Source organism: Pseudomonas sp. BF-RE-22, from assembly GCF_019956155.1.
Taxonomy (GTDB): Bacteria; Pseudomonadota; Gammaproteobacteria; order Pseudomonadales; family Pseudomonadaceae; genus Aquipseudomonas; species Aquipseudomonas migulae.
Window position 1 is genome coordinate 1 of the sequence record NZ_JAHBDD010000024.1, and the last position, 57,671, is coordinate 57,671.

Below are 57,671 nucleotides of genomic sequence, written 5' to 3' on the forward strand. Positions count from 1 at the left end.
CCCCCAAAACCTCCACCGCCGAAACCACCACTCGAACCGCCCGACCCGCCTCGACCCGCCGGCAGAATCCCGAACATCTGCAAGACGAATATCGTCAGGATGAACAGCACCACCAGAAACACGAAAATCCCCGGGTGCCGGGAAACAAAATCACTGTCCTGATCGCCGCCCGACTCATAAATAGTCGACGGCTCATCCAGCGGGCTGCCGCCCAACACCACCAGCATCGCCGCGACCCCGTCGCTGATGCCCTTGCTGAAGTTGCCGGCCTTGAACGCCGGGGTGATCACCTGATGGATGATCACCGAACTCTGCGCATCGGTCAGGCGATCTTCCAGGCCATAACCGACTTCGATCCGCAGCTTGCGCTCATCACGGGCGACGATCAGCAGCGCGCCATTGTTCTTGTCCTTCTGGCCGATGCCCCAATGGCGCCCGAGTTGGTAACCGAAGTCGGCAATCTCGGCGCCCTGCAAGTCCGGCAACGTCACCACCACCAACTGCTCGCCGGTGGCCTTTTCATGGGCATTGAGCTGTTGCGTCAGCTGCTCGCGCACCGACGGCTCGATCATCCCGGCGTTGTCCACCACCCGCCCGGTCAGCTCCGGAAACTTCAGCTCGGCCTGGGCCGTGGCAGCAAACACCCAAAGCAACAGCGCCAGGCCCACATTCAACACGCGCATTGGCAACCTCATCCGTGGTAATGCTTCAAGCCGGTCAGAACTTCACTTCAGGTGCTTTCTCGGCACCGGGGGTGGTGGCTTCAAAGGTTTCGCGGATCGGCAAGTCGCTGTACATCACGGTGTGCCACAAGCGGCCCGGGAAAGTGCGGATTTCGGTGTTGTAGTTCTGCACCGCGAGAATGAAATCCCGACGCGCCACGGCGATGCGATTCTCGGTGCCTTCCAGTTGCGATTGCAACGCCAGGAAATTCTGGTTGGCCTTGAGGTCCGGATAACGCTCGGACACCACCATCAAACGGCTCAAGGCACCGGTCAACTGATCCTGCGCCTGCTGGAACTGCTTGAGTTTCTCGGGGTTGTCGAGGGTGCTGGCATCCACCTGAATGGACGTCGCCTTGGCCCGGGCTTCGATCACCGCAGTCAGGGTTTCCTCTTCGTGTTTCGCATAGCCCTTGACGGTTTCCACCAGGTTGGGGATCAGGTCGGCGCGGCGCTGGTACTGGTTCTGCACCTGGCCCCAGGCGGCCTTGGCCTGTTCGTCGAGGGTCGGAATATTGTTGATGCCGCAACCGGCCAGCAACGTGGTCAGCAACATCAAGGCTGCGACCTGCAGGCTCGACCGAGTGTGATGTCGTACATTCATCTGGTTGACGCTCCCGTGCACATTCCGTTGAAAAAACAACCAGCAACCTCCTGACCGGACACTTCGGGCATAATCTGCCGCCGCTACTGGATTGCATCGAGCCAATGGGCTAAAAGATGCCCCTGCGCGAAAACACTGCGCAAGTGTGCCCGCATTTACCTGAACAACAATAGTCGCTCCCTAAATTTTGGCTGACCGGCGCGTATTCACTGCCGTTTGGGCTTTTGAGAAAACCATTCATGAAGAAGCTGTGTTTGCTGGGCCTGTTCGTCAGCCTGGCCAGTCATAACGTATTGGCCGCCACGACGCCCACACCTCTGGAAAACAAGGACGCTTTCATCAGCAACCTGATGAAGCAGATGACCCTCGATGAGAAAATCGGCCAGTTGCGCCTGATCAGCATCGGCCCGGAAATGCCTCGGGAGCTGATCCGCAAGGAAATTGCCGCCGGTAACATCGGCGGTACGTTCAACTCGATCACCCGCCCGGAAAACCGTCCGATGCAGGACGCGGCGATGCGCAGCCGGTTGAAGATCCCGATGTTCTTCGCCTACGACGTGATCCACGGCCACCGCACGATTTTCCCGATCCCGATCGCCCTCGCTTCGAGCTGGGACATGGACGCCATCGGCCTGTCCGGGCGCATCGCCGCCAAGGAAGCCGCAGCGGACAGCCTCGACATCACCTTCGCGCCGATGGTCGACATCTCCCGTGACCCGCGTTGGGGCCGCACCTCCGAAGGCTTCGGCGAAGACACCTATCTGGTGTCGCGCATTGCCGGCGTCATGGTCCGGGCCTTCCAGGGCACCGGCGCGAACGCGGCCGACAGCATCATGGCCAGCGTCAAGCACTTCGCCTTGTACGGCGCGGTCGAGGGTGGTCGCGACTACAACGTCGTCGACATGAGCCCGGTCAAGATGTACCAGGACTACCTGCCACCGTACCGCGCGGCGATTGACGCCGGTGCCGGCGGCGTCATGGTTGCGTTGAACTCGATCAACGGCGTGCCGGCCACCGCCAACACCTGGCTGATGAACGACCTGTTGCGCAAGGAATGGGGCTTCAAAGGCCTGGCGGTCAGCGACCACGGGGCGATTTTCGAGCTGATCAAGCACGGTGTTGCCGCTGACGGTCGCGAAGCTGCGAAGCTGGCGATCAAGGCCGGCATCGACATGAGCATGAACGACACCCTGTACGGCAAAGAACTGCCGGGGCTGTTGAAGGCCGGTGAGATCGAGCAAAGCGACATCGACAACGCCGTGCGTGAAGTGCTCGCCGCCAAATACGACATGGGCCTGTTCAAGGACCCGTACCTGCGCATCGGCAAGGCGGAAGATGATCCGGCCGACACCTACGCCGACAGCCGCCTGCACCGCGCCGAGGCCCGCGACGTTGCGCGCCGTAGCCTGGTATTGCTGAAGAACCAGGGCGAAACCCTGCCGTTGAAGAAAACCGCGAAGATCATGCTGACCGGCCCGTTGGCCAAGGCACCGATCGACATGATGGGCAGCTGGGCCGCCGCCGGCCGCCCCGCGCAATCGGTGACACTGTTCGACGGCATGAACGCTGCCGTGGCCGACAAGGCGACGCTGGTCTACGCCCGTGGCGCCAACATCACCAGCGACAAGAAGGTCCTCGACTACCTGAACTTCCTCAACTTCGATGCACCGGAAGTGGTCGATGACCCGCGTTCGGCGCAAGTGTTGATCGACGAAGCGGTGAAAGCCGCCAAGGACGCGGACGTGATCGTCGCGGCGGTCGGCGAATCCCGTGGCATGTCCCACGAATCCTCCAGCCGCACCGACCTGAATATTCCGGAAAACCAGCGTGAACTGATTCGCGCCTTGAAGGCCACCGGAAAACCACTGGTGCTGGTCTTGATGAACGGACGTCCGCTGTCGATTCTCCAGGAAAAGGAACAGGCTGACGCGATTCTGGAAACCTGGTTCAGCGGCACCGAAGGCGGCAACGCCATCGCCGACGTGCTGTTCGGCGACTACAACCCGTCGGGCAAACTGCCGATCACCTTCCCGCGTTCGGTGGGCCAGATTCCGACCTACTACAACCACCTGAGCATTGGCCGGCCGTTCACGCCGGGCAAACCGGGCAACTACACCTCGCAGTATTTCGATGACACCACCGGGCCCCTGTTCCCGTTCGGCTTCGGTCTGAGCTACACCGATTTCAGCCTGACCGGCATGGCCCTGTCATCGACCACACTGAACAAGACCGGCAAGCTCGACGCCAGCGTCATGGTGAAAAACACCGGCAAGCGCGACGGCGAAACCGTGGTGCAGCTGTACATCCAGGACGTGACCGGCTCGATGATCCGGCCACTGAAGGAACTGAAGAACTTCCAGAAAATCACGCTCAAGGCCGGTGAACAGAAAGTCGTGCACTTCACCATCACCGAGGATGACCTGAAGTTCTTCAACGCTCAGTTGAAGTACGCAGCGGAGCCAGGCAAGTTCAACGTGCAGATCGGCCTGGATTCCCAGGACGTGACGCAGCAGAGCTTCGAACTCCTGTAACCCCTGGAACACCGCAATAAAACTGTGGGAGCGAGCCTGCTCGCGATGGCGGTGTGTCATTCAGCCTTGATGTTGACTGACACACCGCCATCGCGAGCAGGCTCGCTCCCACAGTGGTTTTTGGTGTTCAGAAGAGCGGGATCAGCCTCTACGATCCAGCAGATTCACCACCAGCCGATCCACCCATCCCCAGATCCTCTGCTTCACCCGCCGCCACAGCGGCCGGCGTTGCCAGGCCTCCAGGCTGACTTCCTGGCTCAATGCGAAGTCCCGCTCGAAACTCGCCGCCACCGCACGCGTCAGCCCCGGGTCCAGCGCCTCAAGGTTGGCTTCCAGGTTGAATCGCAAATTCCAGTGATCGAAGTTGCACGAGCCAATGCTCACCCAATCATCGACCAGCACCATTTTCAGGTGCAGGAAACACGGCTGGTATTCGAAGATCTGCACCCCGGCCTTGAGCAATCGCGGGTAGTAACGATGCCCGGCATAACGCACCGACGGGTGATCGGTGCGCGGGCCGGTCAACAACAGACGCACATCAACGCCTCGAGCTGCCGCCCGGCGCAACGAGCGGCGGACTTTCCAGGTCGGCAGGAAATACGGTGTGGCCAGCCAGATTCGCTTTTGCCCGCTGTTCAGCGCACGAACCAGCGATTGCAGGATGTCGCGGTGCTGGCGGGCGTCGGCATAGGCGACCCGGCCCATGCCCTCGCCCATTGGCGGCACGCGGGGCAATCGCGGCAAACCGAAATGCGAGGCAGGTTTCCACGCGCGGCGATGGCGGTTGGCGATCCATTGGCGATCGAACAACAACTGCCAGTCGATGACTAGAGGACCGGTGATTTCCACCATCACTTCATGCCATTCGCTGACGTCTTCGCCCGGCGTCCAGAACTCATCGGTGACACCGGTGCCGCCGACCACGGCCATGCTCTGATCGACCAGCAACAACTTGCGATGATCGCGGTAGAAATTGCCGACCCAGCGCCGCCAGCTCAGGCGGTTGTAGAAGCGCAGCTCTACGCCGGCCGCCATCAGCCGCTGACGCAAGGTCAGGGTAAACGCGAGGCTGCCGTAATCATCGAACAGGCAGCGCACCCGCACGCCGCGCTCGGCGGCCTGGACCAGTGCCTGAACCATGGCCTCGGCGCAGGCGCCCGCCTCCACCAGGTACAGCTCCAGTTCGACTTGTTCCTCGGCGCGCGCAATCGCGACCAGCATCCGCGGAAAGAACTGCGGACCGTCGATCAGCAGTTCGAAGCTGTTGCCTTCACGCCAGGGAAAAATCGCGCCGGCCATGTCAGCGCGCCGTGAAAATCAGCACCGCACCCACCGGCACCGACAGACTGATGGCCGACAACCCGGCGACCTTGCGCAAGCTGTCCAGCCCCGGCGCCAGATCAAAATCCTCGGCGTTGATCACCAGCGGTTCAAGCGTCACCACCTGAAAGCGCCGGTCATCAAGGCGAGTCGCCAACAGCTCGGCGTTGTACTCACGGGTTTTGCCATGAAGGTTGACGGTGACCGGCAAGCGCAGCTCGAGTTGCGCACCGGGGGCGAGGTCGTTGATCGGGCGCAAATCAATCTGCGCAGTGATCAACGCTTCGGGAAAGGTCTGGATCTCGAACAGCTCCTTGCGCATGCGTTCGTCACGCAAGGGGATGCCGCTGTTCACCGAATCCAGCTCGACTTCCACCTCGGCCAGGCCTTTGGGACTGACCTTGCCATGCAGCACCAGGAAGCGCTGCACTTCGGAAACATTGGCGTTTTTGGTGCTGACAAATGACAGCCGCGAGGATTCGCCGTCCAGGTACCAATTGGCCTGAGCCGACAAAGTAGCGCTGGCCAGCAGCACAAAGGCGAGGGTTTTGGTGAGGGACCGCTTGAACATAAAGACTCGTGGGGCAGATAAACCTGAACGAACCTTAACCGTCCGCGAGCGCATTGCAAACCGCGAAGATTGACGGCAGCCCTTGTAGGAGCCCGGCTTGCTGGCGATGGCGTCCCTGAGATCGCCATCGCCGGCAAGCCGGCTCCTACAAAAACGACCTGTCAGGGTTGCAGGCGGCAGCCTTGGTGTTCGCCGATCCATTGCGCGCTGTTGCTGCGCCCCATGCCGCTGACCGTCACGCGTTTGCCGGCGGTGTCATCGGTAAAACCGCTGAAGGGCAGCCACTGCTTCACATAGCCACGGCAATACTCGGCGTCGTTGTTCATCACGTATCGGCACGAGCAGTATTCCTTGGCGGTGTAGGCGCTGATGATGTCCGGGAAGGCCCAAAGCGCCACCCGCTCGTGCCAGATCCAGCCAAGCAAGGCGATCAGCAGGATCAACAACAGTGAGCTGAACGGTCGGCGGCGGACAAACGGGCGACGGCTCATGGCTGCACCTTCCCGGCGAATGCCTTGCGCGCAAGGTTGAGCAATGCGTTGTGGCTGTAGCTACCGTCGCGGTCGTCGCCGTAGCGCACGATCACCAGTTTTTCGCTGGGGATCACATACATCGCCTGGCCCCAATGGCCAAGTGCGGCGAAGGTATCGGGAGGTGCATCGGGCCAGGGTTGTGCTGCGCCATCCACGGCTCGATTGAGCCACCACTGACCGCCCGGCACTGCGTCGTCCTGATTCGCTTGATAGTGGGCGAAGGGCTCACGATTGAAGGTGACCCAGTCTTTGGGCAGCAATTGCCGGTCCCCCCAACGGCCGTCACGCGCCATCAACAGGCCGACTCGCGCCAGGTCACGGGCGGTGAGGTAGGCATAGGACGAGGCGACGAAAGTGCCCGTGCCGTCGGTTTCCCACACCGCGTGACGAATCCCCAGCGGCTCGAACAGCGCGGTCCATGGATAGTCGGGATAACGCGCCGGGCCGACGATGTTTTTCAGCGCCGCAGACAACAGATTGCTGTCGCCGCTGGAATAGCGAAAAGCCTGGCCGGGTTTGGCGTACTCGGCGTGATCAGTGGTGAAGGCGGCCATGTCGTGATGGCCGCGGGTGTAGAGCATCGCCACCACCGAGGACTTCAACGGTGCGTATTCATAGTCTTCCTGCCAGTCCAGGCCCGAGGCCCAGTGCAGCAGATCGGCCAGGGTGATCGCCGGGTGTTTTTTCAGCGCTGGATAGAACTTCAGCACCGGGTCCTGCAATTTGAACAGGCCTTCGCCATAGGCGACGCCGAGCACCGTGGCCATGAGGCTCTTGCTGATCGACCAGGTCAGGTGCGGCGTGTCGGCGCTGGTCGGGCCGGCGTAGCGTTCGTAGATCAACTGACCGTCGCGGATCACCAGCAAGGCGTCGGTGCGGATGCCCTTTCGGCTGATGTCATCTCGGGGTGGGAAGGCGTAGGTTTCCAGGGCTTGCAGCGCCGGGCCGCTCGGGGTCGGGCCAGTCGACCATTGCTCGGCGGGCCAGGTTTCGGCCTGGGTCGAGAGGCTGAGCAGCAGCATGAAAAACAGGGACACGCCTTTGAACATGGTGGGGGCTCGGCGGATTTGATTGCTGAGCCTAGTTGAGGTTTATGACAGATCTGAAATTTGTGTCGTCAATGAAGACGCCTTCGCGGGCAAGTCGGATCGCCGCACCGCTCGCTCCTACAGAGGTATGCGCTCTCCTGTAGGAGCGAGGCTTGCCCGCGAAGAGGCCCGTCAGATCGCCGCCAACGCCTTGGCCAACCGCTTGCCCCGCGCCCCCGCCGCCAAATCCATCACCGCCTGATCCCGCTGCCACATCGCCGCCCACTGCGGCGGACCATCGGCCAATGCCTGGTTCACCTCAACCTTCAACCCGTCGAACTGCGCAAACAACCCGCCCAGCAACACATGCCCCGCCGGATTGTTCGGCGCCTGCCGGCTCATTTCCGCACACCCGGCCAACAGCGCCAGCAAACGCAACTGCAAGGCCTGCGGCCAGTCGCTGTCCTGGCCGACGCCATACAACCACGCTGTCATCGCGCTCAACACATAGACGTCTTCCAGCGTTCTGAACGGTTTGACGTACGCATCCCAGCCATCCCCCGCCAGCAATTCACACAAGGCATGGTCGAGAAACAGCCGGCCATGACTGATGTCCGGCATCAGCGGGATCGGCGGGAGTTTTTCCAGACGCACACCCGGCTCACCGGGATAAACCACCGCCAGGCTCAGGCGCGGCGACTCGCCAGGCGCTTCACTGCGCGCAGCGATCAGCAGCCAGTCGGCCGCATCGCCGGCGGTGACGAAATCCTTGCGTCCGCTCAGACGCAGTTCGCTCAGGCGCGTCTGCATGTCCGCCACCCGCAGGCTGCGTTGCTCGGTCGCGCACAACGCGCCAAGACTCGGCGGCGCGCTCGGCCACAGCATGCGCAATGCCGCCTGATAGCCCACCAGAAACGCCAGCCCCGGTGTCGCCATCAGGCGTCCACCGCCCACCGCCAACTCAAACGGCGTGACCGTGCCCAACTGCTGCAACAAGGTCGCGAAGCCTTCACCGAGGTCCGGATTGGCGGGCAAGCGATCGCGGCGTTTCAACAGGGTTTGCCAGGGCATAAGAGGCTCCTTGTGGGCTGTCATATAAGCATCACCAAAGCTTCATGGCGATGACACCGGGGCTACATAGCCTGACTTTGCACAACACGGCCGCATAAAGAAAGTCGATCGGCTCTAACCCAAGACGGGTGACCAGCCCGCACGGAGAATCGCAATGACTCAGATCGCCCGCATCAGCGACACCGGCAATGAACGCCGCCTGCAAGCCGAACGCCTGGTGGGCGCCGAGGCCTTGCAGGAAGCCCAGGCTTTGCGCTTCAACGTGTTCAGCGGCGAGTTCAACGCCAAGCTCAAAGGCGCGGAACTGGGTCTGGACATGGATGATTATGATGTTCACTGCGCCCACATCGGCGTGCGTGACCTGAACACCGGGCGCCTGGTGGCGACCACCCGTTTGCTTGATCACACCGCCGCCAGCAGCCTGGGCAAGTTTTACAGCGAAGAAGAATTCAGCCTGCACGGCCTGATCCAACTCAAAGGCCCGATCCTCGAAATCGGCCGTACCTGTGTCGACCCGGCCTACCGCAACGGCGGCACCATCGCCGTGCTCTGGGGTGAACTGGCCGAAGTCCTGAACCAGGGCGGCTACAGCTATCTGATGGGTTGCGCGAGCATCCCGATGCAAGACGGCGGCATCCAGGCTCACGCGATCATGCAGCGTCTGCGCGAACGTTACCTGTGCACCGAGAACCTGCGCGCCGAACCGAAAAAACCGTTGCCGGTTCTGGACATCCCCTCCAACGTCATCGCCGAAATGCCGCCGCTGCTCAAGGCCTACATGCGCCTCGGTGCGAAGATTTGCGGCGAGCCGTGCTGGGACGAAGACTTCCAGGTCGCCGACGTGTTCATCCTGCTCAAACGCGACGAACTCTGCCCGCGCTACGCCAAACACTTCAAGGCGGCTGTGTGATGAGCCGCTTGCGGGTGTACGCGCGGATTGCGCGAGTGTTGGTCGTGGTGGCATTGGGGTTGAGCATGGCCAGTGTCTTCGGTTTGTTCGAGCGCTTGGGCATCGCCCATTCGATGGTCCGCCGTCAGCGCTGGTCGCGATTTTTCATGGCACGCCTGGCGAATGCCCTGCCCTTTCGCGTGACCGTGCACGGAGAATTGCCGAAGGAGCCGATGCTCTGGGTCAGCAACCACGTGTCCTGGACGGACATTCCGCTGCTGGGCATGCTCACGCCGATGTCATTCCTGTCCAAGGCCGAAGTGCGCACCTGGCCGGTAGCAGGTTGGTTGGCGGCCAAGGCCGGCAGTCTGTTTATCCGCCGTGGTTCGGGTGACAGTCAGTTGATCCGCAAACAGATGACGCGCCACCTGGAGCAAGCGCATCCGCTGCTGATGTTCCCGGAAGGCACCACCACCGATGGCCGTTCGTTGCGCACCTTCCATGGTCGCTTGCTGTCGGCGGCGATTGATTCACAAGCGAAGCTGCAACCGTTGGCGATTCGTTACTTGCGCGAGGGTGAAATCGATTCGCTGGCGCCGTTCATTGGCGATGATGACTTGCTCTCGCACCTGATGCGCTTGTTTGCCAATGACCGGGGCGATGTGGAGATTCATCTGCTCAAGCCGATTGCCTGCGAAGGCCGGGAACGCGCGGCGCTGGCGTTCGAAGCGCAGCAGGCGGTGCAGAAGGTGTTGTTTGGCGAAGTGGCGAAACCGGCAGAGCCACGGCGCCCCGGCGAACTCATCGCCGCGTAACACTGCCTTTCTGTAGGAGCGAGGCTTGCCCGCGAAGGGAACGCTGCGGTGTAACTGATATACCGCGTTATCGTTCTTCGCGGGCAAGCCTCGCTCCTACAGGTTTTGTGTCAGCGGTTCCGGGCGAAATCCTGAAGCTGTGGATAGAACAACCGAAAGTCCTCGCTCAACGGCTCATACAACACCCGCAACTCCTGCATCGCCGCCGCCAGTTCTTCAGGCCTGGTCAGCCGCCGCGAAATCCCCCGCAGCACCTGCTCCAACACGTCGAATTCCCGGTAAGAGCCCAACCAGTCATTCGCCACCATGTGCGGCGCAATCCTCGCCAGGCGTTCCGGTAATTGCGGCTCATTGGACAGCACCCGATACACGTCGCCGGTGAACAGCGCCAGCGGCCGGTCGGCATACAGCGTCCAGTCCCGCGCCAGGCAATGGTCAAAAAACACATCGAGCACGATCCCGGCGTAGCGCCGGCGGGTCAGGGAAAACCGCGACAACGCCACGTCCACCATCGGATGGCGGTCGGTAAACACGTCGATGCTGCGATGCAACTGGATAGCCGCCTCGATCTCCGGGTCGAACTGCCCTTGCAGCCGTCCTTTGACGAAATCGCCATACAGACTGCCGAGCAATTGACCGGGACGCTGGCCACCGAGGTGAAGATGTGCGAGATAGTTCATGCCGCCCAGCTTAACACTGCGGCATTCATATCGTTATAACCCGATATACCGATTTATGCGGTCATCAGATCAAAATCATATTGGTATATCGCGAAATACCGATTTAAAGTTCGCCTCATCGCGATATAGCGTTTTACTCATCACGAGCCCCAAGCCATGAACCTCGACCTCGACGAAATAATAAAAGCCCTGGCACACCCAGTACGGCGAGAAATCCTGCACTGGCTCAAAGACCCGGACGTCGAATTTCCCGACCAGACCCACAGCAACGAGCACGGCGTCTGCGCCGGGCAGATCGATCAACGGTGCGGTTTGTCGCAGTCCACGGTGTCCGCACACCTGGCGACCCTGCAACGCGCCGGCCTGATCAGCAGCCGCAAAGTCGGCCAATGGCACTTTTTCAAACGCAACGAGGAAACCATCCAGGAATTCCTCAAAACCTTCAGTAAAGAGCTCTGACCCTTAAGCTGACAAGGAATCAACAATGCCCCTCTCGCTCCTCATCCTGGCCTTGAGCGCCTTCGCCATCGGCACCACCGAGTTCGTCATCATGGGCCTGCTGCCCGATGTGGCGGCTGACCTCGGTGTGTCGATCCCCGGCGCCGGCTGGCTGGTGACCGGTTACGCCCTGGGCGTGGCCATCGGTGCGCCGTTCATGGCACTGGCCACCGCCAGGCTGCCGCGCAAGGCCGCACTGGTGGCGTTGATGGGGATATTCATCATCGGCAATCTGCTCTGCGCAGTGGCCAGTGACTACAACGTGCTGATGTTCGCCCGAGTGGTGACTGCCCTCTGCCACGGTGCGTTCTTCGGTATCGGTTCGGTAGTGGCTGCGGGCCTGGTGCCAGCCAACAAACGCGCTTCGGCCGTGGCCCTGATGTTCACCGGCCTGACCCTGGCCAACGTCCTCGGCGTGCCGCTGGGCACAGCGCTGGGTCAACAAGCGGGCTGGCGCTCGACGTTCTGGGCGGTGACCGTTATCGGCGTAATCGCCTTGATCGGCCTGATCCGTTTCCTGCCGGCCAAGCGCGATGAAGAGAAACTCGACATGCGCGCCGAACTGCGTGCCCTCAAAGGCGCCGGCATCTGGCTGTCGTTGAGCATGACCGCGCTGTTCGCCGCGTCGGTGTTCACCTTGTTCACCTACGTCGCCCCGCTGCTGGGCGAGGTGACCGGCGTCTCGCCACGCGGCGTGACCTGGACGCTGATGCTCATCGGCCTGGGCCTGACGGTCGGCAACATCATCGGCGGCAAACTGGCCGACAAAGGCCTGGCGGCCACGCTGGTCGGGGTGTTCATCAGCATGGCCGTGGTGTCCACCGTACTGACCTGGACCAGCGTCGCGCTGATCCCGACTGAAATCACCCTGTTCCTCTGGGCCACCGCGTGCTTTGCCGCCGTGCCCGCCCTGCAAGTGAACGTGGTGACCTACGGCAAGGCTGCACCGAACCTGGTCTCGACCCTGAACATCGGCGCCTTCAACGTCGGCAACGCACTCGGTGCCTGGGTCGGCGGCAGCGTCATCGCCCACGGCTACGGCCTGACCAGCGTGCCACTGGCGGCCGCCGCACTGGCGGTACTCGCCCTGCTGGTGACCCTGATTACTTTCCGTCAGAGCGGTAATCCCGAACTGGCCCCTGCTACCAACTGACTCACTGATACCTCACGAGGGTGCATTTCATGACGACTATTTTCGATCCGATCAAACTGGGCGACCTCGAGTTGGCCAACCGCATCATCATGGCTCCGCTGACCCGCTGCCGCGCCGACGAAGGTCGTGTGCCGAACGCGCTGATGGCCGAGTACTACGTTCAACGCGCCTCGGCCGGCCTGATACTCAGCGAAGCCACCTCGGTCACGCCGATGGGCGTTGGCTACCCGGACACCCCGGGCATCTGGTCCAACGATCAAGTGCGCGGCTGGACCAACGTCACCAAGGCGATCCACGGCGCGGGCGGCAAGATCTTCCTGCAACTGTGGCACGTCGGCCGGGTTTCCCACGAGTCGTACCTGAACGGCGAAAAACCGGTCGCACCGAGCGCCATCCAGCCCAAAGGCCATGTCAGCCTGGTTCGCCCACTGGCCGATTACCCGACGCCGCGCGCTCTGGAAACCGCTGAAATCGCCGACATCGTCGACGCTTACCGCATCGGTGCCGAAAACGCCAAGGCCGCCGGTTTTGACGGCGTGGAAATCCACGGCGCCAACGGTTACCTGCTCGACCAGTTCCTGCAAAGCAGCACCAACCAGCGCACCGACCAATACGGCGGCTCCGTGGAAAACCGTGCACGCCTGCTGCTGGAAGTGACCGATGCCGCCATCGAAGTCTGGGGCGCCGGCCGCGTCGGTGTGCACCTGGCACCGCGTGCCGACTCCCATGACATGGGTGACGACAACCTCGCCGAAACCTTCACCTACGTCGCTCGCGAACTGGGCAAACGTGGCATCGCGTTCATCTGCTCCCGCGAAAAAGAAGGCACCGACAGCCTCGGCCCGCAAATCAAGGAAGCCTTCGGCGGTCCGTACATCGTCAACGAACGCTTCACCAAGGACAGCGCCAACGCCTGGCTGGCCAGCGGCAAGGCTGACGCGGTCGCCTTCGGTGTGCCGTTCATTGCCAACCCGGATTTGCCGGCACGCTTGAAAGCCGATGCGCCGCTGAACGAAGCGCGTCCGGAGTTGTTCTACGGCAAAGGCCCGGTCGGCTACATCGACTACCCGACGCTGTAATCGTCACCCGCTGAAACGCAAAAAGCCCCGACTCGAAAGAGCCGGGGCTTTTTATTTGCTGTGAGTCTGACTCAGCTTCTGTAGGAGCGAGCCTGCTCGCGATAAAGCCGAGGGCGCCGCAGGGCATCTGGTTTTACGCGTTATAGCTCACAGCTTTCGCGGGCAAGCCTCGCTCCTACAGGGATCATGACAGGATCTATTCAACGTCTGGCACTTACCCTTTCTCACAGCCTCGACACAAAATCCCTACAAAATACTGAGCGTGCGACCTGTCAACCAAGCGAACGGGCGTATATAAAAGCACCCCACTGCCGCAGAGCGCGTGAAGAACGGTTCATCTACGGCTTCAACGGTTGACACACGCGAAGCCGATTACGCATGTTGTTTCATTTTCGCAGGCTGGGACTGAAACGCAGCATGTCCAGCCCGGTATCGACCCAACGCTCGGCCTCGGTATGCAGCTGGAAACTGTCCGGCGCGAGCAACCATTGGTACAACAGGCCATCTATATAGGCATGAATGCTGATGGCCGCACGGGCGGTGTCGAGATTTTCCGGCAACTGCCCGCGATTCACGGCATTACGCAAGGTCAGGCCAATGCGCGTGTTGCATTCGAGGCTGGCCGTTCGGCGCTGCTGGCGCAGATCGCACATTTCATCGGTGAATTCGCACTTATGAAACAGAATCTCGTTGATGCGCCGGGTCTTGGGGTCCAGCGCAACTTCATGAAACAAATGAATCAGCAACCGGCGCATGCAGCCCAGCGGATCGAGCTCGTCTTCACTCTCCGCGGCTTTGGCCAGCTCATCAAGGGGCTCATGCAAGCTGTCGAGCATGGCCTGCACCAGATCGGCCTTGTTGCTGAAATGCCAGTAGATGGCGCCACGGGTGACGCCGGCCAGGGTTGCGATGTCCGCCAGCGTCGTGCGGGCCACGCCCCGCTCGAAAAAGGCTTTTTCGGCCGCCTCGAGTATCTGGCTGCGGGTTTCTTGAGCTTCCTCTTTGGTGCGACGGACCATGGCAGTACAACCTCAATCAGGATGCTTCAGCGATGTCTGAATATCAGCTGAATAAAAGTGGGGCGAGCGCTCTTGGGACTCGTCCCCGGGCCTACAATTCCAACCTTGCGACGGCCTCTGTAACAGCGAGGGTACACAGCCAAGGTATTTACAAACAACCGTGAATGTAAGTATATTCCTTAGCATGCTACTTATCCACCCGGTACCCAATTTTTAACCTTCCATCTTTTCTTGTGCGTTTTTTTGCGCGCCTGACCCGAGGATTTTCATGCAATTCAAGCCAGCTGTTACCGCTCTGGTCACTGCCGTCGCCTTGGCATCGCTGCTCAGCGGATGCAAAAAGGAAGAAGCGGCACCGGCCGCTCCACCGCCTCAGGTCGGCGTCGTCACCCTGCAACCTCAAGCCTTCACCCTGACGTCCGAGCTGCCGGGTCGCACCAGCGCCTACCGCATCGCGGAAGTTCGCCCGCAGGTCAACGGCATCATTCTCAAACGTCTGTTCAAGGAAGGCGGCGACGTCAAGGCCGGCCAACAGCTGTATCAGATCGATCCAGCGGTTTATGAAGCCACGCTGAAAAGCGCCGAAGCCAACCTGCAACAGACCAAGTCGATCTCCGATCGCTACAAGCAATTGGTCAACGAACAGGCTGTGAGCCGTCAGGAATACGACACCGCACAGGCCAACCGCCTGCAATCGGAAGCCGCCCTGCAAAGCGCCCAGATCAATGTGCGCTACACCAAGGTGTACGCGCCACTGTCCGGTCGCATCGGTCGTTCCAGCGTGACCGAAGGCGCACTGGTCACCAGTGGCCAGGCGGACGCCATGGCGGTGATCCAGCAACTCGACCCGATCTACGTCGATGTCACCCAGTCCTCGGTAGAGCTGCTTGAACTGCGCCGCGAACTGGAAAGCGGTCGTCTGCAAAAGGCCGGCGACAACTCGGCGGCGGTCAAGCTGACCCTCGAAGACGGCAGCCAGTACAAGCTCGACGGCAAGCTCGAATTCTCCGAAGTCTCGGTTGACCAGACCACCGGTTCCGTCACCCTGCGTGCGGTGTTCCCGAACCCTGATCACACCCTTTTGCCCGGCATGTTCGTTCACGCCCAGCTTCAGGCCGGCGTGAATGCAGCTGCCATCCTGGCGCCGCAACAAGGCGTGACCCGCGACCTCAAAGGCTCCCCGACCGCGCTGGTCGTCGGTGCGGACAACAAGGTCGAGCTGCGTCAGCTCAAGGCCAGCCGCACTGTCGGCAGCCAGTGGCTGATCGAGGACGGCCTGAAAGCCGGCGATCGCCTGATCACCGAAGGGCTGCAATTCGTCAAACCTGGCATTGAAGTCAAGGCCACTGAGGCGACTAACGTTGGCGCAAAGAACCCGGCCCCCGCACAGGCAGCTAACAAGGCTTCCAGCGGCAAAGGGGAGTAAACCATGTCGAAATTTTTTATCGACCGTCCGATTTTCGCCTGGGTAATTGCCCTGGTGATCATGCTGGTCGGGGCTCTATCGATCCTCAAGTTGCCGATCAACCAGTACCCGAGCATTGCGCCTCCGGCGATCGCCATTTCCGTGGCCTACCCGGGCGCTTCCGCGCAAACCGTGCAAGACACCGTGGTTCAGGTGATCGAGCAGCAGCTCAACGGTATCGACAACCTGCGTTATGTGTCCTCGGAAAGTAACTCCGACGGCACCATGACGATCACCGCGACCTTCGAGCAAGGCACCAACTCCGATACCGCGCAGGTTCAGGTCCAGAACAAACTGAACCTGGCCACCCCGCTGCTGCCGCAAGAAGTACAGCAGCAAGGTATCCGCGTGACCAAGGCCGTGAAGAACTTCCTGCTGGTGATCGGCGTGGTCTCGCGTGACGGCAGCATGACCAAGGACGACCTGTCCAACTACATCGTGTCCAACATGCAGGATCCGATCTCGCGGACAGCCGGCGTGGGCGACTTCCAGGTGTTCGGTTCCCAGTACGCCATGCGTATCTGGCTCGACCCGGCCAAGTTGAACAACTTCAACCTGACCCCGATCGACGTCAAAACCGCCATCGCCGCGCAAAACGTCCAGGTATCGTCCGGCCAGCTCGGCGGCCTGCCGGCCCTGCCCGGCACTCAGTTGAACGCGACGATCATTGGCAAGACCCGCCTGCAGACCGCTGAGCAATTCAACAGAATCCTGCTCAAGGTCAACAAGGACGGCTCCCAGGTTCGCTTGAAAGATGTCGCCGACGTCGGTCTGGGTGGCGAGAACTACAGCATCAACGCCCAGTTCAACGGCGCCCCGGCTTCCGGCCTGGCAGTGAAGCTGGCCAACGGTGCCAACGCCCTCGACACCGCGAAAGCCCTGCGCAAGACCATCGACAGCCTCAAGCCGTTCTTCCCGCAGGGGATGGAAGTGGTGTTCCCGTACGACACCACGCCAGTGGTGACCGAGTCGATCAAGGGTGTGGTTGAAACCCTGGTCGAAGCGATCGTGCTGGTGTTCCTGGTGATGTTCCTGTTCCTGCAAAACTTCCGCGCCACCGTCATCACCACGATGACTGTGCCGGTGGTATTGCTGGGTACGTTCGGCATCCTCGCGGCGTTCGGTTTCAGCATCAACACCCTGACCATGTTCGGTATGGTGTTGGCCATCGGCCTGCTGGTGGACGATGCCATCGTCGTGGTGGAAAACGTCGAACGGGTCATGAGCGAAGAAGGCCTGTCACCCAAGGAAGCCACCAAGAAATCCATGGGGCAGATCCAGGGTGCACTGGTCGGTATTGCCCTGGTGCTCTCGGCGGTACTGTTGCCGATGGCGTTCTTCGGCGGTTCCACGGGTGTGATCTACAAGCAGTTCTCGATCACCATCGTCTCGGCCATGGCCCTGTCGGTACTGGTCGCGCTGATCTTCACCCCGGCGCTCTGCGCCACCATGCTCAAAGCCATTCCCAAGGGCGAGCACGGCGTGCCGAAACGCGGCTTCTTCGGCTGGTTCAACCGCAACTTCGACCGTAGCGTGAAAAGCTACGAGCGTGGTGTCGGCAACATTCTGCGCAACAAGGCACCGTACCTGCTGGCCTACGTGATCATCGTCATCGGCATGATCTGGTTGTTCATGCGTATTCCTTCCTCGTTCCTCCCGGAGGAAGACCAGGGCGTACTGTTTGCTCAAGTACAAACCCCGGCCGGCTCGACTGCCCAGCGCACTCAGGTCGTCGTGGACGAGATGCGTGAATTCCTGCTGCGTCCAAGCAAGGATGGCGGTGAAGGCGATGCGGTGAACTCGGTGTTTACCGTGACCGGCTTCAACTTCGCCGGCCGTGGCCAGAGTTCGGGTATGGCGTTCATCATGATGAGGCCGTGGCACGAACGTAACGCCGACAACAACGTGTTCAAGGTCGCGGCCCGTGCCCAACAGCACTTCTTCACCTTCCGTGACGCCATGGTGTTCGCGTTCGCACCGCCAGCGGTGCTGGAGCTGGGTAACGCCACCGGTTTCGACGTGTTCCTGCAAGACCGCGCCGGTATCGGTCACGAAAAGCTGATGGCTGCCCGTAACCAGTTCCTCGGCATGGCGGCGCAGAGCAAAGTGCTGGCGCAAGTGCGCCCGAACGGTCTGAACGACGAACCGCAATTCCAGTTGGAAATCGACGACGAGAAGGCCAGTGCGCTGGGCGTTACCATCGCCGACATCAACAACACCCTGTCGATTGCCTTGGGCAGTAGCTATGTGAACGACTTCATCGACCGTGGTCGTGTGAAGAAGGTTTACGTGCAAGGCCAGCCCGGCGCGCGCATGAGCCCTGAAGACCTGAAGAAGTGGTACGTGCGCAACAGCACCGGGACCATGGTTCCCTTCACCGCGTTTGCCAAGGGTGAGTGGATTTACGGTTCGCCAAAACTGGCCCGTTACAACGGCGTAGAAGCGATGGAAATCCTCGGCTCCCCTGCCCCGGGTTATTCCACCGGTGAAGCCATGGCCGAAGTCGAGGCGCTTGCTCTGAAACTGCCGGCCGGTGTCGGTATTTCCTGGACCGGTCTGTCGTATGAAGAACGACTGGCGGGCTCCCAGGCGCCGGCGCTGTTCGCGCTGTCGATTCTGATGGTGTTCCTGTGCCTGGCGGCGCTGTACGAAAGCTGGTCGATTCCGATTGCCGTCGTGCTCGTGGTGCCACTGGGGATTATCGGTGCGTTGATGGCCACCAGCCTGCGGGGTCTGTCCAACGACGTGTACTTCCTCGTGGGTCTGTTGACCACCATCGGTCTGGCGGCGAAAAACGCCATTCTGATCGTCGAGTTCGCCAAGGATCTGCATGAACAGGGCAAGAGCTTGCAGGAGGCAGCCATCGAGGCTTGCCGCATGCGTTTGCGCCCGATCATCATGACCTCCCTGGCGTTCATTCTCGGCGTAGTGCCGCTGGCCATTTCCAGCGGCGCCGGCTCGGGCAGCCAACACGCCATCGGTACCGTGGTAATTGGCGGTATGATCACCGCCACCGTATTGGCGATCTTCTGGGTCCCGTTGTTCTTCGTCACCGTGTCGGCCATGGGTCAGCGAAAAATCGCCGATCAGGACGACGCTATTGAACCTTCTAAAGAGGCTGGCTAATGAGCAAGTCGCTACTCTCCATCGCAGTCGCGGCCTTCGTGCTGAGCGGCTGCTCGCTGATACCCGATTATCAGCAGCCTGAAGCACCGGTGGCCGCCCAGTACCCGCAAGGCCCGGCGTATTCGCCGGCCCAGGCGCCGAACCAGGCCGCCGCTGAACAAGGCTGGAAGCAGTTTTTCCATGACCCGGCGCTGCAGCAGCTGATCCAGCTGTCCCTGGAAAACAACCGAGACCTGCGTGTCGCGGCGCTGAACATCGACGCGTTCGCTGCGCAATACCGCATCTCGCGCGCCGACCTGTTCCCGGCGGTTTCGGCCAACGGTACCGGCAGCCGTCAGCGGGTTCCGGCTGACGCTTCACAGAGCGGTCAGGCAGGCATCACCAGTTCCTACTCGGCCACCGTCGGCATCAGCGCCTATGAACTCGACCTGTTTGGTCGGGTTCGCAGCCTGAACGAAGAAGCCCTGCAGAAGTACTTCGCCACCGAAGAAGGCCGTCGCAGCACACAAATCAGCCTGGTGGCCAGCGTGGCGAATGCCTACCTGACCTGGCAGGCCGACAAAGAGCTGCGCAAGCTGACTCAGGACACCCTCGCTGCGTTCGAGGAGAGCTACAAGCTCACCGCACGCAGCAACGAAGTGGGCGTAGCCTCGGCACTGGACCTGGCGCAGTCGCGCACCTCTGTAGAAAACGCCCGTGCGCAACTGGCCCGTTACACCCGTCAGGTCGCCCAGGATGAAAACAGCCTGGTGCTGCTGCTCGGCACTGGCATCCCGGCCAATCTTCGAGAAGCCAGGCCGCTGTCTGACGATTTGCTGAGCGACGTACCGCCCGGCCTGCCGTCGGACCTGCTGCAACGTCGTCCGGACATTCTGCAAGCCGAATACAACCTGAAAGCAGCCAACGCCAACATCGGCGCGGCGCGCGCAGCGTTCTTCCCGAGCATCAGCCTCACCGCCAATGCCGGTACGTTGAGCCCGGACCTGTCCGGTCTGTTCAAGGGTGGTTCGGGCACGTGGTTGTTCCAGCCGCAAATCAACCTGCCGATCTTCAACGCCGGCAGCCTGCGCGCCAGCCTGGATTACTCGAAAATCCAGAAAGACATCGGCGTGGCGAACTACGAGAAGTCCATTCAGACGGCCTTCCAGGAAGTCGCCGACGGCCTGGCCGCCCGCCAGACTTACACCGAGCAGTTGCAGGCCCAGCGTGATTTCGTCACCGCCAACCAGGACTACTACCGTCTGGCCGAGCGTCGTTATCGCATCGGCGTCGACAGCAACCTGACCTTCCTCGATGCCCAGCGTCAGCTGTTCAGTGCCCAACAGGCGCTGATCACCGACCGCCTGGCGCAACTGACCAGCGCCGTGAATCTGTACAAGGCACTGGGCGGTGGCTGGAACGAGCAGACTGCGAAAGTCGAGCCGCTGAAAGAAGAAGCGCCGAAGCTGAAGTTGTTCTGATCCAACGGCTGTAAACACGAAGCCCACCGTTTGGTGGGCTTTTTGTTGGCTGCTGGAAAAGTTGTGGTGTCTGTTATGGCCCCATCGCGAGCAGGCTCGCTCCCACAATGGATTGCATTCGTTCGGAAGGAACTCGGTTTACTGTGGGAGCGAGCCTGCTCGCGATGGGGTCAGTATTGCCAACACATAATCCAAGCCAATCTTGGTTCGATAATCGCCCAAAACCCGCTTTTACCAATTGAACCATCCAGTTCATTCCCCGCACCATTCGCCACACAAAACCAATAACAACAGGTTCGACACCATGCCCCCGCGCCCCGCCCTGTCCGGCTGATCTCGCCCCGTTTCATTTGAATTCGAATCTTTTTGTCTGCAACCCGACGGTTGCGGCATCGCCCCGTTTCATCTCCAAGAATTAGAGAGACCGAGCCCATGACGCCTTCCACTTATTTCGTTCCCAGCCTGATCGCCCTCGCACTGGCTGGCGCCGCCCTGCCCGCCACGGCCGAAGAGGCGGGTTTTGTCGAAGGGGCCAAGGTCAACCTGAACCTGCGCAACTTCTACATCAACCGCAACTTCACCAACCCGACCAAAGCACAGGGCAAGGCTGAAGAGTGGACGCAAAGTTTCATCCTCGACGCCAAGTCGGGATTCACCCAAGGCACCGTCGGCTTCGGCATGGATGTGCTGGGGCTGTACTCGGTGAAACTCGACGGCGGTAAAGGCACCGGCGGTACGCAGTTGCTGCCGCTGGACCACGATGGTCGCCCGGCGGACAACTTCGGTCGCACCAACGTGGCGTTCAAGGCCAAGCTGTCGCAGACCGAAGTGAAGGTCGGCGAATGGATGCCGGTGCTGCCGATCCTGCGTTCGGACGATGGGCGCTCGCTGCCGCAAACCTTCCGTGGCGGTCAGATCACGTCGAAGGAAATCAACGGCCTGACGCTCTACGGCGGCCAGTTCCGCCAGAACAGCCCGCGTGACGACAGCAGCATGAACGACATGTCGATGACCGGCAAAGCGGCGTTCACCTCCGACCGCTTCAACTTCCAGGGCGGCGAATACCTGTTCAACGAGAAGCGCACCCAGATCGGTCTGTGGAACGCCGAACTCAAGGACATCTACAGCCAGCAATTCGTCAACCTGACCCACAGCCAACCCATCGGCGACTGGACCCTGGGCGCCAACCTCGGTTTCTTCTACGGCAAGGAAGACGGCAGCGCCCGCGCCGGCGATCTGGACAACAAGACCTGGTCGGGAATGCTTTCCGCCAAGTACGGCGGCAACACCTTCTACGTCGGCCTGCAAAAACTCACCGGCGACAGCGCCTGGATGCGGGTCAACGGCACCAGCGGCGGCACCCTGGCCAACGACAGCTACAACTCCAGCTATGACAACGCGCGGGAAAAATCCTGGCAGGTGCGTCACGACTACAACTTCGTTGCGCTCGGCGTACCGGGCCTGACCCTGATGAACCGCTACATCAGCGGCGAAAACGTACACACCGGCACCATCACCGACGGCAAGGAATGGGGCCGCGAGAGTGAATTGGGTTACACCGTACAAAGCGGTGCGCTGAAAGACCTGAACGTCAAATGGCGCAACTCGACCATGCGCCGCGACTACAGCAACAACGAGTTCGACGAGAACCGGTTGATCATCAGCTACCCGATCAGTTTGTTGTAAGCCTCAGCGCCAGCGTTGACTCCTTGGGGGGAAACGCTGGCGCTGACCGCTGGTCGCGATGAACTGGCGAATTATTGAACCGCAGATACAGTCATCAAGGCGTTCAAGTTCTCCAGCCTGATGTAGGAGCCCCCCATTTTCTTCCGTTATCTCCGGATGCTGTACGCGAAGCTGCCATGACCACGGAGGTCAGGTATGAGCAAGCGAATAGTTATCGTCGGTGGCGGCGTCGGTGGAACCATGCTGGCCAATCAACTGGTCAACAAGCTGTATCCAGAAATCCTGCGCGGCGAAGTCCTGATTACCCTGCTGTCCAACTCCCCCGATCACTACTACAAACCTGCGTTCATGTACGTGGCGTTCAACCTGTTTTTTCAGGAAGAACTAAAGCGCCCGGAACGCTCATTGTTGCGCCCGGAAATCACCTTCAACGTTGAAGAAGTGACGCGTTTCGATTTCGCCGGGCAACGCCTCAAGACCCGCAGCGGTAAAGTCTACGACTACGATTTTCTGGTCATCGCCACCGGTTGCGTGCCCGCCCCGGAACGTATCGAAGGTTTGAAAGAAGCCGGCGACCACTTCTATCAATACGATCCGGCCCGGCAACTGGCGCAGAAGCTGAGCACCATCGAAAAAGGCCGGATCTTCATTACCGTGTCTTTCCCGCTAACACCCAACGTGCCGCATCAATGCGGTATCGCGCCCGTCGAAACCACCTTGATGGTCGATGATTATTTGCGGCGGCGGGGTGTGCGAGACAAAGTGGAAATTATCTACACCTACCCGACAACCGCTCAGTTACTGCGCAACTGTCTGTTCCTGCAACGAAAGACGGGAGAAATTCTGCCCGGTATTTTCGAGCAGAAGAACATCCGTTTTCAGCGTGGGTTCACCTTGGATCGTGTCGATCCCGACAGCAAAATCGCCTACTCCGCAGAAGGCGACGCGAAGTCTTTCGACATCCTGATAGCAACCCCGCGGATCCGCGCCGTGGACGCCGTGCTGGAGTCCGGAGCATCACAAGCGCCCAGTAACGAAGGCTGGCTGCCCACCAATCATGAAACCCTGCAAGTCTACGGCCTGGAAAACGTCTACGTGATCGGCGACACCGTCGATCTGCCGGTGAGCAAGGCCGGTGGCGCGTGCCACAACCAGGCACCGGTGATCGCCAACAACATTACCGCTGAAATCCGCCTCGGTGGTCCCGTCGATGTCTACGACGGACGGGTTCAGGCCGTCGCGCAAATGGGCCTCAATGCCGGCATGCCGCTGTGGTACGACTACGGCTGCGATGTTCAACCGACCCCACCGACCAAACTCGGTGGGCTGCTCAGAAACGGCTTCAATCGTGGCCTGTACTGGGCGGTTGCCCGGGGCATGCTGTGACGGGTTCTGGGAGACAAACACAATGACAAACCTGACAGATGAAACCCTCGCCATCGGCACGGCCGACAGGTCGGAGGGACTCGATGCCTTGATGGCAAAACTGCAACCGCTGATCGATGGCGGGCGACTGGATAACCTTGTCGATTTGCTCTCGTTGACCTCGGACATGGTCGACCTGCTGGACGCCGCCATGGTGGAAAAACTGGCGCGGTTGTTCGAAAACGCTACCGCAGCCACCTGGACCGTCAGTAACGCCGTGCGCATGGCCCGCGCCGAAGTCGCCGCCGCCCCGGAACCACCGGGGGTCTACGCCTTGATCAAACTGCTGAACGAGCCGGACACGCGCAAAGGTGTGGCTGTTGTCCTGAAAACCCTGAACGTCATCGGAAGACAACTGTAACCGCCAGAGAGGACCACCTCATGAGCGTCAAACTTGATAAGGCAGGGAGCGCCTGCACGCACTGGGACGCCAAGGCGTACCAGCAGTTTTCGCGCCTCAGGCAACGACCGGTGAATGAATTGCTCGGTCGTGTCGAACTCAAATCACCCCAACGCATTTATGACCTGGGGTGCGGCACCGGCATCGCCACGCAACTGTTGGCCAAGCGTTGGCCTCGCGCTCAGTTGCAGGGCATCGACAGCTCCGGACAAATGCTCGACGAAGCCCGCCTTCTGCCCATCAAGGCATCGTGGAAACAGTGTGACCTGCTCGACTGGCAGCCCGAACAGCCAGCAGACCTGCTGTTCGCCGCCGCCGTTTTGCACTTCATCAAGGATCACCATCAACTGCTGCCGCGACTGCTCGGGATGCTCAATCCAGGCGGTTGCCTGGCAGCGCACATGCCCGACTGGCGGGATGCGTTGTGGTATCGGTTGGTGCTCGACACGCTGGAAGACGCAGGGGCTTGTGGTCAACCGTTAGGCACGGCGCAACTGCGCGAGGCAATGGCCGCACGAACGCTCTTGTCGCTGGAAGATTACTACCGCTTGCTCGCCCCGATCACCGAAACCCTGGACATCTGGGAGACCGAGCAATTGCAAGTGGTCCGCGGCCATACGCCGATCTATGACTGGGTCAAGGTCTCGGCGCTACGGGCAGTGATGCAGGGACTCAAGGCCGACGAACAGGCGCGCTTCATTTACCACTACCTGATGCGCATACACGCGCATTACCCGCCGGAGAGCGACGGGCGAACGCTGTTTCCGTTCAAGCGCATATTCATCGTCGCGACGGTGTAACACATGACATTGCCTTCGCGGGCAAGCCTCGCTCCTACAGGATTATCACAACCTCTGTAGGAGCGAGGCTTGCCCGCGAAGGCGTCAATTCATGCACCGCAAATCGCGAACATTATTCCCGGGACTCGACGCCCAACTCATCCCAAACCGACTCGGCCAAATGAAACGTCGCATTCGCCGCCGGGATGCCGCAGTAGATGGCGCTCTGCATGATCACTTCCTTGATCTCGCCACGGGTCACGCCATTGTTGGCGGCGGCGCGCAGGTGCAACTTGAGTTCACCCTCACGGTTCATGCCGATCAACATGGCGATGGTGATCAGGCTGCGGGTATGGCGCGGCAGGCCCGGGCGGGTCCAGATGTCGCCCCACGCGTGGCGGGTGATCATCTCCTGAAACTCCGAATTGAACTCGGTCAGCGCATTCAGGCTGCGGTCGACATGGGCGTCGCCGAGGACTGCACGGCGTACGTTCATACCCTCGTCGTAACGTTGTTTCTCGTCCACGGATGTTCTCCTCAATGGCCCGACAAGAAGGCAATCACGCGTTCACTGAACGCATCGCCGGCCTGCACGTTGGACAGGTGCGCCGCGTAGAACTCGGCGTACTCGGCACCTGCCACATGTTCCTGGATGAAGTGCCCACCGGACGGCGGCGTGACCGCGTCTTCGGTGCCGGCGATCACCAGCAGCGGCACTTTGATCGAGGACAACTGATCACGGAAATCGGCATCGCGCACGGCAGCGCAATTGGCCGCGTAGCCTTGCGGCGAAGTGGCCGCGAGCATGTCGGTAATCCGTTTCGCCGCCGCTGGATTGGCCTCGGAAAAGTCCGGGGTAAACCAGCGCGCAATCGACGCATCACGCAGGGCAACCATGGCCGCTGCGCCGTCACGCAGCACGGTCTCGATGCGCGGGTTCCAGATCGACGGGTCGCCGATTTTCGCGGCGGTGTTGCACACCACCAGTTTGTTCAATCGATCACCGGCATTGATACCCAGCCACTGGCCGATCAGGCCGCCCATCGACAGACCACAGAAATGCGCTTTCTCAATGTGCAACGCATCCAGCAGCGCCAGCACGTCTCGGCCCAGTTGCTCGATGCTGTAGGGCCCCGACGTGACCAGGGATTTGCCGTGGCCACGGGTATCGAAACGCAGCACCCGGAAATGCTCGGTGAACGCGGCAATTTGCGCGTCCCACATGTACAGGTCGGTGCCCAGCGAGTTGGACAGCACCAGCACCGGCGCATCGACCGGTCCATCGAGGTGGTAATTCAGTTCGCCCTCGGCGAGTTGTACGAAAGCCACAGCAGTCTCCTTCAGGCAGTTAACGCAGAATGTTCAGCCACCGCTCGCTCGACCCAGGTACGGGCCTGGCCGAGGTAGTGAGCGGGGTCCAGCAGATGATCGAGTTCAGCGGCCGAGAGCTCGGCGGTCACGTGCGGCTCGTCGCCCAGCACCGCGCGCAAATGCCGTTGCTCGACCACGGCGCGCTTGCAGCACTGCTCCAGTAAATGATGCGCGGTGTCGCGGCCGACCCGTTGCGCGAGAACGATGCTCACCGCTTCGGCCAGCACCAGGCCTTGGGTCAGGTCGAGGTTGCGGGACATGCGCTCGGCGTCCACTTCCAGTCCGTCTGCCACCAGCAATGCCTGCTTGAGGCTGCCGGACACCAGGCAACAAATCTCCGGCAGGGTTTCCCACTCGGCATGCCACAGGCCGAGGCTGCGCTCGTGCTCTTGCGGCATGGCACTGAACAGGGTCGAGAGCAGACCGGGAACCCGTGTTGCAGCGCCGATCAACACGGCGGCGCCCACCGGGTTGCGTTTGTGCGGCATGGTCGACGAACCGCCCTTGCCCGGCGCCGAGGGTTCGAACACTTCGCCCGCTTCAGTCTGCATCAACAAGCTGATGTCGCGACCGAGCTTGCCGAGGCTGCCGGCGATCAATCCCAGCACCGAACCGAACTCCACCAGGCGGTCGCGTTGGGTGTGCCACGGTTGGTCGGGCAACGTCAGGTGCAGCTCCGTGGCCAGCGCGTCGGCAATCGGCAGCGCTTGCACACCGAGGGCCGCGAGGGTCCCGGAGGCGCCGCCGAATTGCAGCACCAGCAGGCGCGGTTTGAGTTCTTGCAGGCGTTGACGGCTGCGGGTAACGGCGCCCAGCCAACCGGCGATCTTCATGCCCAAGGTGACCGGCGTTGCGTGCTGCAACCAGGTGCGACCGGCCAGCGGCGTGGCGACATAACGCTGGGCTTGCGTTGAAAGGGTTTCGCCCAGTTGCGCCAGATCGCTCTCAATCAGTTCCAGCGCCCGGCGCAATTGCAGCACCAGGCCGGTGTCCATCACGTCTTGGCTGGTGGCGCCCAGATGCACGTAGCGCTCGGCTTCGGCATCGGTGGTCGCGATCTGTTTGCCCAACGCTTTTACCAGCGGAATCGCCGAATTGCCGGCCGTGGCAATCGCCTCGCCGAGGGCGGCGAAATCGTAGTGCCCGGCGCGGCAAGCCGCTTCGATGGGCGCCACCGCCGTCTGCGGAATCAACCCGACATGCGCCTCGGCGCGGGCCAGCGCCGCTTCGAAATCAAGCATGGCCTGAACCCGGCCCTGATCGCAAAACACCTCGCGCATATCGCGCGCAGTGAAATAGGCATCGAACAATTGATTGCCCGGTCGCTGGTTCATAAACAGTCCCTGGAGGCGCGGGCCGCTTGGGCCCGCGGGTGTGGATCAAAGGTCGTTTTCTAGATACTTCGCATGTTTGGGCAGACGCAGGCTGAACAGGAACGCTATCGCCATCATCAACGTCACGTACCAGTAGAAGGAGTTTTCCATGCCGACCGCTTTGAGGCTCAAGGCTACATACTCCGCTGAACCACCGAATATTGCATTCGCCACCGCGTAAGCCAGGCCAACACCCAATGCACGCACCTCAGGCGGGAACATTTCGGCTTTTACCAGACCGCTGATCGAGGTGTAGAAACTGACAATCGCCAGCGCCAGGGTAATGAGCACGAAGGCCAGGAACGGACTGGTGACGCTTTTCAGGCTGAGCAGAATCGGCACGGTGCACAGCGTGCCGAGTGCGCCAAACCACAGCATCGAACTCCGGCGGCCGATCCTGTCCGAGAGCATGCCGAAGATCGGCTGCATGCACATATAAAGGAACAGCGCGCCGGTCATGATGTAGCTGGCGGTCTTGGCATGCATGCCGGCGGTGTTCACCAGGTATTTCTGCATGTACGTGGTGAAGGTGTAGAAAATCAGCGAGCCGCCGGCGGTGTAACCGAGCACGGTAATGAACGCGGCCTTATGGTCGCGGAACAGCGCGCGGATGCTGCCGGCGTCCTTGTTCTCGCGCATTTCCTTGCTGGTGGTTTCTTTCAGCGAACGACGCAGGTACAGCGAAACCAATGCCGCCATGGCACCCACCACGAACGGAATCCGCCAGCCATAGGCACGCAGGTCATCCTCGGTGAGGAACTGTTGCAGCACCACCACCAGCGACACCGCCAGCAACTGCCCGCCGATCAGTGTGACGTACTGAAACGAGGCAAAGAAACCGCGCTGGCCCTTGAGGGCGACTTCGCTCATGTAGGTGGCGGTGGTGCCGTATTCGCCGCCCACCGACAGGCCCTGGAGCAAACGGGCGAAAAGCAGCATGATCGGCGCCCAGACGCCGATATCCTTGTAGGTCGGCAGGCAGGCGATGAGCAACGAACCGAAGCACATCATCAGAATCGATATCAGCATCGAATTCTTGCGCCCGTGCTTGTCCGCAACGCGACCGAAAATCCAGCCGCCAATCGGGCGCATCAGGAACCCGGCGGCAAACACGCCCGCGGTGTTGACCAACTGCACCGTGGGGTTGTCGGACGGGAAAAAGGCAGGGGCGAAATAGATCGCGCAAAAGGCGTAGACGTAGAAGTCGAACCATTCGACGAGGTTGCCGGACGAGGCGCCGACAATCGCGAAGATCCGTTTGCTGCGCTCTTCGCCGGTGTATAGCGCGGTTGAAGCGATTGGCGTTGTCATTGTTTTTCACTCAATGGGGACAGTGAGAGTCTAGACACACTTTGCAACAGTCCCGTTCCACAGATGCAACACAGATCCCCTGTAGGAGCCGGCTTGCTGGCGATCGCGGTGTGTCATTCAGCATTGATGGCACTGACACACCGCAATCGCCAGCAAGCCGGCTCCTACAAGGTTGTGGTGTTCACTCAATAATCGAAAAACACCGTCTCCGCATCCGTGCCTTGCAGAATCACATTCCACTGGTAAACACCGGTCGCATCCTGCTTCGCCAGCAAGGTATTGCGACGCTCGGCCGGCACGCACTCCAACAGCGGGTCGGCGACGTTGGCCGGTTCGCCATCAAAGTAAATCCGCGTCAGCAAGTGCTTCACCAGCCCGCGAGCAAACACCAGCACCACCAGGTGTGGCGCCTGGGTCGAACCTTTCAGGCCTTCCACTGTGCCCGGTTTGATCGTGGTGAAGCGGAAGCGCCCTTCTTCATCCACCGGGATCCGGCCAAAGCCTTCGAAGTTCGGGTCCAGCGGTTTGGCCTGATCGTCTTCGGGATGGTCGTACTTGCCGGCGGCGTTGGCCTGCCAGACTTCCAGCATCGCGTCGTTGACGATGTCACCGTTGCCGTCGATGACTTGCCCGGTGATCGCCACGCGCTCGCCCAGGGTTTGTTCGACGGTCAGGTTTTCGCGGTTCAGCCAGGTCAGGCCGATGTGGTAATACGGCCCGACGGTGTGGGACGTGGTCGCAGTCAGCGTCATCTTATTTCTCCATCGGCGTGGCGTCGCGGCCGCGCAAGACGATGTCCCAGCGGTAACCGAGGGCATAGGAAGGGATGGTTTTTTCCAGGTCAAAACTGGCGATCAAGCGCTCTTTGGCGCTGGTATCGGGCACGCAGTTGTAGATCGGGTCGTACGCCAGCAACGGGTCGCCGGGGAAATACATCTGCGTGACGAGGCGCGTCAGGATGCTCGGCCCGAACAGCGAAAAATGGATGTGCGCCGGACGCCAGGCATTGTGGTGGTTGCCCCACGGGTAAGCGCCGGGCTTGATGGTCTGGAATTGATACCAGCCATCGGCGTCGGTCACGGTGCGGCCGGTGCCGGTGAAATTCGGGTCCAGCGGCGCGTCGTGCAGGTCGCGGGCATGGTTGTAGCGACCGGCGGCGTTGGCCTGCCAGATCTCCACCAGAATCCCCGGCACCGGCAGACCGTTTTCATCCAGCACCCGGCCGTGAATGATGATGCGCTCGCCCAGCGGCTCGCCCTTGTGCTGGGCGGTCAGGTCATTGTCCTTTTCGTTGACGCGTTCGGCGCCGATGGTCGGACCGGTAATTTCCGACAACGAATGAGGCAAAAACACCAACGGCTTCGACGGTGAGCGCAAGTTAGTGGATTGATACGTCGGGTGCAGGTATTCCGGCTGGGTGCCTTCCTGCGGGCGACGGTAACCAGGCTTGTCAGTCATTTCGCTTTCCTCAGTTCTTATTGTCACTGCTGTGGGTCAGACCCGTTCGATGGCCAAGGCCAGACCCTGGCCAACGCCGACGCACATGGTCGCCAGACCTTTCTTGCCACCGGTTTTTTCCAGCTGATGCAACGCCGTCAACACCAGGCGCGCACCGCTCATGCCCAGTGGATGGCCCAGGGCAATGGCGCCACCGTTCGGGTTGACCTGCGCCGCGTCGTCCGCCAGGCCCAGTTCACGCAGCACCGCCAAGCCTTGGCTGGCGAAGGCTTCGTTGAGTTCGATCACATCAAAGTCGCTGACTGCCAGGCCGAGGCGTTCGGTCAATTTGCGCACTGCCGGCACCGGGCCGATGCCCATGACACGTGGTGCGACACCGGCGCTGGACATGCCCAGCACTTTGGCGCGAGCAGTCAAACCGTGTTTCTTCACTGCTTCGGCCGAGGCCAGAATCAGTGCGGCCGCGCCGTCGTTCACACCCGACGCATTGCCGGCGGTGACGGTTTTGTCGGGACCGTTGACCGGTTTCAGTTTGGCCAGGGTTTCCAGCGTGGTGTCGGCGCGAGGATGTTCGTCCTGGCTGACGACGGTTTCACCCTTCTTGTGGGCAATCCGCACTTCGACGATTTCTTCCGCGAAAAATCCTGCAGCTTGCGCGGCGGCAGTCCGCTGCTGACTGCGCAGGGCGAACGCGTCCTGATCCTCGCGGGATACTTCGTAATCGTCCGCCACGTTGTCGGCGGTCTGCGGCATCGCATCGACACCGTATTGCGCTTTCATCAACGGGTTGATGAAACGCCAGCCGATGGTGGTGTCTTCCAGCTTCATGTTGCGCGAGAACGCCGCATCGGCCTTGCCCATCACGAACGGTGCGCGGGACATCGACTCGACGCCGCCGGCAATCGCCAGTTCCATTTCACCGCTGGCGATGGCGCGGAACGCGGTGCCGATGGCATCCATGCCCGAAGCGCAGAGGCGATTGAGGGTCACGCCCGGAATGGCTTCCGGCAGGCCCGCCAACAGCAGCGCCATGCGCGCCACGTTGCGATTGTCTTCACCGGCCTGGTTGGCGCAGCCGAGGAACACCTCGTCCACGGCGTTCCAGTCCACCGACGGGTTGCGCTCCATCAAGGCCTTGATCGGCACGGCGGCCAGGTCGTCGGCGCGAACCGCCGACAGGCCACCGCCGAAACGGCCGATGGGGGTGCGAATCGCGTCGCAGATATAAACGTCACGCATCACGCTTCTCCGGGTGCTTGGCCGTGGGCGGCGGCGGTGCGGGCTTCCAGATCCCTGAGTGCCTTGAGTTCAACCTCGGTCGGCTCGGCGGTGTGTTCAACAGTGTCAGCGAAACGAATCGCCCAACCGGTGGCCGCAACCACTTGCTCGCGGGTCACGCCAGGGTGCAACGCCGTGACCACGAATTCATGGGTGCCCGCTTCCGGCTCCATGATGCACAGGTCGGTAATGATGCCGACCGGACCGGCGCCCGGCAGACCCAGACGCTTGCGCGAATCGCCGCCCTCGCCATGGCCGACCGAAGTGATGAAGTCGAGCTTGTCGACGAAGGAACGCGACGACTGTTTAAGGATGATCAACACGCTTTTGGCCGAACCGGCGATTTCCGGTGCGCCACCGGCGCCCGGCAGTCGGACTTTCGGTGCGTGATAATCGCCGACTACCGTGGTGTTGATGTTGCCGAAGCGGTCGACTTGCGCGGCGCCGAGAAAACCGACGTCGATGCGCCCGCCCTGCAACCAGTAGCGAAAAATCTCACCGGTCGGGACGACGGTGTCAGCGGTTTCCGCCAGTTCACCGTCACCAATCGACAGCGGCAATACACTCGGCTTGGCACCGATCGGACCCGATTCATAGATCAGGACTACGTCGGGCGAGGACGTCAGCCGCGCCAGGTTGGCCGCTTTCGACGGCAGGCCGATGCCAACGAAGCACACCGAACCGTTCTTCAGTCGGCGAGCGGCGGCAACGGTCATCATTTCATTGGTGGTGTAAGTCATTACTTCGCCTCCGAAGCAGCGGCCAGCTTGGCCTGGAACTCGCTGAAGTCAGCGCAGCCATGGATGTACTCGTTGATCCACGCGGTGAAGGTTTCACGGTCGCGGGCAATCGGGTCCCAGGCCTGGTAGAAACGGTTGTCACGCTCGTTGTAGCCGTGGGCGTAGGACGGATGCGCACCGCCGGGAACATGGCAGACAGCGCTCAAGGCCCAGGTCGGCAGCACGCAGGAGTTCATCGGTGCGTTGAGGTCGTCGACGATTTCTTCAACGGTGACGATGCAGCGCTTGGCGGCCAGTGCGGCTTCTTTCTGTACACCGAGGATGCCCCAGAGCAGCACGTTGCCTTTACGGTCGGCCTTCTGCGCGTGGATCACGGTGATGTCCGGGCGTACCGAAGGCACGGCGGCCAACACTTCGCCGGTGAACGGGCAGGTAACGGATTTGATCAGCGGGTTGACCTTCGGCAGGTCGGAACCGGCGTAGGCACGCAGCACCGCGAACGGCAGGCCGGATGCACCAGCGACGTAGGCGTTCGCCAGGTCGGCGTGGCTGTGTTCTTCGATTTCCAGCGGGTGCGGCCACTGCTTCTCGACCGCATCACGCAGACGGTGCAGCGAACCCACGCCCGGGTTGCCGCCCCAGGAGAAAATCAGCTTGCGAGCACAACCGGCGCCGATCAACTGGTCGTAGATCAGGTCAGGCGTCATCCGTACCAGCGTCAGATCTTTCTTGCCCTGACGAATGATTTCGTGACCTGCCGCCGTAGGGATCAGGTGAGTGAAGCCTTCGAGCGCAACGGTATCGCCGTCGTTAACGAATTGCTTCACCGCGTCGTGCAGCGAAAGGATTTCAGCCATGGGGCAGGCTCCCGTTTTGTTATGAACCGACAGTGGTAGAAAAAGGCGCGATGCGCGCGCCGGAATGACTAGAGAGTAAGCCCCATAAAAACGCCAAACAATCCGATAATCGACTGAGTGTTCGTTTATCGAACAGATTGTTGTTTGGCTACCGATCCCAAAAAGCTTCGCGGGCAAGCCTCGCTCCTACAGGTTCGTTGATCCCTTGTAGGAGCGAGGCTTGCCCGCGAAGAGTCCATCAAACCCACTGAAGATCCTGAAACCCGGACTCAGGTCGCATCCGCATGACTGACCATGCCCTTGATCACCACCGCCGTGGTCGCCAACGCCGCCGGAATCACCAGCGCCGTCAGCACCTGTTCAAAGTTCCAGCCCAATCCCAGCAACGTCGCGCCCATCCATGCCCCGAGGATCGCGCCAAAGCGGCCAATCCCGAGCATCCACGACACCCCCGTCGCCCGCCCTTGAGTCGGATAAAACCGCGCCGCCAAAGAAGGCATCGCCGATTGCGCGCCGTTGACACACATCCCCGCCACCAGCACCAGGGTTGCCAACAGCGTGATGTTGCCCAGGCTCTGCCCTACCGCGTAGGCAAACACCCCGGCCAGCAGGTAGAAAGTGCCGATGACTTTGTGCGGATTGAACCGGTCCATCGCCCAGCCCACGCCCACGGCGCTCAATACGCCGCCGAACTGGAACAGCGCGCCGATGAACGCCGCTTGCTCCATGCTCGCGCCGCTGTCACGCATCAGCGTCGGCAGCCAACTGGTCAGCAGGTAAACGATCACCAGGCCCATGAAGTAGGTCAGCCACAACAGCAAGGTGCCAGTGCTGTAAGTGCCGGAGAAGATCACCGCAAACACGTTGCGCGCCTTCACGGTTTTCTGTTCCGGCACACTGAAGCTGGATGCCTGAGCGACAACGCTCGGATCGATCGGCGCCAGCGCCTTGCGCACCTTGTCGGTGCCGCGATTGCGCACAACCAGGTAACGCGCCGATTCCGGCAGCCAGAGCAGCAAAACGACGGTGAGGATCAGCGGCAGAATTCCGCCGATCAGCAACAGGCTGTGCCAGCCGAACGCCGGAATCAGCTTGGCCGAAATAAACCCGCCACCGGCCATGCCGAGGTTGAAGCCGCAGAACATGCTGGTCACCAGCAGGGATTTTTTGCGCTCCGGGGTGTATTCCGACAGCAACGTCGTGGCGTTCGGCATGCCGGCGCCCAGGCCCAGGCCGGTCAGGAAGCGCAGCACCAGCAATTGATCGACATTGGTGCTGTAAGCCGACGCCAGGCTGAAGGCGCCGAACAACAACACGGCGCCCACCAATACGACTTTTCGCCCGAAGCGGTCAGCCAACGGGCCGGAACCCAGTGCGCCGAAGACCATGCCGATCAACGCCGCACTCATCACCGGGCCGAGGCTGGCGCGATCGATGCCCCAGTCCTGGGACAGTGCTGGCGCGATGAAGCCCATGGCCGCGGTGTCGAGGCCATCGAGGAAGACAATCAGGAAACACAGGATCACCACTCGCCACTGGTAGCGCGAAATGGGTTGAGCATTGATGAAGGACTGCACGTCGAGGCAGTTTCCTACAGCAGACTGAGGCTGGTTCATTATTTTTATTCCACGCAAGAACGCAGTCGGACAGGTGCCAGCCTAGGCTGGCGCTGCCGCGACATTAGTGATCCTGGGGAAAGTGCGTCAATTCGTTAAACGCGAGTCTGGGCGATTACCGAACAGCTTAGGCAAACAGCTGGGCGCTGAGGTTGCGGCTGGCCGCCAGCAGACCCGGCAGGAACCGTTGCTCCAGCTCGTTGCGGCTGACCCGGCCGGCGTGCGTGCTGACGTTGAGCGCCGCCACCACTTGCCCGGAAGCGTCGTACACCGGAACGGCAATTGAGCGCAGGCCTTGTTCCAGTTCCTGATCGACGATGCACCAGCCTTGTTGCCGTACTTCCTGCAGACACTCGAGCAGCGCTTCGGGGGTATGCAGAGTGCGACTGGTCTTGGCTTGCAGGTCGGCATGGTCGAGGTATTCGCGCAGCGACGTGTCGTCCAGTGCCGCGAGAAGAATCCTGCCCATGGAGGTGCAATAGGCGGGCAGGCGTCCGCCCACCGACAGGTCCACCGAGATCAGACGCTGAGTGGTCGCCGAGCGGGCGATGTACAAAATGTCGTCGCCTTCCAGTGTGGCCATGTTGCAGGCCTCATGAAGTTGCTCGCTCATGCGGTCGAGGTAAGGCTGGGCCGACACCGCCAACGGGGTCGAGGACAGATAGGCGTGGCCGAGGGTCAGCACTTTGGGCAGCAGCGAATAGGTGCGACCGTCGGTGGTGGCGTAGCCGAGTTTGATCAGGGTGTGCAGGCAACGTCGCACAGCGGCGCGGGGAATTTCCGTGCGGTGACTGATCTGGGCGATGGTCAAATGCCGTTTGCGCTCCTGGAACGCTTGCACCACGGCCAGGCCACGGGCCAGGGACGTCATGAAATCCGGGTCGCCGGTCAGGGCCTGGATCCGCTTGGCGGGCGACGCGACTATCGGCGGCGCTACTGAAGCGAAGGAATTGCGCATTTGCTCGTTCATATCAGGTCCTTTTCCCACACGGATCGGCGAAGGCTATTACATGCGGCCCCGGGTTCGGCGCACAAGCCACAGGCAGCCAAGATCGGGCGATTATCGAACGGCCGACCGATAATCGCAATCAGCCCTATGGACGCGACAGTCGCTGTGCAGGTTTCGGCTCGTTCCCTAATACATGTTTTACCTTTGCTTGAACCCGCCGTTAAAGCCCCCCATATAAGCTTTAACTTGTTCGGCTTAATGACGCCAGAAAGACATCACTGCTAAGTGACCACAAAACTTTCAAGTAACAAAACAATCACACATTGCCATTCATTTTTAACTCGTTGGCGATAGTGTTCTGCAAATCGACCGCTATAATGCAACTCAGTGACCCCTCGGTTTTTACTTGCCGATTGCGTCACCCGGCAGCACGATGTTCCATCGCGGCTGCCCGCAGCAAGTGCCTGTCGTTCATTTCATATGCTCCGCCAGCGCGCTCGCTGAAACAGGAATCTGATGCTACGTCAGCCGTTTTGCTCTGGTGCCGTGGCCGCCTGCAACATGGAAGTATTGATTGCCGTGTCGTAAAACGATGCCTTTGCGGGCATTGTCCTTTCGGCGAGCGTGGTCAATGCATTTGCTGCAGCGCGATTTACCAGAATTAATCTCAACCCATACAGGTAGCACTGTGACGAAAGACGAACTGCGCGCGGAACTTGAGCGCCAGGAACAACGTTACAAGGAAGTTTACGGCGGGGAAGTCACCACCTACGCCGCTCAGCCCGAACCGGAACGCAAACCCTGGCGTAAACGCGCCACCGTTCAGGATCAGGCTTTTTCCCAGGAATTGCAGAAGATGGAAAAGGAACTCAAAGCCGAAGAGCCATGATTGCTCCGGCCTGATTCCTTTCAAGGGCCCGCGCCTGCCCCCGTTAAAAGCGGGAAGCAATGATGTTGCCATTCGCGCCCGCTACGAGCGGGCAGCGGCCTCCTCATCCATCTGATGAGGCAAATGGCTCATGTCTGGCCCTCTTCTCAGATATTTCACACAAGCGTTCAAACCTCTCGCCTACAAGAGATAAAACCTTGTGCCTGCGGGCTTTCCAAAGAAATTCAACGACTTGCAAAACCCGGTAAAAGCCCGGCGCCTGGGCTATTGCCGCAAACTAATTCGTTGAAGAATGTTACCGATGAGCAGCTAGTGCATCGATTAGCAGTCTTTTCTGGCATAATCGCGCCCCCTTATGACCGGGTCAGAAAACCTTCATGATCGATTTATTCAGCGGACTGGATGCTTGGGTGCTTGTGAGCCTCTTGCTCGCCCTCGCCTTTGTCCTCGCCTTCGAGTTCATCAACGGCTTTCATGACACTGCAAACGCGGTGGCCACTGTTATCTACACCAAAGCCATGCCGCCTCATCTGGCCGTGTTCTTTTCCGGTGTGTTCAACTTTCTTGGCGTGCTGCTGGGCGGTGTCGGCGTGGCGTATGCCATCGTCCACCTGCTGCCGGTAGAACTGCTGATCAATGTGAACACCGGTCACGGGCTGGCCATGGTGTTCTCGTTGCTCGCCGCCGCCATCACCTGGAACCTGGGCACCTGGTACTTCGGTATCCCGGCCTCCAGCTCCCACACGCTGATCGGTTCGATCCTCGGGGTCGGCCTGGCCAACGCCCTGATCAACGACATTCCGTTGGCCGATGGTGTGAACTGGCAGAAGGCGATCGATATCGGTGCCTCCCTGGTGTTCTCGCCAATGGCCGGCTTCCTGGTCGCCGCGCTGATTCTGATCGGCCTTAAATGGTGGCGTCCGCTGTCGAAGATGCACAAGACGCCGGAACAGCGCCGCAAGATCGACGACAAGAAGCATCCACCTTTCTGGAACCGCCTGGTGCTGGTGATCTCGGCCATGGCCGTGAGCTTCGTGCACGGTTCCAACGATGGTCAGAAAGGTATCGGCCTGATCATGCTGGTGCTGATCGGTATCGTGCCGGCGCAGTTCGTGCTCGACCTGGGCAGCACCACGTACCAGATCGAACGGACTCGCGATGCGACCCTGCACCTGAGCCAGTTCTACAAACGCAATGCCGATACGCTGGGCGAGTTCCTGGCACTGGGCAAAAGCGTGGAAGGCGATCTGCCGGAGAAATTCCGTTGCAACCCGAAACAGACCGAACCGACCATTTCCGCCCTGCTCGACACCCTTAAAGGTGTGGCCGATTACCACTCGTTGTCGGCGGAAAGCCGCATCGAAGTGCGTCGCTACCTGCTCTGCCTGGACGACACGGCCAAGAAAGTCAGCAAACTGCCAAGCCTCGCGGCCCGTGAAAAGGCTGACCTGGACAAGCTGCGCAAAGACCTGACAACCACCACCGAATACGCTCCGTTCTGGGTAATCCTGGCGGTCGCACTGGCTCTGGGCCTCGGTACCATGGTTGGCTGGAAACGCGTGGTACTGACCATCGGCGAGAAGATCGGCAAGCAAGGCATGACTTACTCCCAGGGCATGTCGGCGCAGATCACGACGGCGAGCCTGATCGGCATGGCCAACATCTTCAGCCTGCCGGTGTCCACCACCCACGTTCTGTCTTCGGGCGTGGCCGGCACCATGGTCGCCAACAAAAGCGGCCTGCAAGGTGGCACCGTCAAAACCATCCTGCTGGCCTGGGTCCTGACCCTGCCGGCAACCGTGGGCCTGTCGGCCGGCCTGTTCTGGCTGGCGTCGAAGGCACTGGCCAGCTGATACATCGCTGCAACGAAAAAGGCGCGTTCCGTGAGGTTCGCGCCTTTTTTATCGCTGCGTTTTAGTGAACTTCACGAAGCACGCGAGCTGGGGGGCGGTGTTGGATGGGGTGCATATCCATTTCTGCGGTAACGGCGGCTATTGGTTTCGCCCTTACGGCGAGTCACTTGGAAAAGCCCCAAGTAACCAAGGGCTCTTGCCCCTTTCGTTCGGTGCCTCGCCTAGGCTCGGCATGCCCTCGCTCCGGTCCTGCTCCGTGGGCCCGCCGCCATCGGCCATCCATGGCCGGGGGCGGCTAACCCGGCATCCATGCCGGGTTGCCCACTGCGCAGAACCTCCACTCGGCCTCTCGAGGGGGCGCTCAGATCAAAAGCGGAAGGCGAGCTAACGCTCGGCCTGATGAGTGGTGAAAAGCAAAAGCGTATGGGATTCCCTGTAGGAGCCGGCTTGCCGGCGAAAAGCGTCTGGGCGACGCGTTCATTCAGACAGTACGCGTTATCGTTGACGTCCATCGCCAGCAAGCTGGCTCCTACAGGGGAAATGCACATGTTTTCGGAATGTACACGATCTCCTGTAGGAGCCGGCTTGCTGCGGGCGGCGTTCCGACGATAGCGGTGTGTCAGTCGACACATTTATTGACTGGACGGATGCCATCGCCAGCAAGCCGGCTCCTACAGGGGAGCGGTGTACATGTCGGGAATGAGTGAACGCAGCAAAGAAGGACAACGCGGACATCTAAAGAGCCAGGTCGGCTTTCAGGCCGCCTCGGCGGCTGTGGCGGTAGTCGCCCCCTCGAGAGGCCGAGCGCAGGTTCTGCGTAGTGGGCAACCCGGCATGGATGCCGGGTTAGCCGCCCCCGGCCAAGGATGGCCGATGGCGGCGGGCCCACGGAGCAGGACCGGAGCGAGGGTATGGCGAGCATTAGCGAGCCACCGAACGAAAGGGGCAAGAGCCCTTGGTTACTTGGGGCTTTTCCAAGTGACTCGCTGTAAGAGCGAAACCAATAGAAGCCGTTACCGCAGAAACGGATATGTACACAACCCAAAACCACCCAACAACCAACCTGAAACCCCCAGGCCGTTGCCCAACTCAGCCCCCCCACCGCCAACCCACACAAACCACCAGATTTTCGCAGGCAAAAAAAAAGGGCAACCGAAGTTGCCCAAAATGCCTTGCGTGCTCATTGCATCCAGAAAGACCTACGGTTTTTTCCGTTTGTGCGAATCTTTCCAGATAAAAAATCCAAACCCTGCGAAAAACAGAACCATGAGGCCGACTGTCAGCACTCCGGCGATCACCACGTTGTCGAAAAACATGACTGGCCTCCTGCACTTGCCCTGTTGCGATGGGGCTAAGTTAACCAATCAGGCAGGAGAGGAAATTGACCGGGATCAATATCGCCCGAGACTGGGCGCAAAGGAGGGAGAAAACTGATCTGCATCAACGGATGCGAGGGGTTTAACGCTTTTTCGGTTTGCTCTTCGGCTTCTTCTTCGCTTTGCCCAACGGCATTGCCTGCTCGAATGCCTGGCGCACTTCATTCAGGCGTTTTTCGTTGAGGTCATGAACACGCTTGGCGCGTTCGGAATTGAGGTCGATCAGTTTGTCGTCTTGGCTCATGGTCTTCGGTGCATCGCGTGAAATGAAGTTCAACTGCCGCATCGCTCGGCAGGATTGCGCCAATAATGCGGTCTGGCGCCCGCGCTGACCAGTCGCCTGCGTAACAGCGGCTTAACAAAATATGTGCTCATGGCGTTTTTTCAACGCACAATCGCGACTTTGCGATGGACCCAAAGGACCCGCGCCGTGGAACTGCACCAGGATCTGCCTCCCTTGATGGCCCTGCGCGCCTTCGAGGCCGTGGCGCGTCATTTGAGTTTCATCAAGGCCGCCGATGAATTGTCGGTGACCCAAAGTGCAATCAGCCATCAAGTGCAAAAACTGGAACAGTTCCTCAACCAGCGGCTGTTTATCCGTCGCACCCGGGCCATCGATCTGACACCAGCCGGGGCAGCCTACTACCGGCAGATTCAACCGGCCCTCGCCTCCATCGCCCTCGCCACCCGTGAACTGCGGGGCAATGAGCACCAGGAAAGCACCCTGCGCATCGGCCTGCTCGCTTCGTTCGCCACCCTGTGGCTGGCGCCGCGCCTGGCCAGTTTCAACGCACGCCACCCGCACATTCATGTCGAACTCCTGCCCTCGGTGCAACTGGCCGACGTCGGCGGCGGCGAAGTCGACCTGGCCATCCGCTACGGCAAAGGTGGCTGGCCGAAAGTCCAGGCCCGGCGCTTTATGGTGGAAACACTGACCCCGGTCTGCAGCCCGGCGTTCAAGGCCAAGGGCACCGACCAAGGTCCGCTGCTCATGGCCAAGTCGCACCAACCGTTCGAGTGGATCGACTGGAGCGCGCACAACGCCATCGACCTCAGCCATTGCCCCAGCGTCATGCTCCATGACTACAACATCGTCGTCGAAGCCGCCGTGGCCGGCCAAGGCATCGCCATGGGACGTCATCACTTGATCGAGCGCCGACTCAAGGACGGCTCGTTGGTAGCAGCCTTCTCCACCCCGCCGTTCATTAGCGATATCGGGTATTGGCTGGTCACGCCCGAGCGACCGCCGAGCCACGCGGCACAATGCTTTAGTGAATGGCTGAATGAGATGGCCAACATCGCACACAAATCTCACGGCGACTGAGGATCAAAGGTGGGAGCGAGCCTGCTCGCGAAGGCGATGTCCCATCCAACATTCATGTGACTGACACACCCTTTCGCGAGCAGGCTCGCTCCCACATATGATCTACGCATGAGCCAATTGAATACGTCGGATTAAATCTATCCGTTTGTCGCGCTCCCCGTCCGCCAACATGCTGAAGCCTTCATTCAGGAGGATTCACCATGACCGATTCACTCGCCCACCGTGTCCAGCAACTTGGCCTGAGCCTGCCGACACCGAGCCAGCCCATCGCCAACTACGTCAACCACGTGGTCAGCCAGAACCAGCTGTTCATTTCCGGCCAGATTCCGTTACTGGACGGCAAACCGGCATTCATCGGCCGATTGGGAGAGTCGATCTCCGATGAAGAAGGCGCCAACGCCGCCGAACTTGCCGCGCTGGGCCTGCTCGCACAATTGAGCGATGCACTCGGCGATGACCTGTCGAAACTGGTGCGCATCATCCGTCTTGGCGTGTTCATCGCCAGCGCCCCGGATTTTGCGCGTCAAGGTGCGGTCGCCAATGGCGCATCCAACCTGTTGGTCAATGCCCTCGGCGAAAAAGGCCGGCATGTGCGCACGGCTGTCGGCGTATCGAGCCTGCCCGGCGGCGTGGCCGTGGAAATCGACGCTATTTTCGAGCTACGCCCATGAACCTCGACGAAGTGGAGCGTTTGCGAGCGGCGACGCCGGGGTGCGCCAGCGTGATTCACTTCAACCACGCCGGCGCCTCGTTGCCGAGCCAGGCCACCCTCGACGCGATCATCGAGCAACTGCGACTCGAAGCCCACTGCGGCCCCATGGAAGCCGCCGACCAGAGCGTGCAGGCCCGCGCTCGCAGTGCGGCGGCCCTGCTGCTCAATGCAAACACTGAGAATATCGCGTTCGCCAGCAGCGGTTCGGCGGCCTGGGGCATGGCATTCAATGCATTGGGGCCGTGGCAGGACGGCGAGCGGATTCTGGTCGGGCGCCATGAATGGGGCGGCAATCTGGCCTGCATCGCACGGGCCGTCAGCGCCGGGGCGCGGCTGGAGGTGATTCCCTGCGATGAGACGGGCGCCGTGTCCGTGTCCGCTCTCCAGCAGATGATCGACCCGAAGGTGAAGCTGATCGCATTGACCTGGCTGCCGGCCAACGGCGGCCTGATCAACCCGGCCGAGGCCATTGGCGCCGTGGCGCGCCAGCACGGCATTCCCTACTTCATCGACGCCGGCCAGGCGCTGGGGCAATTGCCCTGCGACGTGCAGGCATTGAACTGCGATGTGCTCAAGGGCGCAGGGCGCAAATTCCTCCGTGGCCCACGAGGAACGGCGCTGATGTACATCAAACCGGGGTTTCTCGAACGGCTCGTGCCCGGCCATCTGGACGTGCTTTCCGCGCCGTGGGACGGCGAAGGTTTCTCGGTGCGTGACGATGCGCGGCGGTTTGAAACCAGTGAAGTGTCGGTGGCTTTGCTGGCCGGGCTGGCCAATGCGCTGGAGGAGTTCAACCACTTGGGTGCAACCCGGATTCGCCAGCGGATCGAAAGCTTGAGCGGGCAACTGCGCGAACGCCTTGAGTCGGTCAGCGGGCTGACGCTACACAACCTGGGGCCGGCGAATCAGCAATCAGGCTTGGTCGCCTTCACGCTCAAGGGTTGGGACAGCGTTGAATTGAAGCAGCGGCTGGCGCAACGAGGGATCAACATCGGCGCCAATGGCGTGGCCTATACGCCGCTGGATATGCAGGCCCGAGGGCTGGACAGCATCGCGCGGATTGCCGTCAGTTACCTCAATACCGAAGAAGAAATGGATGTACTGCTCGACGCCCTCAACGAACTTTCCCTCATCAAGGACTAAATCTGAATGTCGACCCACAACCCCTGACGCGGCTCGTCGTCCATCAATGGCGCGACCGGCACGGTGTTATCCGCGTTGAGCTCAGTGCCGGGAATCGCCAGGTGCTCTTCAGGATCTTCATCGGCTTCACGGCGACGGCGTTCCTTTTCCTGCTTGCGGCGTTGTTCCTCGCGCAGCTGAAACGCCGCCTCTTCCGGATCGCGCTGTTGCAGGTCGATCGTGCTTTCGTTGGAGCTTTCCTGCACCGGCACAACAGGCGGAATATCCGGACGCTGGCGGATCGGGTCGTGCTGTGAAGTGATCGGCACGGCACTCAAGGGGAGCATCGGTGGCAGCATAATTATTTGTCTCCTGTCAGCAGGCTGTCGGCTGCGGGGATGGCGACTTGAGCCATCGGTCGCAAACTGTGACCGGATTGGCACTAACAAGTGCCCCGGCCCGCACACGTCTCAAGCGGTGAACTAACGTAAGACTGTGAGTTTTTCTGAGAGTCCTTTGGCCCTGAAGCCCTCATTCCGTTAAGATAGCCCGCTTTTTCAAGGTGGGAGTCAGGCAGCATGGCGCAGCAGTATCAACCGGGGCAACGCTGGATCAGTGACAGCGAAGCCGAGCTGGGTTTAGGCACCGTTCTGGCACAGGACGGCCGCTTGTTGACCGTGCTCTATCCGGCCACTGGCGAGACTCGCCAGTACGCGCTACGGAATGCGCCCCTCACCCGCGTGCGTTTTTCGCCGGGCGATTCGATCATTCACTTCGAAGGCTGGAAACTGACCGTACAGGAAGTCGACGACATCGACGGCCTGCTGATCTACCACGGCCTCAACGCGCAGAACGAAGTGGTCACCCTGCCGGAAACCCAGCTGTCGAACTTCATTCAGTTCCGACTGGCCAGCGACCGTTTGTTCGCCGGGCAGATCGACCCGCTGGCCTGGTTCTCCCTGCGCTACAACACCCTGGAACACACCAGCCGCCAGTTGCAATCCTCGCTCTGGGGCCTGGGCGGCGTGCGTGCGCAACCCATCGCGCACCAGTTGCACATCGCCCGTGAAGTCGCCGACCGCATTGCGCCGCGGGTATTGCTGGCAGACGAAGTGGGCCTGGGCAAAACCATCGAAGCCGGCCTGGTGATTCATCGCCAACTGCTCTCGGGCCGCGCCAACCGCGTGCTGATCCTGGTGCCGGAAAACCTGCAGCACCAGTGGCTGGTGGAAATGCGCCGCCGCTTCAACCTGCAAGTCGCGCTGTTCGACGAAGAACGCTTCATCGAAAGCGATGCCGCCAACCCGTTCGAAGACACCCAGCTTGCGCTGGTCGCCCTGGAATGGCTGGTGGAAGACGAAAAGGCCCAGGATGCGCTGTTCGCCGCCGGTTGGGACTTGATGGTCGTCGACGAAGCCCACCACCTGGTGTGGCACGAAGACAAGGCCAGCCCGGAATACTCGCTGGTTGAACAGTTGGCCGAAGTCATTCCCGGCGTATTGCTGCTGACCGCCACCCCGGAACAACTGGGTCAGGACAGCCACTTCGCACGTCTGCGCCTGCTCGACCCGAACCGTTTCCATGACCTGCACGCCTTCCGCGCCGAGAGCGAGAACTATCGCCCGGTGGCCGAAGCCGTTCAGGAGCTGCTGGACAAGGGGCGCCTGTCGCCTGAAGCGCACAAGACCATTCACGGCTTCCTCGGCAACGAAGGCGAAGCGCTGCTGAGCGCCGTCAATGATGGCGACACCGAAGCCAGTGCCCGTCTGGTCCGTGAACTGCTCGACCGCCACGGCACTGGCCGCGTGCTGTTCCGCAACACCCGCGCCGCCGTGCAGGGTTTCCCGGAGCGCAAACTGCACCCGTACCCGCTGCCGTGCCCCGACGAATACCTCGAACTGCCGCTGGGCGATCACGCCGAGCTGTACCCGGAAGTCAGCTTCCAGGCCCAGCCGGACGCCAACGAAGAAGAACGCTGGTGGAAATTCGACCCGCGCGTCGAGTGGCTGATCGACCAGCTGAAAATGCTCAAGCGCACCAAAGTGCTGGTGATCTGCGCCCACGCCGAAACCGCCATGGACCTGGAAGACGCCCTGCGCGTGCGTTCCGGTATTCCTGCGACGGTGTTCCACGAAGGCATGAACATCCTTGAGCGTGACCGCGCTGCCGCCTACTTCGCCGATGAAGAATTTGGCGCGCAAGTGCTGATCTGCTCGGAAATCGGCAGTGAAGGTCGCAATTTCCAGTTCTCGCACCACCTGGTGCTGTTCGATCTGCCGTCGCACCCGGACCTGCTGGAGCAGCGGATCGGTCGTCTCGACCGGATCGGCCAGAAGCACATCATCGAACTGCACGTGCCGTACCTCGAAACCAGCCCGCAAGAGCGCTTGTTCCAGTGGTACCACGAAGCGTTGAACGCGTTCCTCAACACCTGCCCGACCGGCAACGCCTTGCAGCATCAGTTCGGCCCGCGCCTGCTGCCGCTGCTGGAAAATGCCGACGACGGCGAGTGGCAAGCGCTGATCGACGAAGCTCGCACCGAGCGTGAGCGCCTGGAAGCCGAGCTGCACACTGGCCGCGACCGCTTGCTGGAACTCAATTCCGGCGGCGCTGGCGAAGGTGATGCGCTGGTCGAGGACATCCTCGAGCAAGACGATCAGTTCACGCTGCCGATCTACATGGAAACCCTGTTCGACGCCTTTGGCATCGACAGCGAAGACCACTCGGAAAACGCCCTGATCCTCAAGCCGAGCGAAAAAATGCTCGACGCCAGCTTCCCGCTGGGCGACGACGAAGGCGTGACCATCACTTACGACCGCAACCAGGCGCTGTCTCGCGAAGACATGCAGTTCATCACCTGGGAACACCCGATGGTGCAAGGCGGCATGGACCTGGTGCTGTCCGGTTCGATGGGCAACACCGCCGTGGCGCTGATCAAGAACAAGGCGCTGAAACCGGGCACCGTGTTGCTGGAACTGCTCTACGTCAGCGAAGTGGTTGCACCGCGTTCGCTGCAACTGGGTCGTTACCTGCCGCCGGCCGCGCTGCGCTGCCTGCTCGATGCCAATAGCAATGACCTGTCGGCCCGGGTGTCGTTCGAGACCCTGAACGATCAACTGGAAAGCGTACCGCGTGCCAGCGCCAACAAGTTCATCCAGGCCCAGCGCGATCAGCTGACGCCACGGATCAACGCCGGCGAAGAGAAAATCTTCCCGCGTCACGCCGAGCGCGTGGCTGAGGCGCAACGTCGTCTCGCGGCTGATACCGATGAAGAACTGGCGCGCCTGACCGCGTTGCAAGCGGTCAACCCGACCGTACGCGACAGCGAACTGGTTGCCCTGCGTAAACAGCGTGAACAAGGTCTGGCGATGCTCGACAAGGCAGCGCTGCGACTGGAAGCGATTCGGGTGTTGGTGGCGGGTTAATCGTCCTGCCCCACCTCGCGCAATGAAAAAGGCCCGCAGCGATGCGGGCCTTTTTTTGTCTCGGATAAACCAGACAATCCCTGTAGGAGCCGGCTTGCTGGCGATGGTCGTTAACGATAACGCGTACTGACTGGTTCACCGCGGCGTATTCGAGTCCATCGCCAGCAAGCCGGCTCCTACAGGTTCTCTATTGCAAATCTCCTACGCGGTGACTGCCGGGATCTGCGGCTCAACCACCGCCACCAAGCCTTCCTTCATCCGCTTCGCATCCCGCACAAAACACCGCGACGCCATGAACAGGAACACCATCGTAAAGAACAGCGCTACCGGAATCAGGTACATCGCGTCATGCAGGCCAACAGCCTTGAACGCTTCGGTCATCTGTTCGGCGCCGGCCGCCAGCATCGCCGTGTGCGCAAAGTGATCGGACAAACCGCCCACCACCACCGGCCCCAATCCACCACCCAGCAAATACAGCCCGGCAAAGAACAACGCCATCGCCGTGGCCCGCAGGCGTGGTTCGACCACGTCCTGGATGGCCGTGTAAACGCAGGTGTAGAAGTTGTAGGCAAACAACCAGCCCAGACTGAACACCGCCACGAACACCCCGATCTCGATCCGCCCGGCATGCAACGCCCACGCGGTGCACACCGTCGAAACGATCAGGCTGAACGCCGCAAACAGCAGCCGCCCATTGGCCACCCGCTGGTGAATCTTGTCTGCGACCCAGCCGCCCAACGTCAGGCCGAACAGCCCCGTCACGCCGACGATCACACCGGTCGCCACTGCCGCTTCGTGCAATGGCATCTGGAAGTAGCGTTGCAGCATCGGCACCAGAAAGGAGTTACAGGCATAGGTCGCGAAGTTGAAGCACAGCCCCGCCATCACCAGCCACAGAAAGGTCGGCACCGCCAGTACCCGGCGGATCGGCCGGTCCACACGCTCCTGCGAGACCTGCACACTTTCCGCTGCGCCGCGTTTCGGTTCCTTGATGAAAAACATGAAGACCGCCAGGATCAGCCCCGGCACCGCCGCGATGAAGAACGGCGCGCGCCAGCTGTCGAACGCCTTGACCATCCAGCCGATGGTGAAGAACGCCAGCAGCAGGCCCAACGGCAGACCCAGCATGAAAATGCCCATCGCACGCGCACGGCGGTGGGCCGGGAACAGGTCGCCGATCAGCGAGTTGGCGGCAGGTGCGTAACTGGCCTCACCGATACCGATGCCCATGCGCACGATCAGGAAACTCCAGAAACTGCCCACCAGCCCATTGACCGCTGTCAGCCCGCTCCAGGCCGCCAGCCCCCACCCCATCAACTTGGCGCGCGAACCGGTATCGGCCATCCGCCCCAGCGGCAGCCCGGCAATCGCATAGACAATGGTGAAGGCGGTACCGATGATGCCCAGCTGAAAGTCGCTGAGGTGCCATTCCATACGGATCGGCTCGATGATGATGGCCGGAATGGTGCGGTCGAAGAAATTGAACAGATTGGCCAGGAACAGCAGGAACAGAATGCGCCAGGCATTCGCCGCTTGGGTCGAGTTCTGCATGGGTCCGTCTCTTTTTATTGTTTTTGGGGCATCACTGTCCCCGGAACCTGCAATCTAGTCAGGCCCAGTGCAACTGTCTGTAATTATTCGTAAGGCTGATATCAACCCATGGCGCCAGTGGAGCTGACTTGCAAGCGATGGCGATGCCACATTCAACATTCATGTGACTGATATGCCGGTCGTATCGCCCGTCCCACAGTGGGTTGGTGGTGTTTCCCATGATCCGACCAACCGTTGAAAAATACCTCTGTGCCCCCCTTCCAAAGCCCGAGGCGAAGCCTAGAATAGCGGCCTTGTCTGCCACACCATGCCCCCATCCCTCCTTTGATTATCGCCCATGTCCGAAGCCAGTCCGTGTCTGAATTGCGGTGCCTGCTGTTCTCACTTTCGCGTGTCTTTTTTCTGGGGTGAATGCACCTCGGCCGGAGGTGTAGTACCCGATGAACTGGTGGCGCCGATCAGCCCCAGCCGGGTGGCCATGCTCGGCACCGACTGCAAACCGACTCGTTGTGTCGGATTGGTCGGTGAAGTCGGCACCGCGGTGCAATGCTCGATTTACGACCAACGCTCCAGCACTTGCCGCGAGTTCGATGCCTCTTGGGCCAACGGCGAGGCGAATGTGGATTGCGATGCGGCACGAGCCGCCTTCGGGTTACCAGCGCTGCAACCCGATTTACCTTATGAGCAGATCGCCTGAGCCTTAGCCGTAAACGCTATAACACTTATGCCAAAATCATTAGTGCCAATGTGCCATCACCGCTGACGCTCTTTGTATGACCTCTATACTCCAAAGCATTCGCCAGCGTGCATGGCGCGGGCCGGGACAAGACGGGGCATGCTATGGAGTGGCTTGGTTTGCATTTTTTTACCGAGCTGACCGCGAACGGGCAAGTTGTCCTCAATTGCACACATGATCCTTTTCTGGTGCTGCTGGCCTATCTGGTCGCCTGTGTGGGCGGCTTCGCCACGCTGGACATGGCCGAACGGGTCGGGCATTCGGAAAACCCGGCGTCACAACGGCTGTGGCGCTGGATCGGCGCCGGATGCCTGGCCGGCGGCATCTGGGCCATGCATTTCATCGGCATGCTGGCGTTTCAGGCGCCGGTCGAGATTCAATACGAACTGCCCGTCACCCTTGCCTCCCTGCTGATTGCCCTGTTCGCCTCGTGGCTGGCGATGCACACCCTCAGTCATCCTCACCTGAGCATCCGGCAGTACATCCAGGCGGCCATTTGCATTGGCCTGGGCATCGCGATCATGCATTACGTGGGCATGGCGGCGATGCGTTCGAATGCGATGACGTATTACGAACCGGTGCTGTTCATCCTCTCCATCGTCATCGCCATTGGCGCCAGCCTCGCGGCGCTGTTGCTGTCGAGTCGATTGCGCGAAGGCTCTGGCCTGCTCCATCAATTGGTCAAATTCAGCGCCAGCCTGGTGCTTGGGGCGGGCATTATCAGCATGCATTTCACCGGCATGGCCGCCTTCAGCCTGGTGCTGCCGACCGGCAGCCCGCTGACGTTGCCCGGTGACAACAATCACCTGCAACTGGGGCTGACGGTGGCGGTCATCACGCTGCTGATCATCGGCAGCAGCATCGGCGCAGCACTGGCGGACAAGAAACTGCAACACAAGGAACGCGACCTGCAACGGGTCAATACGCTGCTCGGCCAACTGGACCAGGCGCGCATGTCGCTGCAAGAAGTGGCGAACTATGACGCCCTGACCAACCTGATCAACCGCCGCGGCTTCAACCAGATCTTCGCCGAGAAGCTGCTCCAGAAAACCGATGAAGGCGGCATGCTCGCGGTGATGTTTCTGGACATCGACCACTTCAAGCGGATCAACGACAGCCTCGGCCACGACGCCGGCGACGAATTGCTCAAAGTCCTGGCCCAGCACATCAAGGGTTCGGTTCGCAGTCACGAAGATGTGGTGGCGCGTTTCGGCGGTGACGAGTTCTGCCTCCTCATCAGCCTGCGTGAACGCGAGGAAGCACGGGCCATGGCCCAGCGCATCATGCTGAAGATGAAGGAACCGATCGAGCTGTCCGGGCGGCGCATGGTCATGACCACCAGCATCGGCATCAGCCTGTTTCCGGAGGATGGCACCACCTGCGAGGAATTGCTGAAACACGCCGACCTGGCGCTGTACCAGTCCAAGGGCGGCGGCCGCAATGGCCTGAATTTCTTCAGCCCGAACCTGAAAACCCGAGCCACGCTAGAGCTGCAACTCGAAGAGGAACTGCGCCACGCCCTGCATGAAAACACCGGGCTGATCCTGCATTACCAACCGATTTTCGACTTGCAAACCGCACAGGTCAGCAAGCTGGAAGCGCTGGTCCGCTGGCAACATCCGGTTCACGGGCTGCTGACACCAGACCGCTTCATTGCCATCGCCGAGGCCAACGGGTTGATTGCCGAGCTGGACAATTGGGTTCTGCGCAAAGCCTGCGAGGACCTGAGCGAGTTGTCACGTCAGGGCTACGAAGAACTGCACATCGCCGTCAACTGCTCGCCGCTGAACCTGGCGCGCGAAGACCTCGCCGATGAAATCGAACACGCGTTGCGGGTTGCCGGAGTGGCGCCGCAGCGACTGGAACTGGAAGTGACCGAGAACGCGCTGATGGTCAACATCGCCAATTCGTTGGTGTTGTTGCGCCAGATCCGCGCCCTCGGCGTGTCGCTGTCGATCGACGAATTCGGTACCGGTTATTCCTCCCTCGCCTACCTCAAGCGCCTGCCGCTCAACTCGCTGAAGATCGATCGCTCGTTCATCCAGGACATTCCCAAGTCGACCCAGGACATGGAAATCGTTCAGGCGATTATCGTCATGGCTCACACCCTGCATTTGCAGGTGATCACCGAAGGCGTCGAAACCCTTGAGCAATACGAGTTTCTCCAGCGCAACGGCTGTGATTTCGTCCAGGGCTACCTGCTCAGCCGCCCGGTGCCGCTGGCGGAACTGCGTCCGGTGCTGAGTGAAATCAACCAGCGCCAACACGGGCACACGATCAGCCCGCTGAGTCCGGTTCGCGGTACAGCTGCACCAGGGTCGACGGATCTTTTTCCAGGAATCCCTGGCTACCATGCAACCGCATCAATTGTGCGGCCAATCCGCTGATGGGCGTGGCCGAACCTTGCTCACGGGAAAATTTCACCGCGGTATCGAGGTCCTTGAGCAGCGTGCGCACGTGCCATTTCACCGGTTCAAAACGGCTTTCGGCCATTTGCGGGGCGAGGATCTGCAACGGTTTTGAATCGGCAAACCCGCCGGCCAGCGCTTCGGCAATCAGGCTGGCCTGCACACCGGAACGTTCGGCCAGCGCCACAACTTCGGCGATAACCAGAGCGTTACAGGCAACGATCATCTGATTGCAGGCCTTGGTCACCTGCCCCGCCCCGACCGCGCCCATATGAGTGACACGTTGGCCGAGGCTGAGCAGAACAGGCCTGACACGCTCAAGGTCCGCCGCTTCGCCGCCCACCATGATCGCCAGGCTCCCGGCCTCGGCGCCGACAACGCCCCCGGACACCGGAGCGTCCAGCCAGCGCATGCCGGTCTGGCTGGCCAACTGCGCCGACATTTCCCGCGTCGCGGTGGGCTCCAGGCTGGAAAAATCCACCAGCAACTGGCCGCTTTTCCCACCTTCGGCCACTCCGCCCGGACCAAACACCACCTCGCGCACCACGGCCGTGTCGGCCAGGCACAACATCAGCACATCGGCGTGCCGACACAGCTCGGCAGGCGTGGCAACTTGTCGCGCACCCGCCTCGACCAGCGGAGCACATTTGGCCGGATTACGGTTCCATACAGTCAGCGAAAACCCCGCAGCCAGCAGGCGCCGGCACATCGGCAGGCCCATAAGGCCGATACCGGCAAAACCCAACGAAGGTAGGGTTGACATCATTTGGCCTCCTTTTTCATTAAAGATCGCCAAATATTGGCCGATTCATCATGACTAAGGAAAGGATTCCCCCGAGTGATGTTCAGGCCCAGTCCCTGACGCTTGGGCCCAATACGCGCTGAAAAAAGACGCGAGAACCCATCCGTGATGGTTTGACGACACGTTGTCGTCCAGCCAACCAGCCCAGGTACATGGCGCACAATGACTTCTAAAAACAATCCGGCCACTGCGATTTCCGATCTGACGCTGAGCCCCGCGGCGAACAGCCCCACGCCGTCGAAGCCATTGAGCCCCTCGCGCCCGTTGGCGACTCAGCAATACCTGTACTTCACCGAGACCAATACCGACCGCATCCTCGATAACCTCGACGGTCTGCGCGACATGGTGTTCCCGCGTCCGCCGCACCTGGAAGGCGATAACGAACAGCACAACGATCAGGAATTCCCGTCGGTGTGCCTGATCGGCCTCGGTCGCTGCGGCTCGAACATCGCGCTGGACGTCGCGGAGCTGGTGTACAACGCCCGCAAGTTCTACCTCAACGAATTCAACAACGAAGATCGCCTGTCGCCGGACAAGCGCTACGCGGAAAAGGGTTACAGCCCGGCCCAGTGGATCCGCAACAACCTGCGCCTGGGCACGAACAAGGCCACCAAGCCGGTGTTCCTGGTCGAACCGCTGGTGATGCTCGGCGACCTGGACAAAGACATCGCCGGTCGCATCCGTTTCTCGCGCAAAGGCGAAAAAAGCGGCTTCCTGCGCGACTACAGCAAAATGAAAATCATGGACTTGTCGGAAGTCCACGCCGGTGGCGCCGGTAACGCGCCGATCCTCGGTCAGTACCTGGCCAAGATCATCCTGAACAAGGACACCCAGCGTTTCTCCAGCCCGGACTGGAAAATGATTCACTCGTACCTGATCGACAGCTGCGGCATCAAGGCCAACCAGTCGCGCCTGTACTTCTCGATCTTCAGTGCCGGCGGCGGTACCGGTTCGGGCATGGCTTCGGAATTCGGCCTGGCCCAGCAACACTCGTACATGAACAAGACGTTCGACACCAAGCCGATGGACGAGCACGACGGCAAAAGCGGTCATTCCTTCGTCTTCGAACCGATCTTCACCAGCGGCATCTGCGTGCTGCCGAACATTTCCGATCACCGCAGTGAAATGTCCGAGGCGCTGCACATCAACGCCGGTCGCCTGCTGTGCAAATACCTCTCGGAAGAATGGGACTTCTCCTACAACTTCGCCAACGAAGACAGCAGCGAAGCCAGCGTCATGGGCCGTATCCGCCCATGGAACGCGATGATGCTGATTTCCAACGACATCATGCGTTATGCCGAAGAAAGCGATGACGGCAACATCCAGAACATCGACGTCAACGCGATGGAAAAGCACGCCAACCAATACATTTCGCAGCAGATCTTCAACATTCTGACGGCGCAGGCGGTCACGACTGACTACGACCAGAACTATTTCCGTCGCGCCGGCATCGACATCGGCGAAACCATTCGCCTCGACGCCAACGACCTGTTCATGAGCCTGGCCGGCCCGGTGGCGATTGCCTACGCCGAATCGGTCGTGCCGGAAACCCCGCCGCCAAGCAGTGACAAGTTCAAGGTGTTCGAGAAAGAGCCGCAGCGCCTGAACATCGATGACCTGTTCTTCCGCTCCATCGACCTGCCGCACTTCAACAAAGTGACCCAGGCCATTGAAGGCATCAGCCTGCTGCCGATCGAGTCCAAGCGCTATCGCGCCTCGCTGGAGCAGTACAAGAATTCCGGTTACGACGCGGCCGCGTTGCACGACCTGCACTTCTTCAAGAACTGCTCGTCGGTGGTGTCGATTGTTTCGCTGCCAAAAGACTACAAGCTGTCGTACATGGACCTGAACCGGTTGAAGACTCACCTCAACAGCCTGTTCCCGAACACCACGCTCAAGCGTTATGCGCTGGTGATCGGCGCGTCGGCCAACTTGTCGCTGACCACCTTGATCGCCAAGAGCCCGTGCCTGTCGGACGACTTCCTGACGCTGATCGTGGCCTTCATCAAGCGCTGCTTCGCGAAGAACCCGTACCGCTTCGACGACACGCTGGACAACTCGATCCTCGACTTCATCATCAACGAAGACTTCAACGAAGAGCTGATCGACGACTTGCTGAACGAGTTCGAGAACCCGGCGAAGATCCTCGATACCAACTGGTATGCGATCAAACCGATGTACGAGAAGAAGTACCGCGAGCTGATCAACGACAAGGAAAAATTTGTCTCGATCAATGACATTCGCCTGTCGCGCGATTGCGTGAAAAAGGCGATCAAGTACCTGCGCGAGATCTACCGTCACCGGATTGGCAAGACCAAGGTTATTTCGCTTAATAACCACACGGGCAAGACGTTTACCGTCTGATCTGATGCCGCTCCTCAGGCTTTTAGATTCAAGCTTGGGGGGCATATCCGTTTTTTGGGGGATGGCGGATATTGGTTTCGCCCTTACGGCGAGTTACTTGGAAAAGCGCCAAGTAACCAAACGCTCTTGCCCCACCACTTGGCACCTCGCTCTGGCTCGGTGTGCCCTCACTCCGGCATTGCTCCGCGGGTCGCCGCGATGGGCCATCCCTGGCCCAGCGCGGCTAAACCGGCATCCTTGCCGGTTTCCCCGCTGCGCAATGCCTGCGTTCGGCCAGCGTGGTTAACGGGGCGCTTGCGATCAAAATCAAAAACGAGGCGGCCTTTGGGCCGACCGGGGCGTCAAGCGGGCGCGCTGCGCTTATTTGACCGTGCTGACGCCGATCCCAAGTAGGAGCGAGCCTGCTCGCGAAAAACGCCCAGCCACCGCGCACATTCAGGCAGCCCGCGTCATCGTTAACGTCCATCGCCAGCAAGCCGGCTCCTACAGGGGATTGGTGTACAAGTCCGGAATGAGTGTACGAAACAAAGAAGGACAACGCGGACCACCAAAGAGCCAGGTCGGCTTTAAGGCCGCCTCGCGCGGTGTTGATCTGGCTTTTGATTTTGATCTGCTTGCCCCATGGGGAGGCCGAGTGGAGGTTCTGCGCAGTGGGCAACCCGGCATGGATGCCGGGTTAGCCGCCCCCGGCCATGGATGGCCGATGGCGGCGGGCCCACGGAGCAGGACCGAAGCGAGGGTATGCCGAGCCATGGCGAGGCACCGGACGAAAGGGGCAAGAGCGCTTGGTTACTTGCCGCTTTTGCAAGTGACTCGCCGTAAGGGCGAAACCATTAGCAGCCGTTACCGCAGTAATGGATATGTACACAACCCACAACCCACAAACCACGCCTCCCAGCCTGAATAGCCCCCCAAATCCAACATCCAGAAACAATTAAGCAGCCCATCGGCTGCTCAATAAACTGTGCCCGTTACGTTTACGTCACCGTTATGCCAACTCCGCCTGTGGCCTTTCTCTACGGCAACATGCCATCACGCTACTCGGCTACACACTTTTCTCCGGCGAAGCGACGCACTCATTCGGTGCGCAACTTCACTTCGTCGCCCTTTCCTGGATCAGAATCCACGGCGAAACCACCACTGCCCACAGCTGCGGATCACGTTCAAAAAGATCCAGCGCCCGCGTTTCAGACAGCTTGGCGACCGTGTCGGCGGCCAGCCAGGCAGCCACTTTCTCGCCCTCGTCGGTGGCCACGGCCTCGGCCACCGCGATCAAATCAAGATCGGGATCGACCCACAATAGGGCACCCTTGGCGAAGAAGGGCTCCAGCTCCTTCCAGGTAATAGATGCGGTTTCACCAAGCAGCTTGGCATAGAGGGTGCTAGGTTCTTGAGTCATGGGTCCTGTCCGGAAATGAAATCGACGTGGATGATAACGTCGGTGGTCAGGCAGAAAAACCCGGATGCAATTGAGTTACCGATTGAAAACTGCAGGAAAGCCAAGGATTGCTGAGAATTCAGCTACAACCCCCGCCGCAATTCTGTCTTTTTCTTTCAAAAAAGCGACACCCTCAGGTTTTGCCCCCCGGCGCTGCCTTCCCAGGCTAACAATCGGCGCTCTACACTGTACCGGTACAGTTGCCGGGGGCATTTTCCGGAGGATATTCGAAGATATCTGACCCGGTTCTGCTGCTACGGCGCCAGGACTATAAAAACTACAACAGTAAGAGTGGAGCACTATGACTAAGGCTACTAAGCAGATTTCCAAACTGTTTGCCGCTATGGTTCTGGCCGGGGTTGCCAGCCATTCGTTCGCAGCTGACACCATCAAGATCGGCATCGCCGGCCCTAAAACCGGCCCTGTAGCCCAATACGGCGACATGCAGTTCAGTGGCGCCAAAATGGCCATCGAACAGATCAACGCCAAGGGCGGCGTAGACGGCAAGAAACTCGAAGCCGTTGAATACGATGACGCCTGTGATCCAAAACAAGCTGTGGCTGTCGCGAACAAGGTCGTCAACGACGGCGTCAAGTTCGTAGTCGGTCACCTGTGCTCCAGCTCCACTCAACCGGCTTCGGACATCTACGAAGACGAAGGCGTGATCATGATCACCCCGGCTGCCACCAGCCCGGACATCACCAATCGCGGTTACAAAATGATCTTCCGTACTATCGGTCTGGACAGCGCCCAGGGCCCTGCCGCCGGTAACTACATTGCCGACTTCGTAAAACCGAAGATCGTTGCTGTCCTGCACGACAAACAGCAATACGGTGAAGGCATCGCCAGCGCCGTGAAGAAAACCCTGGAAGGCAAAGGCGTCAAGGTTGCCGTGTTCGAAGGCATCAACGCCGGCGACAAAGACTTCTCTTCGATGGTCTCCAAGCTCAAGCAAGCCAACGTCGACTTCGTCTACTACGGCGGCTACCACCCGGAGCTGGGTCTGATCCTGCGTCAATCCCAGGAAAAAGGCCTGAAAGCCAAGTTCATGGGTCCGGAAGGCGTGGGTAACGACTCCATTTCGCAGATCGCCAAGGAAGCTTCCGAAGGCCTGCTGGTGACCCTGCCGAAATCCTTCGACCAGGATCCTGCCAACATCGCCCTGGCTGACGCGTTCAAAGCGAAGAAAGAAGACCCGAGCGGTCCGTTCGTGTTCCCGGCCTACTCGGCGGTGACCGTAATTGCCGACGGTATCAAGGCTGCCAAGTCCGAAGACTCCGCCAAAGTGGCTGAAGCCATCCACAAAGGCACCTTCAAGACCCCTACCGGCGACCTGAGCTTCGACGAGAAGGGCGACCTGAAAGACTTCAAATTTGTGGTTTACGAGTGGCACTTCGGCAAACCAAAAACTGAAGCCAAGCCTCAGTAAGGCGTTGCCTGACTGACTGCCAATAAAGCCCACGGCGTGCCGTGGGCTTTGTTTTACGAACGTATTGGGCCGCGCTGGCGTGATCCGCCAGTCTCCCCACCTGAAAATCTCAAAACCGTCATCAGCGGTTCGCTGGCAAACCTCGCGTTCGAAGTGGATGCAGATCCACGGGGCTCGAGCGGGAAAATGACTCCACCAGTGAAATGCGTATCAGGTTTTTAGGAGCGCTGTAATGCCTGACATCTATCACTTCTTCCAACAGCTGGTTAATGGTCTGACCATTGGCAGCACGTATGCCCTGATCGCCATCGGCTATACGATGGTTTACGGCATCATTGGAATGATCAACTTCGCCCACGGCGAGGTGTACATGATCGGTTCCTACGTGGCGTTCATCGCCATTGCGGGCCTGTCCATGATGGGACTCGACAGTGT

General features: G+C 60.5%; 50 protein-coding genes (1 of these 50 running past the window's edge). 24 read left to right on the plus strand and 26 right to left on the minus strand.

The window, feature by feature from the left end; genetic code table 11:
* Together KGA82_RS14570 and KGA82_RS14575 are read right to left on the minus strand one after the other, a co-directional pair.
* Positions 1 to 683 (minus strand): TPM domain-containing protein (locus tag KGA82_RS14570; RefSeq protein ID WP_223450941.1); only part of this gene is annotated, 683 nt, incomplete at its 3' end.
* Positions 684 to 717: 34 nt separating this feature from the next.
* Complete coding sequence (locus KGA82_RS14575; RefSeq protein WP_008025694.1) at positions 718 to 1,326, minus strand: LemA family protein; 609 nt, start codon at positions 1,324 to 1,326, stop codon at positions 718 to 720.
* Between the two features lie 239 nt (positions 1,327 to 1,565).
* On the opposite strand from KGA82_RS14575, the gene bglX reads away from it, so the two are divergent.
* Entirely contained in the window at positions 1,566 to 3,857 is a 2,292-nt protein-coding gene (bglX, locus tag KGA82_RS14580) for a beta-glucosidase BglX (protein WP_223450942.1), read from the plus strand.
* 141 nt (positions 3,858 to 3,998) lie between these two features.
* Here the strand turns inward: bglX and KGA82_RS14585 are convergent, their stop codons facing one another.
* From KGA82_RS14585 to KGA82_RS14605, 5 genes are all read right to left on the minus strand, one after another.
* Positions 3,999 to 5,156 (minus strand): phospholipase D-like domain-containing protein, encoded by a 1,158-nt coding sequence (locus KGA82_RS14585; RefSeq protein ID WP_223450943.1) that lies wholly within the window; start codon positions 5,154 to 5,156, stop codon positions 3,999 to 4,001.
* Between the two features lies 1 nt (position 5,157).
* A complete protein-coding gene (locus KGA82_RS14590; RefSeq protein ID WP_008039484.1) occupies positions 5,158 to 5,748 on the minus strand; it encodes a YceI family protein in 591 nt (196 codons plus the stop codon).
* Positions 5,749 to 5,909: 161 nt separating this feature from the next.
* Positions 5,910 to 6,239, minus strand: coding sequence for an amidase (locus KGA82_RS14595; protein ID WP_223450944.1), 330 nt, complete (start codon positions 6,237 to 6,239; stop codon positions 5,910 to 5,912).
* The gene (locus tag KGA82_RS14600) at positions 6,236 to 7,330 is read right to left on the minus strand and encodes a serine hydrolase domain-containing protein (protein WP_223450945.1); all 1,095 of its coding nucleotides are present in this window, start codon (positions 7,328 to 7,330) and stop codon (positions 6,236 to 6,238) included. The genes KGA82_RS14595 and KGA82_RS14600 overlap by 4 nt, the downstream gene beginning before the upstream one ends.
* A gap of 171 nt (positions 7,331 to 7,501) precedes the next feature.
* The gene (locus tag KGA82_RS14605) at positions 7,502 to 8,380 is read right to left on the minus strand and encodes an acyl-CoA dehydrogenase (protein WP_008039481.1); all 879 of its coding nucleotides are present in this window, start codon (positions 8,378 to 8,380) and stop codon (positions 7,502 to 7,504) included.
* 154 nt (positions 8,381 to 8,534) lie between these two features.
* Here KGA82_RS14605 and olsB point away from each other — a divergent pair, with 154 nt between their 5' ends.
* Together olsB and KGA82_RS14615 are read left to right on the plus strand one after the other, a co-directional pair.
* Positions 8,535 to 9,290, plus strand: coding sequence for an L-ornithine N(alpha)-acyltransferase (gene olsB / locus KGA82_RS14610; RefSeq protein ID WP_008025682.1), 756 nt, complete (start codon positions 8,535 to 8,537; stop codon positions 9,288 to 9,290).
* Complete coding sequence (locus KGA82_RS14615) at positions 9,290 to 10,084, plus strand: lysophospholipid acyltransferase family protein (protein WP_223450946.1); 795 nt, start codon at positions 9,290 to 9,292, stop codon at positions 10,082 to 10,084. Before olsB ends, KGA82_RS14615 begins: the two co-directional genes overlap by 1 nt.
* A gap of 110 nt (positions 10,085 to 10,194) precedes the next feature.
* Here the strand turns inward: KGA82_RS14615 and KGA82_RS14620 are convergent, their stop codons facing one another.
* The gene (locus tag KGA82_RS14620) at positions 10,195 to 10,764 is read right to left on the minus strand and encodes an ACP phosphodiesterase (RefSeq protein ID WP_008039479.1); all 570 of its coding nucleotides are present in this window, start codon (positions 10,762 to 10,764) and stop codon (positions 10,195 to 10,197) included.
* Positions 10,765 to 10,920: 156 nt separating this feature from the next.
* Between KGA82_RS14620 and KGA82_RS14625 the strand changes: the two genes are divergently transcribed.
* The 3 genes from KGA82_RS14625 to KGA82_RS14635 are packed head-to-tail and all read left to right on the plus strand — an operon-like array spanning position 10,921 to position 13,494.
* Positions 10,921 to 11,223, plus strand: coding sequence for an ArsR/SmtB family transcription factor (locus tag KGA82_RS14625; RefSeq protein ID WP_008025677.1), 303 nt, complete (start codon positions 10,921 to 10,923; stop codon positions 11,221 to 11,223).
* 25 nt (positions 11,224 to 11,248) lie between these two features.
* Positions 11,249 to 12,415 carry an MFS transporter gene (locus tag KGA82_RS14630; RefSeq protein WP_192228657.1) on the plus strand — a complete coding sequence of 389 codons (1,167 nt, stop codon included), beginning with the start codon at positions 11,249 to 11,251 and terminating at the stop codon, positions 12,413 to 12,415.
* A gap of 29 nt (positions 12,416 to 12,444) precedes the next feature.
* On the plus strand, positions 12,445 to 13,494 hold the full coding sequence (locus tag KGA82_RS14635) for an alkene reductase (protein WP_223450947.1): 1,050 nt from the start codon (positions 12,445 to 12,447) through the stop codon (positions 13,492 to 13,494).
* 386 nt (positions 13,495 to 13,880) lie between these two features.
* Here KGA82_RS14635 and emhR read toward each other — a convergent pair whose 3' ends face one another.
* Positions 13,881 to 14,513: an efflux system transcriptional repressor EmhR gene (gene emhR / locus KGA82_RS14640; RefSeq protein ID WP_008039456.1), complete on the minus strand. Its 633-nt coding sequence runs from the start codon at positions 14,511 to 14,513 to the stop codon at positions 13,881 to 13,883.
* A gap of 268 nt (positions 14,514 to 14,781) precedes the next feature.
* On the opposite strand from emhR, the gene emhA reads away from it, so the two are divergent.
* From emhA to KGA82_RS14675, 7 genes are all read left to right on the plus strand, one after another.
* The gene (emhA, locus tag KGA82_RS14645) at positions 14,782 to 15,939 is read left to right on the plus strand and encodes an efflux RND transporter periplasmic adaptor subunit EmhA (RefSeq protein WP_008025666.1); all 1,158 of its coding nucleotides are present in this window, start codon (positions 14,782 to 14,784) and stop codon (positions 15,937 to 15,939) included.
* 3 nt (positions 15,940 to 15,942) lie between these two features.
* Positions 15,943 to 19,104 (plus strand): efflux RND transporter permease subunit EmhB, encoded by a 3,162-nt coding sequence (gene emhB, locus KGA82_RS14650; RefSeq protein ID WP_008039452.1) that lies wholly within the window; start codon positions 15,943 to 15,945, stop codon positions 19,102 to 19,104.
* Positions 19,104 to 20,564 (plus strand): efflux RND transporter outer membrane subunit EmhC, encoded by a 1,461-nt coding sequence (gene emhC / locus KGA82_RS14655; protein ID WP_192228652.1) that lies wholly within the window; start codon positions 19,104 to 19,106, stop codon positions 20,562 to 20,564. Before emhB ends, emhC begins: the two co-directional genes overlap by 1 nt.
* Positions 20,565 to 20,996: 432 nt before the next feature.
* The gene (locus KGA82_RS14660; protein ID WP_223450950.1) at positions 20,997 to 22,250 is read left to right on the plus strand and encodes an OprD family porin; all 1,254 of its coding nucleotides are present in this window, start codon (positions 20,997 to 20,999) and stop codon (positions 22,248 to 22,250) included.
* 195 nt (positions 22,251 to 22,445) lie between these two features.
* Positions 22,446 to 23,636: an FAD/NAD(P)-binding oxidoreductase gene (locus tag KGA82_RS14665; RefSeq protein WP_223450952.1), complete on the plus strand. Its 1,191-nt coding sequence runs from the start codon at positions 22,446 to 22,448 to the stop codon at positions 23,634 to 23,636.
* Positions 23,637 to 23,658: 22 nt separating this feature from the next.
* Positions 23,659 to 24,036 carry a DUF1641 domain-containing protein gene (locus KGA82_RS14670; RefSeq protein WP_223450954.1) on the plus strand — a complete coding sequence of 126 codons (378 nt, stop codon included), beginning with the start codon at positions 23,659 to 23,661 and terminating at the stop codon, positions 24,034 to 24,036.
* Between the two features lie 20 nt (positions 24,037 to 24,056).
* Positions 24,057 to 24,875 carry a methyltransferase domain-containing protein gene (locus tag KGA82_RS14675; RefSeq protein WP_223450956.1) on the plus strand — a complete coding sequence of 273 codons (819 nt, stop codon included), beginning with the start codon at positions 24,057 to 24,059 and terminating at the stop codon, positions 24,873 to 24,875.
* Between the two features lie 112 nt (positions 24,876 to 24,987).
* Here KGA82_RS14675 and pcaC read toward each other — a convergent pair whose 3' ends face one another.
* From pcaC to pcaR, 11 genes are all read right to left on the minus strand, one after another.
* Positions 24,988 to 25,380: a 4-carboxymuconolactone decarboxylase gene (gene pcaC, locus KGA82_RS14680; RefSeq protein ID WP_008025653.1), complete on the minus strand. Its 393-nt coding sequence runs from the start codon at positions 25,378 to 25,380 to the stop codon at positions 24,988 to 24,990.
* An 11-nt stretch (positions 25,381 to 25,391) separates the two neighbouring features.
* On the minus strand, positions 25,392 to 26,183 hold the full coding sequence (gene pcaD, locus KGA82_RS14685; protein WP_223450958.1) for a 3-oxoadipate enol-lactonase: 792 nt from the start codon (positions 26,181 to 26,183) through the stop codon (positions 25,392 to 25,394).
* Positions 26,184 to 26,194: 11 nt separating this feature from the next.
* Complete coding sequence (locus tag KGA82_RS14690) at positions 26,195 to 27,559, minus strand: 3-carboxy-cis,cis-muconate cycloisomerase (protein ID WP_223450960.1); 1,365 nt, start codon at positions 27,557 to 27,559, stop codon at positions 26,195 to 26,197.
* A gap of 45 nt (positions 27,560 to 27,604) precedes the next feature.
* Positions 27,605 to 28,909, minus strand: coding sequence for an MFS family transporter (locus tag KGA82_RS14695; RefSeq protein ID WP_008039437.1), 1,305 nt, complete (start codon positions 28,907 to 28,909; stop codon positions 27,605 to 27,607).
* Positions 28,910 to 29,094: 185 nt separating this feature from the next.
* Entirely contained in the window at positions 29,095 to 29,661 is a 567-nt protein-coding gene (gene pcaG / locus KGA82_RS14700; protein WP_223450962.1) for a protocatechuate 3,4-dioxygenase subunit alpha, read from the minus strand.
* A gap of 1 nt (position 29,662) precedes the next feature.
* On the minus strand, positions 29,663 to 30,367 hold the full coding sequence (gene pcaH / locus KGA82_RS14705; RefSeq protein WP_223450964.1) for a protocatechuate 3,4-dioxygenase subunit beta: 705 nt from the start codon (positions 30,365 to 30,367) through the stop codon (positions 29,663 to 29,665).
* 36 nt (positions 30,368 to 30,403) lie between these two features.
* On the minus strand, positions 30,404 to 31,609 hold the full coding sequence (gene pcaF / locus KGA82_RS14710) for a 3-oxoadipyl-CoA thiolase (RefSeq protein WP_223450966.1): 1,206 nt from the start codon (positions 31,607 to 31,609) through the stop codon (positions 30,404 to 30,406).
* Complete coding sequence (locus tag KGA82_RS14715) at positions 31,606 to 32,385, minus strand: CoA-transferase subunit beta (RefSeq protein ID WP_008025640.1); 780 nt, start codon at positions 32,383 to 32,385, stop codon at positions 31,606 to 31,608. The genes pcaF and KGA82_RS14715 overlap by 4 nt, the downstream gene beginning before the upstream one ends.
* Positions 32,385 to 33,242, minus strand: coding sequence for a CoA transferase subunit A (locus tag KGA82_RS14720; protein WP_008025638.1), 858 nt, complete (start codon positions 33,240 to 33,242; stop codon positions 32,385 to 32,387). Before KGA82_RS14720 ends, KGA82_RS14715 begins: the two co-directional genes overlap by 1 nt.
* Before the next feature lie 269 nt (positions 33,243 to 33,511).
* Positions 33,512 to 34,858 (minus strand): MFS transporter, encoded by a 1,347-nt coding sequence (locus KGA82_RS14725; RefSeq protein WP_008039434.1) that lies wholly within the window; start codon positions 34,856 to 34,858, stop codon positions 33,512 to 33,514.
* A 127-nt stretch (positions 34,859 to 34,985) separates the two neighbouring features.
* Positions 34,986 to 35,828 carry a pca regulon transcriptional regulator PcaR gene (gene pcaR, locus KGA82_RS14730; protein ID WP_008025635.1) on the minus strand — a complete coding sequence of 281 codons (843 nt, stop codon included), beginning with the start codon at positions 35,826 to 35,828 and terminating at the stop codon, positions 34,986 to 34,988.
* Positions 35,829 to 36,495: 667 nt separating this feature from the next.
* Between pcaR and KGA82_RS14735 the strand changes: the two genes are divergently transcribed.
* Both KGA82_RS14735 and KGA82_RS14740 read left to right on the plus strand, forming a co-directional pair.
* Entirely contained in the window at positions 36,496 to 36,696 is a 201-nt protein-coding gene (locus KGA82_RS14735; RefSeq protein ID WP_007903846.1) for a hypothetical protein, read from the plus strand.
* Positions 36,697 to 37,073: 377 nt separating this feature from the next.
* Positions 37,074 to 38,549 carry an inorganic phosphate transporter gene (locus KGA82_RS14740; protein ID WP_008025627.1) on the plus strand — a complete coding sequence of 492 codons (1,476 nt, stop codon included), beginning with the start codon at positions 37,074 to 37,076 and terminating at the stop codon, positions 38,547 to 38,549.
* Between the two features lie 1,199 nt (positions 38,550 to 39,748).
* Here KGA82_RS14740 and ccoM read toward each other — a convergent pair.
* Both ccoM and KGA82_RS14745 read right to left on the minus strand, forming a co-directional pair.
* Positions 39,749 to 39,865 carry a cytochrome c oxidase subunit CcoM gene (gene ccoM / locus KGA82_RS29385; protein WP_007906619.1) on the minus strand — a complete coding sequence of 39 codons (117 nt, stop codon included), beginning with the start codon at positions 39,863 to 39,865 and terminating at the stop codon, positions 39,749 to 39,751.
* A gap of 142 nt (positions 39,866 to 40,007) precedes the next feature.
* The gene (locus tag KGA82_RS14745) at positions 40,008 to 40,169 is read right to left on the minus strand and encodes a hypothetical protein (RefSeq protein ID WP_085988412.1); all 162 of its coding nucleotides are present in this window, start codon (positions 40,167 to 40,169) and stop codon (positions 40,008 to 40,010) included.
* A gap of 186 nt (positions 40,170 to 40,355) precedes the next feature.
* Between KGA82_RS14745 and KGA82_RS14750 the strand changes: the two genes are divergently transcribed.
* The 3 genes from KGA82_RS14750 to KGA82_RS14760 all read left to right on the plus strand — a co-directional run bounded on the left by KGA82_RS14750 (position 40,356) and on the right by KGA82_RS14760 (position 43,104).
* Positions 40,356 to 41,249, plus strand: a complete 894-nt coding sequence (locus KGA82_RS14750) for a LysR substrate-binding domain-containing protein (RefSeq protein ID WP_223450967.1) — start codon at positions 40,356 to 40,358, stop codon at positions 41,247 to 41,249.
* A 200-nt stretch (positions 41,250 to 41,449) separates the two neighbouring features.
* Positions 41,450 to 41,920: a RidA family protein gene (locus tag KGA82_RS14755; protein WP_223450969.1), complete on the plus strand. Its 471-nt coding sequence runs from the start codon at positions 41,450 to 41,452 to the stop codon at positions 41,918 to 41,920.
* Positions 41,917 to 43,104, plus strand: a complete 1,188-nt coding sequence (locus tag KGA82_RS14760; protein WP_223450971.1) for an aminotransferase class V-fold PLP-dependent enzyme — start codon at positions 41,917 to 41,919, stop codon at positions 43,102 to 43,104. The genes KGA82_RS14755 and KGA82_RS14760 overlap by 4 nt, the downstream gene beginning before the upstream one ends.
* On the opposite strand, the gene KGA82_RS14765 is transcribed toward KGA82_RS14760, so the two are convergent.
* Positions 43,101 to 43,442, minus strand: coding sequence for a hypothetical protein (locus KGA82_RS14765; protein ID WP_008034222.1), 342 nt, complete (start codon positions 43,440 to 43,442; stop codon positions 43,101 to 43,103). The genes KGA82_RS14760 and KGA82_RS14765 overlap by 4 nt on opposite strands.
* A 219-nt stretch (positions 43,443 to 43,661) precedes the next feature.
* Between KGA82_RS14765 and rapA the strand changes: the two genes are divergently transcribed.
* Complete coding sequence (rapA, locus tag KGA82_RS14770; RefSeq protein WP_223450973.1) at positions 43,662 to 46,508, plus strand: RNA polymerase-associated protein RapA; 2,847 nt, start codon at positions 43,662 to 43,664, stop codon at positions 46,506 to 46,508.
* A gap of 201 nt (positions 46,509 to 46,709) precedes the next feature.
* Here the strand turns inward: rapA and KGA82_RS14775 are convergent, their stop codons facing one another.
* Positions 46,710 to 48,059, minus strand: a complete 1,350-nt coding sequence (locus KGA82_RS14775) for a spinster family MFS transporter (protein ID WP_008043599.1) — start codon at positions 48,057 to 48,059, stop codon at positions 46,710 to 46,712.
* Positions 48,060 to 48,396: 337 nt separating this feature from the next.
* On the opposite strand from KGA82_RS14775, the gene KGA82_RS14780 reads away from it, so the two are divergent.
* Positions 48,397 to 48,756 carry a YkgJ family cysteine cluster protein gene (locus KGA82_RS14780; RefSeq protein WP_032829148.1) on the plus strand — a complete coding sequence of 120 codons (360 nt, stop codon included), beginning with the start codon at positions 48,397 to 48,399 and terminating at the stop codon, positions 48,754 to 48,756.
* 143 nt (positions 48,757 to 48,899) lie between these two features.
* Entirely contained in the window at positions 48,900 to 51,182 is a 2,283-nt protein-coding gene (locus KGA82_RS14785) for a putative bifunctional diguanylate cyclase/phosphodiesterase (protein WP_207286328.1), read from the plus strand.
* On the opposite strand, the gene KGA82_RS14790 is transcribed toward KGA82_RS14785, so the two are convergent.
* A complete protein-coding gene (locus KGA82_RS14790) occupies positions 51,073 to 51,969 on the minus strand; it encodes an NAD(P)-dependent oxidoreductase (RefSeq protein ID WP_223450975.1) in 897 nt (298 codons plus the stop codon). The genes KGA82_RS14785 and KGA82_RS14790 overlap by 110 nt on opposite strands.
* A 198-nt stretch (positions 51,970 to 52,167) precedes the next feature.
* Here KGA82_RS14790 and KGA82_RS14795 point away from each other — a divergent pair, with 198 nt between their 5' ends.
* Positions 52,168 to 54,369 carry a hypothetical protein gene (locus KGA82_RS14795; RefSeq protein ID WP_223450977.1) on the plus strand — a complete coding sequence of 734 codons (2,202 nt, stop codon included), beginning with the start codon at positions 52,168 to 52,170 and terminating at the stop codon, positions 54,367 to 54,369.
* 1,093 nt (positions 54,370 to 55,462) lie between these two features.
* On the opposite strand, the gene KGA82_RS14800 is transcribed toward KGA82_RS14795, so the two are convergent.
* Positions 55,463 to 55,768, minus strand: coding sequence for a DUF2288 domain-containing protein (locus KGA82_RS14800; RefSeq protein WP_223450978.1), 306 nt, complete (start codon positions 55,766 to 55,768; stop codon positions 55,463 to 55,465).
* A gap of 340 nt (positions 55,769 to 56,108) precedes the next feature.
* Here KGA82_RS14800 and KGA82_RS14805 point away from each other — a divergent pair, with 340 nt between their 5' ends.
* Positions 56,109 to 57,236 (plus strand): branched-chain amino acid ABC transporter substrate-binding protein, encoded by a 1,128-nt coding sequence (locus KGA82_RS14805; protein ID WP_223437626.1) that lies wholly within the window; start codon positions 56,109 to 56,111, stop codon positions 57,234 to 57,236.
* 232 nt (positions 57,237 to 57,468) lie between these two features.
* Positions 57,469 to 57,671, plus strand: the 5' end (the start) of a protein-coding gene (gene livH, locus KGA82_RS14810) for a high-affinity branched-chain amino acid ABC transporter permease LivH (protein WP_008034378.1). The gene runs 721 nt beyond the window's last position; the window shows 203 of its 924 coding nt (coding positions 1-203); it begins with the start codon at positions 57,469 to 57,471; its stop codon lies beyond the right edge, outside the window.

Bases quoted from the DNA above. Each gene is read 5' to 3' on its own strand.
- KGA82_RS14575 (WP_008025694.1), bottom strand. From the start codon at position 1,326: ATGAATGTACGACATCACACTCGGTCGAGCCTGCAGGTCGCAGCCTTG.
- bglX (WP_223450942.1), top strand. From the start codon at position 1,566: ATGAAGAAGCTGTGTTTGCTGGGCCTGTTCGTCAGCCTGGCCAGTCAT.
- KGA82_RS14585 (WP_223450943.1), bottom strand. From the start codon at position 5,156: ATGGCCGGCGCGATTTTTCCCTGGCGTGAAGGCAACAGCTTCGAACTG.
- KGA82_RS14590 (WP_008039484.1), bottom strand. From the start codon at position 5,748: ATGTTCAAGCGGTCCCTCACCAAAACCCTCGCCTTTGTGCTGCTGGCC.
- KGA82_RS14595 (WP_223450944.1), bottom strand. From the start codon at position 6,239: ATGAGCCGTCGCCCGTTTGTCCGCCGCCGACCGTTCAGCTCACTGTTG.
- KGA82_RS14600 (WP_223450945.1), bottom strand. From the start codon at position 7,330: ATGTTCAAAGGCGTGTCCCTGTTTTTCATGCTGCTGCTCAGCCTCTCG.
- KGA82_RS14605 (WP_008039481.1), bottom strand. From the start codon at position 8,380: ATGCCCTGGCAAACCCTGTTGAAACGCCGCGATCGCTTGCCCGCCAAT.
- olsB (WP_008025682.1), top strand. From the start codon at position 8,535: ATGACTCAGATCGCCCGCATCAGCGACACCGGCAATGAACGCCGCCTG.
- KGA82_RS14615 (WP_223450946.1), top strand. From the start codon at position 9,290: ATGAGCCGCTTGCGGGTGTACGCGCGGATTGCGCGAGTGTTGGTCGTG.
- KGA82_RS14620 (WP_008039479.1), bottom strand. From the start codon at position 10,764: ATGAACTATCTCGCACATCTTCACCTCGGTGGCCAGCGTCCCGGTCAA.
- KGA82_RS14625 (WP_008025677.1), top strand. From the start codon at position 10,921: ATGAACCTCGACCTCGACGAAATAATAAAAGCCCTGGCACACCCAGTA.
- KGA82_RS14630 (WP_192228657.1), top strand. From the start codon at position 11,249: ATGCCCCTCTCGCTCCTCATCCTGGCCTTGAGCGCCTTCGCCATCGGC.
- KGA82_RS14635 (WP_223450947.1), top strand. From the start codon at position 12,445: ATGACGACTATTTTCGATCCGATCAAACTGGGCGACCTCGAGTTGGCC.
- emhR (WP_008039456.1), bottom strand. From the start codon at position 14,513: ATGGTCCGTCGCACCAAAGAGGAAGCTCAAGAAACCCGCAGCCAGATA.
- emhA (WP_008025666.1), top strand. From the start codon at position 14,782: ATGCAATTCAAGCCAGCTGTTACCGCTCTGGTCACTGCCGTCGCCTTG.
- emhB (WP_008039452.1), top strand. From the start codon at position 15,943: ATGTCGAAATTTTTTATCGACCGTCCGATTTTCGCCTGGGTAATTGCC.
- emhC (WP_192228652.1), top strand. From the start codon at position 19,104: ATGAGCAAGTCGCTACTCTCCATCGCAGTCGCGGCCTTCGTGCTGAGC.
- KGA82_RS14660 (WP_223450950.1), top strand. From the start codon at position 20,997: ATGACGCCTTCCACTTATTTCGTTCCCAGCCTGATCGCCCTCGCACTG.
- KGA82_RS14665 (WP_223450952.1), top strand. From the start codon at position 22,446: ATGAGCAAGCGAATAGTTATCGTCGGTGGCGGCGTCGGTGGAACCATG.
- KGA82_RS14670 (WP_223450954.1), top strand. From the start codon at position 23,659: ATGACAAACCTGACAGATGAAACCCTCGCCATCGGCACGGCCGACAGG.
- KGA82_RS14675 (WP_223450956.1), top strand. From the start codon at position 24,057: ATGAGCGTCAAACTTGATAAGGCAGGGAGCGCCTGCACGCACTGGGAC.
- KGA82_RS14690 (WP_223450960.1), bottom strand. From the start codon at position 27,559: ATGAACCAGCGACCGGGCAATCAATTGTTCGATGCCTATTTCACTGCG.
- KGA82_RS14695 (WP_008039437.1), bottom strand. From the start codon at position 28,909: ATGACAACGCCAATCGCTTCAACCGCGCTATACACCGGCGAAGAGCGC.
- pcaG (WP_223450962.1), bottom strand. From the start codon at position 29,661: ATGACGCTGACTGCGACCACGTCCCACACCGTCGGGCCGTATTACCAC.
- pcaH (WP_223450964.1), bottom strand. From the start codon at position 30,367: ATGACTGACAAGCCTGGTTACCGTCGCCCGCAGGAAGGCACCCAGCCG.
- KGA82_RS14715 (WP_008025640.1), bottom strand. From the start codon at position 32,385: ATGACTTACACCACCAATGAAATGATGACCGTTGCCGCCGCTCGCCGA.
- KGA82_RS14720 (WP_008025638.1), bottom strand. From the start codon at position 33,242: ATGGCTGAAATCCTTTCGCTGCACGACGCGGTGAAGCAATTCGTTAAC.
- KGA82_RS14725 (WP_008039434.1), bottom strand. From the start codon at position 34,858: ATGAACCAGCCTCAGTCTGCTGTAGGAAACTGCCTCGACGTGCAGTCC.
- pcaR (WP_008025635.1), bottom strand. From the start codon at position 35,828: ATGAACGAGCAAATGCGCAATTCCTTCGCTTCAGTAGCGCCGCCGATA.
- KGA82_RS14740 (WP_008025627.1), top strand. From the start codon at position 37,074: ATGATCGATTTATTCAGCGGACTGGATGCTTGGGTGCTTGTGAGCCTC.
- ccoM (WP_007906619.1), bottom strand. From the start codon at position 39,865: ATGTTTTTCGACAACGTGGTGATCGCCGGAGTGCTGACAGTCGGCCTC.
- KGA82_RS14745 (WP_085988412.1), bottom strand. From the start codon at position 40,169: ATGAGCCAAGACGACAAACTGATCGACCTCAATTCCGAACGCGCCAAG.
- KGA82_RS14755 (WP_223450969.1), top strand. From the start codon at position 41,450: ATGACCGATTCACTCGCCCACCGTGTCCAGCAACTTGGCCTGAGCCTG.
- KGA82_RS14760 (WP_223450971.1), top strand. From the start codon at position 41,917: ATGAACCTCGACGAAGTGGAGCGTTTGCGAGCGGCGACGCCGGGGTGC.
- KGA82_RS14765 (WP_008034222.1), bottom strand. From the start codon at position 43,442: ATGCTGCCACCGATGCTCCCCTTGAGTGCCGTGCCGATCACTTCACAG.
- rapA (WP_223450973.1), top strand. From the start codon at position 43,662: ATGGCGCAGCAGTATCAACCGGGGCAACGCTGGATCAGTGACAGCGAA.
- KGA82_RS14775 (WP_008043599.1), bottom strand. From the start codon at position 48,059: ATGCAGAACTCGACCCAAGCGGCGAATGCCTGGCGCATTCTGTTCCTG.
- KGA82_RS14780 (WP_032829148.1), top strand. From the start codon at position 48,397: ATGTCCGAAGCCAGTCCGTGTCTGAATTGCGGTGCCTGCTGTTCTCAC.
- KGA82_RS14785 (WP_207286328.1), top strand. From the start codon at position 48,900: ATGGAGTGGCTTGGTTTGCATTTTTTTACCGAGCTGACCGCGAACGGG.
- KGA82_RS14790 (WP_223450975.1), bottom strand. From the start codon at position 51,969: ATGATGTCAACCCTACCTTCGTTGGGTTTTGCCGGTATCGGCCTTATG.
- KGA82_RS14795 (WP_223450977.1), top strand. From the start codon at position 52,168: ATGACTTCTAAAAACAATCCGGCCACTGCGATTTCCGATCTGACGCTG.
- KGA82_RS14800 (WP_223450978.1), bottom strand. From the start codon at position 55,768: ATGACTCAAGAACCTAGCACCCTCTATGCCAAGCTGCTTGGTGAAACC.
- KGA82_RS14805 (WP_223437626.1), top strand. From the start codon at position 56,109: ATGACTAAGGCTACTAAGCAGATTTCCAAACTGTTTGCCGCTATGGTT.